The sequence below is a fragment of the Microbacterium sp. ARD31 genome (assembly GCF_031844425.1).
The window spans coordinates 55,468-113,138 of sequence record NZ_JAUZVE010000013.1; the positions used below are offsets into that span (position 1 = coordinate 55,468).

The following is a 57,671-nucleotide window of genomic DNA, read 5'->3' on the forward strand; positions in this document are numbered from 1 at the left end:
CGACGTCGCGCGGCCGTGGCTGGCCTGCGCCCGTGAGGCCGCCGACGAGGGCTGGCCTGAGCCGCTGCGCGACCGGGTCCCGGTCAACGTCACGGTCCCCGCCACCGACCCCCAGCACGCCCACGACATCGTCCGCGCCGGAGGCTGCCGCACGGCCAAGGTCAAGGTCGCCGAGCGCGGCCAGACGCTGGCCGACGACGTCGCCCGGCTCGAGGCGGTCCGCGACGCGATCGGGCCCGACGGGCTGGTCCGGATCGACGCCAACGGCGCCTGGGACGTCGACGGCGCCGTCGCCGCCATCGCCACCCTGGAACGCGCGGCCGGTGGCCTGGAGTACGTCGAGCAGCCGGTCGCGAGCGTGGAGGACCTCGCCGTCGTGCGTCGCCGGGTCGCGGTGCCGATCGCCGCGGACGAGTCGATCCGGCGCGCGGAGGACCCCTACCGCGTGCGCGACCTCGAGGCGGCCGACGTCGCGGTGCTCAAGGTGCAGCCGCTCGGCGGGGTGCGGGCCTGCCTGCGGATCGCCGAGGACATCGCGATGCCGGTCGTGGTGTCGAGCGCGGTCGAGTCCAGCGTCGGGATCGCCGCCGGGGTCGCCCTCGCGGCGGCCCTGCCCGAGCTGCACCACGCCTGCGGTCTGGCCACCGTCCAGCTCCTCACCGACGACGTGGCGGCCGAGCCCCTGCTGCCCGTCGACGGCGCGCTCCCGGTGGTGCGCCCGGTCGTCGACGACGCCGCGCTGGCCCGGCTGGTGGCCGCTCCCGACCGCGTCGACCACTGGCGTCGCCGGCTCGACGCCGTACGGCAGGATCGGCACCCGTGAGCAACCCCTCGACCGACCTCGCCCGCGCGGCGGTCACGGCACTCCGCGGCTCCGGCGTGCGCGAGGTCGTGCTCGCGCCCGGGTCCCGCAACGCGCCGCTGTCCTTCGCGCTCTACGACGCCGCACAGGCCGGCGGGCTCCGCCTGCACACCCGGATCGACGAGCGCACCGCGGCCTTCCTCGCGCTCGGCCTCGCGAAGGTCGGCGGCCGACCGGCCGCGGTCACGTGCACGTCCGGCACGGCCGTGGCCAACCTGCTGCCCGCCGTGGTCGAGGCCGCCCACGCCGGGGTGCCGCTCGTCGTCGTCACGGCCGACCGGCCGGCGCGGGTCCGCGGCACCGGAGCCAACCAGACGACCCACCAGGACGGCATCTTCGGGACGTTCGCCCCGACGCTCGACGTCGCCGGGGCCGACCTCGCGGAGCTCCTGGCCTTCCTGCGCAGCCACGAGCACCGCCGCCCGGTGCACCTCAACCTCCAGCTCGACGAGCCGCTGCTGCCCGACGACGGCGGCTGGGACGGGGGAGAGGTGCCCGACCGGCCGGCGGCGGCCGACGGGGCGCCCGTCGAGCACCTCGTCCTCGACCCCGGACCGCGCACCGTCGTGGTCGCGGGCGACGACGCCGGTCCCCCCGCCCGGGTCCTCGCGGAGAAGGCCGGCTGGCCGCTGCTGGCCGAGCCGTCCAGCGGGTGCCGCACGGGCGACAGCGTGGTCCGGACCTACCGGCTGTTGCTGGCCGGCACCCTCGGCGACCGCGTCGAGCGGGTCGTGGTCCACGGGCACCCGACGCTCTCGCGCCCCGTCTCGCGCCTGCTGGCACGCGACGACGTCGAGGTGGTCTCCGTGCGTCACCGGGGCATGTGGTCGCAGCGCCCCTTCCGCGTCGCCCGCGAGGTCGACCGGGTCGACGTCAGCGGTCCCGGCGACCCGGCCTGGTCCGCGGAGTGGCACGAGGCCGACCGCCGGGTCTCACGCGACCTCGACGCCCTGCTGGCCGGCGAGCCCGACCTGACGCCGTACGAGGTCGCGGGGGCGGTGAGCCGCGCCCTGCCGCCGGGCGGCCTGCTGTTCGTCGGTGCCAGCAACCCCGTGCGCGACCTGGACCTGATGGTGGCGCGCTACGAGGTCGGCGGTCGTCGCAAGGTGGTCGCCAACCGTGGGCTCGCCGGCATCGACGGCACCATCAGCTCGGCGGTCGGTGCGGCCCTCAGCCGGCCCCGCTCGTCGCGCGCGCTCGCGCTGATGGGCGACGTGACCTTCCTCCACGACACCACCGGCCTGGTGCTCGGTCCGCGCGAGGAGAGGCCGGACCTGACCATCGTCGTGGTCAACGACGACGGCGGCTCGATCTTCGCCACCCTCGAGCAGGGCGCCCCGGAGCACGCCGACCGGTTCGACACCCTCTTCGGCACTCCCCACGGGGTCGACCTCGCGAGCCTCTGTGCCGCAATGCGCGTCCCGCACCTGCGGGTCGCCAGCCTGCCCGAGCTCGAGCAGGCGCTCGCCACGCCGAACGGCGGCATCGAGGTCGTCGAGGCCCGCGTCCGCCGCGACAACCGCGGCGAGCTGGACGCAAAGATCCGCGCGCTGGCCCATCCCTGAGATCAGGGCCGGGCCAACGCGCGGATCCGTGGTGTCGCGTGGTGCGTCAGCTGCTGTGCGTCAGGAGGCGGGGGTCTCCCACACGCGCACCCAGTCGACGTACATGTGCTGCGGCAGCTTCGAGTCCTTCATCTCCAGGGCCTCGTAGTCGGAGGCGAGGAGGCTCAGGATGAGGTACTGCTCGGTCTTCGAGACGCGGGCCGAGGTGCGCCAGGTCTCCTTGCCGTCGATGTAGAAGATGATCGACTTCGGGGTCCACTGGACCGAGAAGACGTGGTAGTTCTTCGACCAGCCGTCCTTCTTGTTCTTCAGGAACGACTTCGAGTCCTTGATCCACGACCCGGTCTTGATCAGGCGCTTGCCCTTGTACCAGTGGATGAAGCTGGTGAGGCCGCCCTGCGGGTGCTTGTCGCCGAAGTACTCGATGACGTCGATCTCGTGGCCGTCGCTGCCCGGCTGGTTCTCGCCGACGGGCTGCAGCCAGAAGCTGGAGTGCTGGCCCTGCGACTTGTGCATCTTCACGCGCGCGGCGGCGACGCCGTACTTGAAGGTGAAGCCGTCACGCGAGCCGATGTGGCCGTTGAGGCGGTAGGAGATCTTCTTCTTCAGCTTGCGCGACTTGGCCAGGCACTTGCCCGAGCGCGTCTTGTCCTTGATGACGCTCAGGCGCACGGCACCGCCGGCGACCTTGACGGCCGACGGGTCGCCCTTGGAGCAGTAGCGCTTGCTGGTGGGCTCGTAGTCCTGGCCACGCATGCTCCAGGCCGGGCCCAGCGTGCTGCCGGAGAACTCGTCGGTGAACGTGGGGGTCACCCAGCGGGCCGTGTCGGCGCTCTTGCTGGTGACCTTGCCCAGGCCCTTGAACTTCTGGGCGGTCACGCGGTAGGTGAGCGGCTGGCCGCCCTTGGAGACGGCGGCGCGGAAGTAGGCGCGACCGGACTTCTCCTGCTTGGCCGTGCCGACCTTCTTCCACGACGAGCCGTTGAGCTGCTCGAGGACGACCTTGCGGCCGACCTTCACGGGCTTGATGGTGGCGGTGACGGCGGCCTTGGCGCTGTTGGCGCTGGCGGCGCGCTTGCCCTGCTGGACGATCTGGGGCAGCACCTCCAGCGAGACCTTCTGGCCGGCCTTCTTGCTCACCGACGTCGACGCGGACTGCGCCGCGGAATCGGTGGCAGAGCCGGACTCGGTCGACAACAGCATGGACGCGGGCAGGAGCAGCGCGGCAACGCTGCCTGCGAGCACGCGGCGTGCAGACATGTGAACTCTCTTCGTCTCGGGTGCGATTGGTGTTTCCCCCAGGGCACTCCACCCAGTCGGAGGCGGCACCACCCTAACCACGGACCCCACCCGTTCCCCATTCGACAGGCAGGACCGCGGGCATAGTGTGGGCGTCATGCGCATCACCAAGTTCGGGCATGCCTGTGTGCGGGTCGAGCAGGACGGGCGCGTGCTCGTGCTCGATCCCGGCGTCTTCACCGACGTCGCCGCCCTCGACGGTGCCCACGCCGTGCTCATCACGCACGAGCACGCCGACCACGTCCACCCCGACCACCTCCGTGGGAGCGACGCGCCGATCTGGACCATCGCCGCGGTCGAGCGCCGACTGCACGAGGAGGCGCCCGAGGTGGCCGAGCGCGTCACGGTCGTGCGGCCGGGCGACCGGCTCGAGGTGGCCGGCGTCGACGTCGAGGTCGTCGGTGAGAAGCACGCGGTCATCCACCCCGACTACGACCGGTTCGACAACTCCGGCTTCCTCCTCGAGGCGGGCGGCCGCGGGCTCTACCACCCCGGCGACGCACTGACGCCGCCGCCGCGCGCGGTCGACGTCCTCCTCGCACCGGTCAGCGCGCCGTGGCTCAAGGTCTCCGAGGCGATCGACTTCGTCCGCGAGGTCGCGGCACCGACCTCGCTGGCCATCCACGACCGCGTCTACAGCGACGTCGGGCTCGACATGGTCGCCACCCACATGGCCAACCTGCTGCCCGAGGGCGTCACCTTCGAGCGGCGCGAGCCCGGCCAGGACCTCTAGGTCGGCCGGCGGGCGTCAGCCCGCCTCGAGCGCGTCGCGCACCGGGACGAACTTCGCCTGCGACTCCGCGAGCTCGGCCTCAGGTTCGGAGCTGGCGACGATGCCGCAGCCGGCGAAGAGCCGCACGCCGACATCGGTGACGGCCGCGGAGCGCAGCGCGATGCCCCACTCGCCGTCGCCCGAGGCGTCCATCCACCCGACGGGTCCGGCGTAGCGGTCGCGGGGCATGCCCTCGATCTCGGCGATGAGGCGCGTGGCCGCGGGCGTCGGGGTCCCGCCGACGGCGGCCGAGGGGTGCAGCGACTCGGCGAGCTGCAGCGACGTCGCCACGTCGTGCACGACGCCGTTCACGTCGGTGGCCAGGTGCATGACGTTGGGGAGGTGCAGCACGAACGGCGCCTCCGGCACGTTCATCGACGAGCAGTGCGGCTCGAGCGCGTCGGCGACCGAGCGGACGGCGTACTCGTGCTCCTCGAGGTCCTTCGACGAGCGGGCGAGGGTGGCGGCCAGCGCGAGGTCGCGCTCGTCGTCACCGGTGCGACGGATGGTGCCGGCCAGCACGCGCGAGGTGACCAGCCCGCGCTCGCGCCGCACCAGCATCTCGGGGGTGGCGCCGAAGAGCCCGTCGACGTGGAAGGTCCAGCACATCTCGTACTGGGCGGCGAGGCGCCGCAGCGGCCAGCGGACGTCGAGCGGCTCGTCGGTCGAGGCGATGAGGTCGCGGGCGAGCACGACCTTCTCCAGGTCGCCCGACGCGATGCGGGAGACCGCCTCGGCGACGACGGACATCCACTCCTCGCCGTTGCGGGCGCCGTCGGAGAAGGTGAGCCCGACCGGCGGGCGCGGCGCCGGCGCGGGCCGGAGGTCGGGCGCCTCGACCGAGACGGTCGTCAGCCAGGTGCGGTCGCCGCGACGGCCCACCACGACCTGCGGGACGACCAGCACGGAGTCGCCCGGCTCGTCGGCGAAGGCGAAGGCGCCGAAGCAGACCAGCCCCGTGCCCGGCTCGCCGACCGCGTCCTCGACCTCGGCACGGGCGACGGTCTCCGACCACCACTTCACCGCGTCGCTGAAGCGGGTCGGTCCGGAGGTCTCCAGCCGCGCGGCCTCGCCCCAGCCGACGAGGCCCTCGCCGCGGCGCAGCCAGCTGACCGGCGACTGCTCGGGCAGCAGGTCGAGGAGGGCGAGGTCGGCCAGGTCCACCGGGACGGTGCGCACCACGAGCGGTGCGGTGCCTCCCGGGGCGGGGGCGGACGCGGGGGTCGTCACGAGGGGAGAGCGTACGCCGGGCGGTCCAGCGCTCGTGAACAACATCGACAAACCACGAACAGGAGCGACGTGGATCACCTAGGTTGCCGCCGTACACGACGTGCAGAGGAGCTCGCAAGTGGCTGTTCACGAATCGCCCCTGACGCGCCTGGAGCGCCATGCGCGCGGCCGTGCGCTCGAGGTCGCGGTCGTCGAGCAGCGCGGGGACTCCTGGACGTCGCTGACCTGGAACGAGCTCTACCGGCGGGTGATCGACGGTGCCGCCGGCATGATCGAGGCCGGGGTCAACCCGGGCCAGGTCGTGGTCATCCGGGTGCCGACCGGCATCCGCCAGCTCGAGCTCGAGCTCGCCACGCGCGTCGCCGGTGCGGTCCCGCTCCTGCTGCCCGACCACATGGACCCGCACGAGGTGGGCCGCCTCCTCGACGAGATCGAGGTGCGCCTGGTGATCGTCGACCACGAGAGCCGGCTCGTCCTGCTGCGGCGGGCGGGACTGATGGACGCCCAGCTCTTCGAGTGCGACGACCGCTCGTGGGAGCGGCTGCGGGCGATGGGGCTGGACCGGCGCAAGCGCCAGCCCGACCTGCTCCGCTGGGTCGACTCCGCCCGGTCGGGCGCCCCGTCCAGCGCCGTCCTCGGCCTGCCGCGCGAGAAGTCCCACGCCTGGCTGTTCCGGCCGGAGTCCTCGGGGATGCTCACCGACCTCGTGGCCGAGGACGTCGTGCTCCTGACCGGCGAGGCCAGCGACCGGTTCACCACCGTCGTGCGCGACGCGCACCTCACCGCCGGCTGCCAGCTCGTCTGGGTGGAGCGGCCCGAGCAGCTCGAGCCCGCTCTCGCAGCCTGGTCGCCGACGCACGTCCTGCTCGACCACGTCACCGCCCGGGCGCTCGAGGACCTCATCGTCGCGGGCCGAGTCGACGGGACGCCCTGGCACGAGACGCCGCAGGAGGTGCTGGAGGCCACCTCGGCACGGGTCGCCGAGGCGAAGCTGACGTCACGGACCAAGAAGCTGGCAGCGGAGGTCTCCGCCCTCGCGCCGTGGTGGGGCGAGCGCCTCGAGGTGCTCGTCCTCGACACGCGCGTCAACCGCACCGTCAGCGGCCTGGCCACCACGCTGGGCTTCCGCATCGGGCGGATCGCACACCACCCGGCGGTCAGGCTCGAGCTGGACCGCGAGCACGAGGTGGTGGCCGTCCCGGACGCGCCCGCCGTCGAGGTCCCCGACGCCGCGCTGCCGCGTCGGGGCGGCCGCAGCGGCCTCGACTCGGCCTTCACGCTCTCCGGCTCCTAGCCCGCTGCCGACCGGGCGTCCCAGCCAGTGGGACGTACCACAGAGTTCGACCACCGCACTGCCACGGACGGGTAACAACCCGGACGCGAAGCAATCCTCGCGGAACGATTGAGCCATCAACTTGGTCGGCTGCGAGAGGGGTGGGAGATGGCCTACATCCCGGTGACCCGCGCCCCCGCGCTGCCGACCGGAGTCGTGGACGCACAGGGGACGTCCTCGCAGTTCCGGACGGTGCAGGAGCACGCCCGCACGCGCGGCGACGACGTCGCGTACGTCGTCCAGGCGGGCGACGAGCGCGACTACCGCACCTGGGCGCAGGTCGCGCACGCCGTCGAGCGCGCCGGTGCGGGACTCGTGCGCAGCGGCCTGCGCGCCGACCAGGTGGTCGTGTCCCTGCTGCCGGCCGGGCACGCCTGGCCCGAGCTCGACCTGGCCCTGCAGGCCATCGGTGCGGTCGTGGTCCACGTCTCGCCCGGCGCCCCCACGGCCGACCTGGTGCGCGCGCTCGAGGACGTCGACGTGCGCCTCGTGGTCGCGGAGGACGAGGCCGACCTGCGGCGCCTGCACGGGCTGACCTTCCGCTCGGCCGAGATGTTCGCCCTCGACGCGGGGCGCGGCTGGGAGCGGCTGCTGGGCCTCGGTGCCGAGCGGCTGACGATGGACCCGGACGCCGTCGCGCGCGCCGACCGCGTCGTCGACCCCGCGCTCTCCGGGCCTCGCGTCCTGCGAGCGGGCGCCCCGCTCGTTCGGGTGGGACCCGGTGCCGGAGGGGCCCCGGTCCTGGCTCCGGACGCCGTGGTCGTGCTGGTGGGCGACGTGGCCGACGCGACCGTCCAGCTCGTGCGCGAGGCGCACGTCGCGGCCGGCTGCACCCTGCGCCACGTGGCAGACCACCAGCGCCTGGCCGACGAGCTGGCCGACCTCGGTCCCACGGTGCTCGCGGTGTCGGCCGACGCCGCCGCAGGCCTGCCCGCCGTCCTCGAGGCGTCCCCGGCTCGCCAGCTGCTGCGCCGGCGCTCCGGGCGGTCCCGCGGCACCGACGCGAGCGCGTTCGCCGCGTGGCTGGGCGGGCACCTCGAGCTGCTCGTCGCGGACGACCTCCCGGACCGCGTCGGGAGGGCGGTGGTCGAGGCCGGTGGCCGGACGTGGGGCCCGGCCGCCGGACTGCTCCCCGCCGACCTCCCGGTCCCGCCGCCCGTGATCCTCGGCGACGCCTCGACCCTGCCACGCCGCTCCCGCCGCGAGCCCGGGCGGGACTTCCAGTTCGACAACGACCGGGAGGAACCGGCGCCGGAGCCCGAGCCGTCGGCCTTCGCGCTCCCGTCGCTGCCGCTCTTCGGCGGCGAGTCCTACCTCGACAGGCTGCTGCTGGCCCAGGCCGGCCAGGACCCCCGATGACGGAGCGACGCTCCCGACTCTCCCTCACCGTGCGGCGCCGCTCGCGTCGTACACCCCCGAACCCTCCTGGCCGTGGTGGCCAGGACGAACACGAAGGAACTGACATGACCAACGTTGACGTGATCCTCAAGGAGGCCGTCGGCATCGACGGTGCCGTCGCCGCCCTGCTCGTCGACTACCAGTCGGGCATGGCCCTGGGCCAGGCCGGCGACGCGAGCGTGCTCAACCTCGACGTTGCCGCCGCCGGCAACACCGACGTGGTGCGCTCGAAGATGCGCACGATGGAGAGCCTCGGCCTCGACGACCACATCGAGGACATCCTCATCACGCTGGGCAAGGCCTACCACCTGATCAACCTGCCCAAGGGCCACCCGGGCCTGTTCATCTACCTCGTGCTGGACAAGGGCCGCGCGAACCTGGCGATGGCGCGTCACAAGCTCGCCACGCTCTCCACCCAGCTCGAGATCTGAGCGCCCCGGCCGGGGTCAGGATCGGTAGACGATCACCTTGTCGCCGATCCTGACCTGGTCGAAGAGCCACTCAACGGCCGCCCGGTCGCGCACGTTGACGCAGCCGTGGGACGCGCCGTCGTAGCCGTTCGCCGCGAAGTCGGGGGAGTAGTGCACCGCCTGGCCGCCGGAGAAGAACATCGCGAACGGCATCGGGGTGTCGTAGAGGCTCGACACGTGGTCACGGGACTTCCGGAACACGGCGAAGGCGCCCTCGCGGGTCGGCAGCTCGTCGGACCCGAAGCGGACCTCGACGCTCTTGCGGACCACCCCGTCGACCACCCAGCGCAGCGAACGTGACGTCTTGTCCACGCACATCGCCCGCCCGGTCGTGCACCGCGGGTCGAGGGCCGGTCCCGACGGGACGATGTTGAACAGCTCGGCCCTCGTCGGCTGTCGCGTCATCTCCTTGAGCCGCGAGAGCGTACGCCGGTCGACCTGGCCGGTCACCGGGATCCGCCGCTTGGCCTGGAAGCCCTCGACGGCCTTCACCGTGGAGGCGGCGTAGCGGCCCGTGACCTCGCCGTCGTACCAGCGGACCTGCTGGAGGCGGGCCTGCACCTGGCGCACCCACATGCCGGAGTCGCCGCGCTGGAGCAGCGGCCGTCCGGGGGTGTAGACGTTGTGGAGGGCCTCGGTGGTGGGCTCGGTCGTCAGTCGGGTGATCCGGCGCCACGTGCGCTGGTCGACCACCCCGTCCGCCCTCCAGCCGCGGCGCCGCTGGAACGTCGCCACCCCGGCCTGCGTCTCGCGGTCGAACCGGCTGGTCACGACCTCGGAGTGCAGGTCGAGCTGGTGCAGCCTGCTCTGCAGCTCGCGGACCCGCCAGCCGGTGTCGCCGAGCTGCAGGGACGTGAAGGCGCTCCGGGACGACGCCGCCGCGGAGGCGGTGCCCGGCCCGGTGAGCGCGGTGACGCCGGTCAGGGCGCACACCAGTGCGAGGGCGAGCGCGAGCAGACGCCTGTGTGACATGTGGATCCTCCCCCTGGAAGCCATCGGCAGTGGTGATCATATGGACGCGCGCCGACACCCCCGCGTTGCACGTCCCGGGCTGCGGACGCCTACGCTCGGCGCGTGGCCCGCGCTGACCTGGACAAGCAACCGACCGACGTACGTCGCATGTTCGACACCGTGGCGAAGCGCTACGACCTGACCAACGACCTGATGACCGCCGGCATCCAGCGCAGCTGGAGGCGGTCCATGGTCGCCGCGGTCGACCCCCACCAGGGCGACCTCGTCCTCGACCTGGCCGCCGGCACCGGCTGCTCCAGCGAGCCGTTCTTCGCCCACGGCGCGACCGCCGTCCCGTGCGACTTCTCCGTCGGCATGCTCCGGCAGGGGAAGAAGGACCGCCCGTCGCTGCCCTTCGTCGCCGGTGACGGCACCCGGCTGCCGTTCCTCGACGACACCTTCGACGCGGTGACCATCTCCTACGGCCTGCGCAACTTCGTCGACCCGGTCGCGGGCCTGGCGGAGATGCTGCGCGTGACCCGGCCGGGCGGTCGCCTCGTGGTGTGCGAGTTCAGCCGCCCGACCAACGCCGCGTTCCGCGCCGCCTACCTCGACGGCTTCATGCGCGCCCTGCCGCGGATCGCCTCGGTGACCGCGAGCGCGTCCGACGCCTACGTCTACCTCGCCGAGTCGATCCGGGCCTGGCCCGACCAGCAGGGTCTCGCCACGATGATCGCCGAGGCCGGCTGGCAGCGGCCGGAGTGGCGCAACCTCACGGGCGGCATCGTCGCCCTCCACCGCGCCACCGCCTGAGCCGCTCGCACGATTTAGGACACGGCTCCATGGCCTAAATCCGCAGGTCAGGGCCGGGATCGATGGTCTGCCCCCCGACGTGACGGACGCCGCGGAGGAGTCCTAGACTGTGGCCCGCGCCACTCGTGAAGACATTCACAAGGTCACATGTCGTCACCTCCAGGGCGCAGGTCCACGGAAGGGAAGCGATGGAGCTCTACACGCCGATCCTGGCGCTGGCACTCATCGCGACGGGGTTCGCGGTCTTCTCCGTGATCATGAGCGCCGTCGTGGGTCCCAAGCGCTACAACCGGGCGAAGCTCGACTCCTACGAGTGCGGCATCGAGCCGACGCCGCAGCCGGTCGGCGGCGGCCGGTTCCCGGTGAAGTACTTCATCACCGCGATGCTCTTCATCGTCTTCGACATCGAGATCATCTTCCTGTACCCGTGGGCGGTCCACTTCGACGCGATGCGCCTGTTCGGCCTCGTCGAGATGGTCCTGTTCATCGCTACTGTCTTCGTCGCGTACGCCTACGTGTGGCGCCGCGGCGGGCTCGACTGGGACTGAGGGATCAGCCATGGGACTCGAAGAGAAGCTGCCGTCCGGCGTCCTGCTGACGACCGTCGAGGGCGTCGCGGGCTACATGCGCAAGGCGTCGTTCTGGCCCGCGACCTTCGGGCTGGCCTGCTGCGCCATCGAGATGATGACCACCGGCGGCCCGAAGTACGACCTCGCGCGCTTCGGCATGGAGGTCTTCCGCGCCAGCCCGCGCCAGGCCGACCTGATGATCGTGGCCGGCCGGGTGAGCCAGAAGATGGCCCCGGTGCTGCGCCAGATCTACGACCAGATGCCCGAGCCCAAGTGGGTGCTCGCGATGGGCGTGTGCGCCTCGTCGGGCGGCATGTTCAACAACTACGCGATCGTCCAGGGCGTCGACCACGTCGTCCCGGTCGACATGTACCTCCCCGGCTGCCCGCCGCGCCCGGAGATGCTCATCGACGCGATCCTCAAGCTGCACGACCAGGTGCAGCACACCAAGCTGGGCGCCAACCGCCGTGACGAGATCGTCGAGCGGGAGACCGCCGCGCTGCGCGCGCTGCCGACCTCGGAGATGAAGGGCCTGCTCCGTTGACCGACGACAAGAGCGACAAGAACGAGTCGGCGCGCCCCGTCGAGGAGCGCAACCTCGAGTCGGCCAAGGACGCCACCGGCACCGGCACGGGCGTGGAGCAGCCCGCTCCCGAGCAGTCGCCCGAGAACGTCCCCGCCCCCACCGGCGAGGTGCGCGCGGTCGGCGTACGACGCGGCATGTTCGGCGTCACCGGCACCGGCGACACCTCCGGCTACGGCGGCCTGGTCAGCGCGAAGGTCTTCCCGGCGCCGTCGGCCAAGCCCTACGGCGGCTGGTTCGACGAGGTGTCCGACGCCCTCGAGGCGCGGCTGGAGGCCACCGAGCTGACCTCGGCCATCGAGAGCGTCGTGGTGCACCGCGGCGAGATCACCTTCCACGTGCGCCGCGAGGACCTGCCGTTCGTCGCCCAGATGCTGCGCGACGACGAGGCGCTGCGCTTCGAGTTCTGCTCCGGCGTCAGCGGGGTGCACTACCCCGACGACACCGGCCGCGAGCTCCACGCCGTCTACCACCTGACGTCGATGACCCACAACCGCCGGATCCGGCTGGAGGTGTCCGTCCCGGACTCCGACCCGCACCTCCCGAGCCTGGTGAGCATCTACCCGACGCTCGACTGGCACGAGCGGGAGACCTACGACATGTTCGGGCTGGTCTTCGACGGCCACCCGGCCCTCACCCGCGTGCTGATGCCCGACGACTGGCCGGGTCACCCGCAGCGCAAGGACTACCCGCTCGGCGGCATCCCCGTGGAGTACAAGGGCGGTTCCATCCCTCCGCCGGACCAGCGCAGGAGCTACAACTGACATGAGTGCAGACCAGGACCTCTACGCAGCGCCCGGCGAGACCAGCCAGGGCCGCGTCTTCACCGTCACCGGCCAGGACTGGGACTCGGTCACCCAGAGCATCGGCGAGTCCGCCGAGGAGCGGGTCGTGGTCAACATGGGGCCGCAGCACCCGTCGACCCACGGCGTGCTCCGCCTGATCCTCGAGCTCGAGGGCGAGACGGTCACCGAGGCCCGCTGCGGCATCGGCTACCTCCACACGGGCATCGAGAAGAACATGGAGTACCGCTCCTGGGTGCAGGGCGTCACCTTCTGCACCCGCATGGACTACCTCTCGCCGTTCTACAACGAGGCCACCTACGTCCTCGGGGTCGAGCGGCTGCTCGACATCGAGGACGACATCCCGGAGAAGGCGCAGGTCATGCGCGTGCTCCTGATGGAGCTCAACCGCATGTCGTCCCACCTGGTGGCGATCGCCACCGGCGGCATGGAGATCGGCGCGCTGACGGTCATGACGATCGGCTTCCGCGAGCGCGAGCTCGTGCTGGACCTCTTCGAGCTGATCACCGGCCTGCGCATGAACCACGCGTTCATCCGCCCCGGTGGTGTCGCCCAGGACCTGCCGCCCGGTGCGCTCGACGAGATCCGCGACTTCATCGCGCTGATGAAGAAGCGCCTGCCCGAGTACGCCGCGCTCTGCAACGCCAACCCGATCTTCAAGGGACGGCTCGAGGGCGTCGGCCACCTCGACCTCGCCGGCTGCATGGCGCTCGGCCTCACCGGCCCGGTGCTCCGCTCGACCGGCTACGCCTGGGACCTCCGCAAGACCCAGCCCTACTGCGGCTACGAGGACTACGACTTCGAGGTCCAGACCTGGGACACCGCCGACTCCTACGGCCGCTTCCGCATCCGCCTGAACGAGATGTGGGAGTCGCTGAAGATCGTCGAGCAGTGCGCCGACCGCCTCGCCGGCCTCGAGGGTGCCCCGGTGATGGTGGGGGACAAGAAGATCGCGTGGCCGAGCCAGCTGGCGATCGGCAGCGACGGCATGGGCAACAGCCTCGACCACATCCGCCACATCATGGGCGAGTCGATGGAGGCGCTGATCCACCACTTCAAGCTGGTGACCGAGGGCTTCCGCGTCCCGGCCGGCCAGGCCTACGTCCCGATCGAGTCGCCGCGCGGCGAGCTCGGTGCCCACGTCGTCTCCGACGGCGGCACCCGGCCCTTCCGTGCCCACTTCCGCGACCCGTCGTTCACCAACCTGCAGGCGACGAGCGTGATGAGCGAGGGCGGCATGGTCGCCGACGTGATCGTCGCCATCGCCTCCATCGACCCCGTGATGGGAGGAGTCGACCGATGAGTGCCGACAACAGCATCGAGCGCGCCGGCCTCGACGAGAAGACCTGGGGCGAGCTGCGCGAGATCGCGGCCCGCTACCCCGAGGCCCGCTCGGGGCTGCTCCCGATGCTGCACCTCGTGCAGTCGGTCGAGGGCCGCATCACCCCCGAGGGCATCGAGGCGTGCGCGGAGGTGCTCGGGATCAGCGCGGCCGAGGTCAACGGCGTCGCGACCTTCTACACGATGTACAAGCGCAAGCCGGTCGGCGACTACCACGTCGGCGTCTGCACCAACACGCTGTGCGCGGTGATGGGTGGCGACCTGATCTTCGAGCGGCTCAAGGATCACCTCGACGTCGGCAACGACGAGACGACCGAGGACGGCAAGATCACCCTCGAGCACGTCGAGTGCAACGCAGCCTGCGACTACGCCCCGGTGATGATGGTCAACTGGGAGTTCATGGACAACCAGACCCCCGAGTCCGCGGTCCGGGTCGTCGACGACCTGCGCGCCGGCAAGGAGGTCCACTCCACGCGCGGCCCGCGGCTGTGCACGTGGCGCGAGGCCGAGCGCGTGCTCGCGGGGTTCCCCGACGACCGCGCCGACGAGGGCCCCGCGGCCGGACCGGCCTCGCTGGTCGGCCTGAAGGTCGCACGGGAGAAGGGCTGGACCGCTCCGGAGGTGGAGAAGAAGTGACCGACACGCTGACCCCGGTCCTGACGGACAACTGGGACGCCGAGCGCGCCTGGACCCTGGCGTCCTACGAGGAGCGCGGCGGGTACGCCGCCCTCGACAAGGCCTTCGCGATGGCCCCGGACGCCGTCATCGAGGCCGTCAAGGAGTCCGGCCTGCGCGGCCGCGGCGGCGCGGGCTTCCCGACGGGCATGAAGTGGGGCTTCATCCCGCAGGACAACCCGCGGCCCAAGTACCTCGTCGTCAACGCCGACGAGTCCGAGCCGGGCACCTGCAAGGACATCCCGCTGATGATGGCCAGCCCGCACACGCTGGTCGAGGGCGTCATCGTGTCGTCGTACGCCATCCGCGCGAACACGGCGTTCATCTACGTCCGCGGCGAGGTCCTCCACGTCATCCGCCGCCTGCAGCGCGCGGTGCAGGAGGCCTACCTCGCCGGCCACCTCGGCAAGAACATCCACGGCTCGGGCTACGACCTCGACCTGGTCGTGCACGCCGGCGCCGGCGCCTACATCTGCGGCGAGGAGACCGCCCTCCTCGAGGGCCTCGAGGGCCGTCGCGGCCAGCCGCGCCTGCGCCCGCCGTTCCCGGCCGTCGCCGGGCTCTACGCCAGCCCGACGGTGATCAACAACGTCGAGTCGATCGCCTCGGTGCCGAGCATCATCACCCACGGCGCCTCGTGGTTCGCCTCGATGGGCACCGAGAAGTCCAAGGGCTACGGCATCTTCAGCCTGTCCGGCCACGTGCAGAACCCCGGCCAGTACGAAGCCCCGCTGGGGATCACGCTGCGCCAGCTGCTCGACCTCGCCGGCGGCATCCGCGAGGGCCACGAGCTGAAGTTCTGGACGCCCGGCGGCTCCAGCACCCCGCTGCTGACGCCCGAGCACCTCGACGTCCCGCTCGACTTCGAGTCCGTGGGCGCCGCGGGCTCGATGCTCGGCACGCGCGCGCTGCAGATCTTCGACGAGACGACCTGCGTCGTGCGCGCGGTGCTGCGCTGGACGGAGTTCTACAAGCACGAGTCCTGCGGCAAGTGCACCCCGTGCCGCGAGGGCACGTGGTGGCTCACCCAGACCCTGGCGCGCCTGGAGAAGGGGCAGGGGAGCGAGGAGGACCTCGACCTGCTGCTCGACCAGTGCGACAACATCCTCGGTCGCGCGTTCTGCGCGCTCGGCGACGGTGCCACCAGCCCGATCTCGAGCTCGATCCAGCACTTCCGCGACGAGTACCTCGCCCACCTGACCCACGGCGGCTGCCCGTTCGACCCGGCCGCCTCGACCGCCTTCGCACCCGTGGGAGCTGAAGCATGAGCACCCCACAGAGTTCTGCGACTCCCCCGCTTCGCTCCTCCATCTCACAACTCTGCGAGGACCCCGCATGACGGCCACCGACAAGGCGCCGGAGAAGCTCGAGACCGACCTCGTCACCCTGACGATCGACGGTGTCCAGGTGAGTGTCCCCAAGGACACCCTGGTCATCCGCGCCGCCGAGCAGGTCGGCGTGCAGATCCCGCGCTTCTGCGACCACCCGCTGCTCGACCCGGTCGGCGCCTGCCGCCAGTGCCTGGTCGACATCCCCGACGCCGGCAACGGCCGTGGCTTCCCGAAGCCGCAGGCCTCCTGCACGCTGCCGGTCGCCGAGGGCATGGTCGTGAACACCCAGGCGACCAGCGAGGTGGCCGACAAGGCCCAGCAGGGCATCATGGAGTTCCTGCTGATCAACCACCCGCTCGACTGCCCGGTCTGCGACAAGGGCGGCGAGTGCCCGCTGCAGAACCAGGCGATGAGCAACGGTCGCGGCGAGAGCCGCTTCTCCAGCCACGGCGGCATCAAGCGCACCTTCCCCAAGCCGATCAACATCTCGGCGCAGGTGCTGCTCGACCGCGAGCGCTGCGTGCTGTGCGCGCGCTGCACCCGCTTCTCCGAGCAGGTCGCCGGCGACCCGTTCATCGCCCTCGCCGAGCGCGGTGCGCTGCAGCAGGTCGCGATCTACGAGCGCGAGCCCTACGAGAGCTACTTCTCCGGCAACGCCATCCAGATCTGCCCGGTGGGTGCCCTGACCTCCGCCGACTACCGCTTCCGCTCGCGCCCCTTCGACCTGGTCTCCACGCCCGGCGTGGCCGAGCACGACGCCTGCGGCGCCGCGATCCGCATCGACCACCGTCGCGGCAAGGTCATGCGTCGCCTCGCCGGCAACGACCCCGAGGTCAACGAGGAGTGGATCAGCGACAAGGACCGGTTCGCGTTCCGCTACGCGCAGGTCGACGACCGGATCACCTACCCGCAGGTCCGCGAGACCCTGCCGAACGGTGACCGGGGCGAGCTGCGCCCGGCGTCGTGGCCCGAGGCGTTCGCCGTCGCGGCCCGCGGGCTGCGCGCGGCCGGCACCGCCGCGGTGCTCACCGGCGGTCGCCTGACCGCCGAGGACGCCTACGCCTACGCCAAGTTCGCCCGCGTCGCCCTCGACACCAACGACATCGACTTCCGGGCCCGGCCACACACCGCGGAGGAGGCCAGCTTCCTGGCCGCGCACGTCGCCCTGTCCGGCGACGTCACGTACGCCGACCTCGAGGCGGCCCCGGTCGTCGTCCTCCTCGGCCTCGAGCCCGAGGACGAGGCAGCGACGATCTTCCTGCGCCTGCGCAAGGCCGCCCGCCGCGGCCGCACCCAGGTCGTCTCCGTCGCGCCCTACACCTCGCGCGGGCTGCGCAAGATGAACGGCCGCCTGGTCCCCGCCGCCCCCGGCGCCGAGGTCGAGGCCATCGGGTCGCTCCGCGACGCCGAGCACGGCGTCACCAAGGACGCCGTCATCCTGGTGGGCGAGCGCCTCGCCTCCACCCACGGCGCCCTCGCGGCTGCGGCCGAGCTGGCCGCCACCACCGGTGCCCGGCTGGCCTGGGTGCCGCGCCGCGCCGGTGACCGCGGTGCGGTCGAGGTGGGCGCGCTGCCCAACCTGCTGCCCGGCGGCCGTCCGGTCGGCGACGCCACGGCCCGCGTCGACGTCGCCGCGGCCTGGGGCGTGGACTCCCTGCCGGCCAAGGCCGGTCGCGACGGCAACGCCGTCGTCGCCGCCCTCGTCAAGGGTGACCTCGGTGGGATCGTGGTGGGTGGCGTCGACCCCGACGACACCACCGACCCGGCCGCGTTCCGCGCCGCGCTCGACGCCGCCGGCTTCGTGGTCAGCCTGGAGCTCCGCGAGACCGACGTGACGCGCGTGGCCGACGTGGTGCTGCCCGTCGCCCCGGTCACCGACAAGGCCGGCACGTTCGTGACCTGGGACGGTCGTCCCCGGTCCTTCGAGGCGGTCTTCACCAACCCGTCGTCGCTGCCCGACCTGCGCGTCCTGGCCGGCATCGCCGAGGAGCTCGGGCGCCCGCTGGGCTTCCGCACCGTCGGCGAGGTCCGCGCGGAGATGGAGGCCCTCGGTCCGTGGGACGGCGACCGGCCGGCCCTCGACGCCGGCAAGTCGCCCCGCGCACCGAAGGGCCGCACCGGCGCCAAGGGCACCAGCATGGCGCTGTCGACCTGGAAGCAGCTGATCGACCTCGGCGCGATGCAGGACGGCGAGGTGCACCTGCGTGCCACCGCCCGCCGCCCGGTCGCCCGCCTCAGCCAGGCGTCGTACGACGCCCTGTTCGGCATGGCCGAGGGTGTCACCGAGGCCACCCTGACCGGCGACCGCGGCAGCGTCACGCTGCCCGTCGAGGTCGCCGACCTGCCCGACGACGTGGTCTGGGTCCCGGCCCGGTCCTTCGGTCGCGGTGTCCTGGCCGAGCTCGCCTCACCCGGCAGCCCGGTGACCGTGAAGGGAGCCAACTGATGCGCATCCTCGCCGCCGACCTGCCCGACGCCGGGCTGGCCGCCTTCGGCCAGGACCCGTGGTGGGTGATCGCCCTCAAGGCGCTGCTCATCTTCGTGGTCCTCGTCCTGCTGACGCTCTTCAACATCTGGCTGGAGCGTCGCGTCGTGGCCCGGATGCAGCACCGCGTCGGCCCCAACGTCCACGGTCCCTTCGGCCTCCTGCAGTCGCTGGCCGACGGCGTGAAGCTGGCGCTGAAGGAGGACATCGTCCCCAAGGCCGCCGACAAGGTCGTCTTCCTGATCGCGCCGGTCATCGCCACGGTCCCCGCCTTCGTCACCTGGGCGGTCATCCCGTTCGGGCCGGAGGTCAACTTCTTCGGCCACCGCACGCCGCTGCAGCTGACCGACATGCCGGTGGCGGTGCTGTTCGTGCTCGCCATCGCCTCGATCGGCATCTACGGCATCGTGCTGGGCGGCTGGTCCTCCGGGTCGACGTACTCCCTGCTCGGCGGCCTGCGCTCCAGCGCCCAGATGATCTCCTACGAGGTCGCGATGGGCCTCGCGCTCGTCGCGGTCTTCCTCTACGCCGGCTCGATGTCGACCTCGGAGATCGTCGTCGCCCAGGACCGCCTCTGGTTCGGGCTGATCCTGCTGCCGTCCTTCGTGATCTACGTGATCTCGATGGTGGGCGAGACCAACCGTGCGCCGTTCGACCTCCCCGAGGCCGAGGGCGAGCTGGTGGGCGGCTTCCACACCGAGTACTCCAGCCTGAAGTTCGCGCTGTTCTTCCTGGCCGAGTACATCAACCTGACGACCGTCTCCGCGATCGCGACGACGCTCTTCCTCGGCGGCTGGGCCGCGCCGTGGGGCATCGAGAACGTCTGGGAGGGCGCGAACAGCGGCTACTGGCCGCTCCTGTGGTTCTTCGGCAAGGTCTTCCTCTTCGTCTTCCTCTTCATCTGGCTGCGCGGCTCGCTGCCCCGCATGCGCTACGACCAGTTCATGGCGCTGGGCTGGAAGGTCCTGATCCCGGTCTCGCTGGCGTGGATCGTCGCCGTCGCCACGATCCGGGTGATCTCTCTCGAGGGCGAGATCGACCGCACCTACCTCGTGGCGGCGATCGCCGTCCTGCTGGTCCTCACCGTCGGGCTGATGTTCGTCGGCGACGGCAAGGGCGACACGGAGGTGGAGAAGCCCGTCGACGCGCCGCACGACGCGTTCGCCGGTGGCTTCCCCGTCCCGCCGATGCCCGCCGGTGGCGCCGTCCGCGGCGCCGCCGCCCCGCTGACGTTCGCCACCTCTTCCGGGGGCCACACCACCGTCACCGCTGCAGCGGAGGAGAACACCCACCATGAGTGAGTCCCAGAGCGAGTCCCAGAAGGATTCCAAGGGCATCAAGGAGAGCCTCTGGGACCCGATCGCCGGGTTCGGGGTCACCTTCCGGACGATGTTCAAGAAGGTCGTCACGGAGCAGTACCCGTTCGAGAAGCTCCCGACGGCGCCGCGCTTCCACGGCCGGCACCAGCTCAACCGCTGGCCCGACGGCCTCGAGAAGTGCGTCGGCTGCGAGCTGTGCGCCTGGGCCTGCCCGGCCGACGCGATCTACGTCGAGGGTGCCTCCAACACCGAGGACGAGCGGTTCAGCCCCGGTGAGCGCTACGGCCGCGTCTACCAGATCAACTACCTGCGCTGCATCCTGTGCGGGCTCTGCATCGAGGCGTGCCCGACCCGCGCGCTGACGATGACCAACGAGTACGAGCTCGCCGACAACAACCGGGCCGACCTGATCTACGAGAAGTCCGACCTGCTGGCCCCGCTCCTGCCCGGCATGGAGCAGCCTCCCCACCCGATGCGCCTCGGCGACGACGAGGGCGACTACTACCGGGGGACCACCCGATGACCTTCTGGATCCTCGCCCCGATCATGGTGGCCGCCGCGCTGGGCATCCTGTTCGTCCGCAAGGCCGTGCACGCCGCGCTGCTGCTCGCCGTGGTGATGATCAGCCTGGCGTTCCTCTACGCCGTGCTCGACGCGCCGTTCCTCTTCGCGGTGCAGATCATCGTCTACACCGGCGCCATCTTGATGCTCTTCCTGTTCGTGATGATGCTCATCGGTGTCGACGCCTCCGACTCCATCGTGGAGACGATCCGCGGCCAGCGGGCCATGGCCGTCGTCCTCGGCCTGCTCTTCGGCGCCGTGCTGGTGATCGGCCTCGGCCAGGTCACCCTCGGCACCGCCGTCGGCCTCGACGCGGCCAACGAGGGCGGCAACGTCCCGGCGATCGCCAACATCCTGTTCAGCAAGTACGTCTTCGGCTTCGAGGCCACCAGCGCCCTGCTGATCACCGCCGCCCTCGGCGCAATGGTGCTTGCCCACCGCGAGCGCCTGACGCCGAAGGCCACGCAGGCCGACCTCGCCGCGCAGCGCATCCGCGACTACGCCGAGCACGGCAAGCACCCCGGCCCGCTGCCCTCGCCGGGCGTCTACGCCCGCCACAACGCCGTCGACACCCCCGCGCTGCTGCCCGACGGCACCGCCGCCGAGTCGTCGGTCTCCCGGGTGCTCGCCGCCCGCGGCACGGTGCGCTCGGCACCGGCGATGGCCGACGACATCGACGACGTACGCCGCCAGATCGCGGGCATCGAGGGCCACGGCGACCCGGCCACGATGCCGGAGACCTCCGGCAAGGCCGGCAGCCCGGCGAACACCGAGGAGGACGTGAAGTGACGCAGTACATCGTGCTGTCGGCGATCCTGTTCACCATCGGCTGCGTCGGCGTCCTGACCCGCCGCAACGCCATCGTGGTGTTCATGTGCGTCGAGCTCATGCTCAACGCCTGCAACCTCGCGTTCGTGGCCTTCGCGCGCCAGCACGGCAACCTCGACGGCCAGATCACCGCCTTCTTCGTGATGGTGGTGGCCGCCGCCGAGGTCGTGATCGGCCTCGCGATCATCATGACCATCTTCCGCACCCGCCGTTCGGCCTCGGTCGACGACGCCAGCCTGCTGAAGTACTGAGGGAGAGCTCGTGAACCTGTTGTCCCACTCAGTCCTCCTCGCAGGACTCCCGACGGCCGAGGGCGGTGCCCACGCCCCCGTGGTCGCGCCCGACACGGCTGCGGGCGGCGTCTTCGACCTGCTCTGGCTGGTCATCGGCCTGCCCGCGCTCGGTGCGGTGCTGCTGCTCGCGGTCGCGCCTTTCCTGCCGGACTCGCTGCGCGCGACGGTCGACCGGCGCGGTCACCTCGTCGGCACCGCCGCGTCCGTGGCGTCGTTCGTGCTCAGCCTCGTACTGTTCATCGCCCTGCTCGGCCGGGGCGAGGAGGAGCGCCAGGTCGGCCAGCAGCTCTACACCTGGTTCGAGACCGGGTCGCTCAGCGTCGGCATGGACCTGCTCTACGACCAGCTCGCCGCGCTGTTCCTGCTGCTGATCACCGGTGTCGGCTCGCTGATCCACGTCTACGCCATCGGCTACATGGAGCACGACCCCCGGCGCCGCCGGTTCTTCGGCTACCTCAACCTCTTCGTCGCGGCCATGCTCACGCTGATCCTCTCGGCGAACTTCGTGGGCCTGTTCCTCGGCTGGGAGGGGGTCGGCCTGGCGTCGTACCTGCTCATCGGCTTCTGGCAGCACAAGCCCTCCGCGGCGGCGGCCGCCAAGAAGGCCTTCGTCATCAACCGCGTCGGTGACATCGGCCTCTCGCTCGCCATCGCGCTGATGTTCGCGACGTTCGGCACGACCGACTTCGCCGCCGTCAGCGAGCACGTCGGCGACGCGTCGCAGGACACCCTGACCGCGATCGGCCTGCTGCTCCTGCTCGGTGCCTGCGGCAAGTCCGCCCAGGTGCCGCTGCAGGCCTGGCTGCTCGACGCGATGGAGGGCCCGACCCCGGTCTCGGCGCTGATCCACGCGGCGACCATGGTCACCGCCGGTGTCTACCTCGTGGTCCGCGCGAACTTCATCTTCGAGCTCGCGCCGATCGCGCAGACCGCGGTCGTGGTGGTCGCGACGGTCACGCTGCTGTGGGGAGCGATCCTCGGCTGCGCCAAGGACGACATCAAGAAGGCGCTCGCCGGCTCGACCATGAGCCAGATCGGCTACATGATGCTGGCCGCCGGCCTGGGTCCGGTCGGCTACCCGTTCGCCATCTTCCACCTGCTCACGCACGGCTTCTTCAAGGCCAACATGTTCCTCGGTGCCGGCTCGGTGATGCACGGGATGAACGACGACGTCGACATGCGCCACTACGGCGCGCTCAACAAGGCCATGCCGGTCACGTTCCTGACCTTCGCGATGGGCTACCTCGCGATCATCGGGTTCCCCGGCTTCTCCGGCTTCTGGTCCAAGGACCGCATCATCGAGACGGCGCTCGCCGAGAACCTCCTCGTCGGCGCGCTCGCGGTCCTCGGTGCGGGCATCACCGCGTTCTACATGACCCGCCTGATGCTGATGACGTTCCTGACCAAGGAGCGCTGGGAGAAGGGCGTGCACCCGCACGAGTCGCCCAAGGTGATGACCGTGCCGCTGGTCGTGCTGGCCGCGCTGTCGGTCCTCGGCGGCGTTCTGCTGCTCGGCGACTGGATCGTCACCTGGCTCGAGCCGGTCACCGGCCACGCCGAGCACCACGAGCCGCCGCTGCCGGCGCTCGTCATCACGCTCATCATCGTGGCCGTCGTCGCGATCGGTGTCGCGACCGCCTGGTTCCTCGTCGGCAAGCGCGACATCCCGCGCGAGGCGCCGCGCGACGTGTCGTTCGCGACGCGCGCGGCCCGCGCCGACCTCTACGGCGACGCGATCAACGACGCCGTCGTGGTGCGGCCCGGCGCCGGCCTGGTCGGCGGGCTGACCGCCTTCGACCGCCACGGCGTCGACGGCGTCGTCGAGGGCGGCTCGGCCGCCGTCGGTGGCCTGTCCAACGCGATGCGCCGCCTCCAGAACGGCTTCGTGCGCTCCTACGCCCTGTCCCTCCTCGGTGGCGCCCTGCTGGTCGTCCTCGCTCTCCTGGCGGTGAACCTCGGATGATCCTCTCTGTCCTGATCCTGCTGCCGCTGGTCGGCGCGCTCGTCACGGCCTTCGTGCCCGGCGCGCTCGCGCGCACCGTCGGCCTCGGCTTCTCCGTGGCGACCCTGGTCGCCGGCGTGGTCGCCGCGACGCAGTACGACGCCGGCGCCGGCATGCAGCTCGAGGAGAAGAACACCTGGATCGAGTCCCTGGGTGTCCACTACGCCCTCGGTGTCGACGGCCTGGGCCTGCTGATGGTGCTGCTCACCGTCGTCCTCGTCCCGATCGTGCTCCTGGCCGGCTGGCGCGAGTCCGAGGCTGTCGGGAACGGCGGCGGCAAGGCGTTCTTCGCCTGGACCCTCGCCCTGGAGGCCATGTCGCTCGCGGTCTTCACGGCGACCGACGTGCTGCTGTTCTACGTCGTCTTCGAGGCCACGCTGATCCCGGCGTACTTCCTCATCGGCGGCTTCGGGCGGCCCGGTCGGGGTCGCGCGGCCACCAAGTTCCTGATCTACCAGCTCGCCGGCGGCCTGGTGATGCTCGCCTCCGTGATCGGCCTCTACGTCGTCTCCGCCGACGCCGGCTCGCCGAGCTTCCTGCTCAGCGACCTGGCCGCGATCGACATCGACCCGATCACCCAGCGCTGGCTGTTCCTCGGCTTCTTCATCGCCTTCGCGATCAAGGCGCCGATGTTCCCGGTGCACACCTGGCTGGCCGACACCACCGAGAAGGCCACCACCGGCACCTCCGTGCTGCTGGTCTGCATCCTCGACAAGATCGGCACCTTCGGCATGCTGCGGTTCTGCCTCGGCCTGCTGCCCGACGCCTCGCAGTGGGCCACGCCCGTCGTGGTCGTGCTGGCGCTCGTCTCGATCATCTACGGCGCGCTCGTCGCGATCGGCCAGGACGACGTCCTGCGCCTGATCGGCCTCACGTCGCTCTCGCACTTCGGCTTCATCGTGCTGGGCATCTTCGTGTTCAGCCCGACCGGCGGCACCGGCGCGATCCTCTACATGGTCAACCACGGCATCGCGACCGCGCTGATGTTCCTGGTCGCCGGGTTCCTGATCCACCGCACGGGCACGGCGTCGATCCGCGAGATGGGCGGGGTGGAGAAGACCGCGCCCGTCCTCGCCGGCTTCTTCCTCGTCGCCGGCCTCGCCGCCTGCGGCCTGCCCGGCCTGTCGCCGTTCGTCTCCGAGATCATGGTCATCATCGCGGCGTTCGACCACCACTGGCTGGTCGGCTCGGTCGCGGTGCTCGCCATCGTCCTGGCGGCGTTCTACGCGCTCTGGATGTACCAGCGCACCATGACCGGCCCCGACCGGGAGGGCATGGTCCCGGTGGCCGACCTCGACCGTCGTGAGGTCGGCATCCTCGCGCCGCTGGCGCTCGCGCTCGTGCTGTTCGGCTTCTTCCCGTCGCCGCTGCTCGACGTCATCAATCCCGTCGTCCACGACACCCTCGCGGGCGTGGGCATCGGCCAGGAGGGTGGTCACCAGTGACCGAGTTCGTGAAGCCCAGCATCGAGTACTTCGAGCTCTGGCCGCTGCTGGTCGTCTTCGGCGTCGCCTGCCTCGGCGTCGTCGTCGAGGCCTTCGCGCCGCGTGCGGCGCGCTACACCGCGCAGGTGGTGCTCGCGCTCGGCGGCCTCGTGGCCGCGCTGGTCGGTGTCGTGCTCGTGGCCCAGGACGTGACGTCGTACGACGACGGCGCGGCGCGCGGCGTCCTCGCGGTCGGCGGCACGATCGCCGTCGACGGACCCAGCCTGTTCATCTGGGGCCTCGTGCTCGCCCTCGCGATCGCGGGCGTGCTGCTCTTCGCCGAGCGCCACCTCGACGGCGGGGTCTCGGCCTTCGCCGGGCAGGCGGCTGCCGTGCCCGGCACCGACGCGGAGACCGCGTCGATCGCGGCCAACCGCGAGCACACCGAGGTCTACCCGCTGATGATGTTCGCGGTCTTCGGCATGATGCTGTTCCCGGCCGCCAACGACCTGCTCACCATGTTCGTCGGCCTCGAGGTCCTCTCGCTGCCGCTCTACCTCCTGAGCGGCCTCGCGCGCCGGCGCCGCCTGCTGAGCCAGGAGGCCGCGCTGAAGTACTTCCTGCTCGGCGCGTTCTCCTCCGGCTTCTTCCTCTACGGTGCGGCGCTGGTCTACGGCTTCGCGGGCTCGATGGACTTCGCGGCGATCAACGAGGCCGTGCGCAACGACGTCGGCAGCTCGACGCTGCTCCTGATCGGCACGGGCCTGCTGTCGGTCGGCCTGCTGTTCAAGGTCGGTGCGGTGCCGTTCCAGGCCTGGACCCCCGACGTCTACCAGGGCGCCCCGACCCCGGTCACCGCCTTCATGGCGGCCGGCACCAAGGTCGCCGCCTTCGGCGCGATCATGCGCCTGTTCTACGTCGCCCTCGGCGCCGACCGCTGGTCGTGGCAGCCGATGATGTGGATCATCGCCGTGCTCTCGATGTTCGTCGGCGCCGCGCTGGCGATCACCCAGACCGACATCAAGCGGCTGCTGGCGTACTCCTCGGTCGCGCACACCGGCTTCATCCTCACCGGCGTCCTCGGCCTGCAGGCCTCGGGCGACCTCGCGTCCGGCGAGATCTCCTCGCTGCAGGCGGTGCTCTTCTACCTCACCACCTACGGCTTCGCCACGATCGGCGCGTTCGCCGTGGTGAGCCTGGTGCGCGACGGCGGTGGCGAGACCACCGCGATCGACCGCTGGGCCGGGCTCGGCAAGGAGTCGCCCGTCGTGGCGGCCGTCTTCGCCTTCTTCCTGCTGGCGATGGCGGGCATCCCGCTCACCTCCGGCTTCGTGGGCAAGCTCGCCGTGTTCTCGGTGGCGCTCGCGGCCGGGGCGTGGCCGGTCGTGGTGGCCGCGGTGCTCGCGAGCATCGTCGCGGCGTTCCTCTACGTCCGGGTCATCAAGGTCATGTACTTCGACGAGCCGGTCGGCGACGGCCCGAGCGTCGCGTACCCGTCCGTCCTGACGGCCACGACCATCGCCGTCGGGGCGGCGGTGACGCTGGTCCTCGGCGTGCTGCCGGGCCCGGTGCTCGACCTGGCAGCGGTTGCGGGAGAATTCATCAGGTGACCGACGCTTCGCCCCTGGCCCTGCCTGTCGTCGACGCCGCTCTCGAGGCCCGGCTCGTCGACCGGCTGGCGCGCGTCGAGGAGCTGCTGGTCGGCTACTGCCAGGGCAGGACGCCGTACGTCTCGCGGGCGGCGGCGCACCTCATGGCCGCCGGGGGCAAGCGCTTCCGGCCGCTGCTGGTCCTGCTCGCGGCCGAGACCGGGACGCACCCCGGGGCCGAGGAGGTGCACACCGCGGCCTGCGTGGTCGAGCTGACCCACGTCGCCTCGCTCTACCACGACGACGTGATGGACGAGGCCGCCCTGCGACGTGGCGCCGACACCGCCAACGCCCGCTGGGACAACCTCGTCGCGATCCTGACCGGCGACTTCCTGTTCGGCCGCTCGTCGGAGCTGACCGCCGACCTGGGCCCGGAGGCGGTCCGGATCCAGGCGCAGACCTTCACGCGCCTCGTCGAGGGCCAGATCCTCGAGACGGTGACCCCCGAGCCCGGTGAGGACCCGCTGGCGCACTACCTCGAGGTCGTCGCCGGCAAGACCGGCTCCCTCATCGCCACCTCGGCCCGCTACGGCGCGATGTTCGGCGGTGCGCGCCCGGAGGTCGTCGAGGCGCTGAGCGCCTACGGCGAGATCGTCGGCTCGGCCTTCCAGCTCTCCGACGACATCCTCGACATCGCCTCGGAGTCCGACACCTCGGGCAAGACGCCCGGCACCGACCTGCGCGAGGGCGTGCCGACGCTCCCGGTCCTGATGGCCCAGGCCTCGACCGACCCGGCCGACGCCCGCCTCCTCGAGCTCCTCGGCCGCCCGCTCACCGACGACGCCGAGCACGCCGAGGCCCTCGCCCTGCTGCGCCGCCACCCGGCGATGGACCAGGCCCGCGACTACGTCCTCGGCCAGGCCACCCAGGCCAAGAAGCTCCTCGAGGTCCTCGACCCCGGCCCCGTCCGTACGGCCCTGGAGTCCTTCGCCGACGTGGTCGCCACCCGCACCGCCTGACCCTCCGGGGGGCTAGGCGGCGGTGGTCGCGTGGGCGACGAGGCGCAGCTGGCGGCGTCGGAGGTTGACCGCCTCGACGGTGAAGATGGCGAGGGCGACCCAGACGAGGGAGAAGCCGATCCACCGGCTGGCGGGCATGGGCTCGTCGAAGACGAGCAGCCCGAGGGCGAACTGGATCGTCGGGGCGAGGTACTGCAGCAGCCCGAGCGAGACCATGGAGACCCGGATGGCAGCGGCGCCGAACAGCATCAGCGGCACCGCCGTGATGATGCCGGTGGTCGTGAAGAGCAGGGCGTGCCCGAGCCCGTGCGAGCCGAAGTTGGACTCACCGGTCGCGACGAGCCAGGCGACGTACGCCATCGCGAACGGCGCGATCAGCAAGGTCTCCAGCGTGATGCTCTCCACCGCGCCGGCGCCGGCCTGCTTCTTCGCCAGGCCGTAGGTGCCGAAGGAGAAGGCGAGGAGGAGGGCGACCCACGGCGGACGGCCGTAGTCGATGGTGATCACCGCGACCGCGACGAACGCGATGCCCATGGCGATCCACTGGAGGCGACGCAGCCGCTCGCCGAGGAGCAGCACGCCCATGAGCACGGTGACGAGGGGGTTGATGAAGTAGCCCAGCGAGGTCTCCACGACCTTGCCGTTGTTGACGCCCCAGATGTAGCCGCCCCAGTTGACCGTGATCACCACCGCGGCCAGCGCGATGATCCAGAACCGGCGCCGGTCGCGGAGCAGCGCGCGGAAGTGGTCGACGCGTCGCCAGAGGACGAGGATCGCGAGCATCGTCGCGACGGACCAGATGATGCGGTGGGCGAGCAGCTCGATGGCGCCGGCCGGCTCAAGCACCGTCCAGTACAGCGGGAAGACGCCCCACAGCGTGTAGGCCAGCGCCCCGGCGATGAGTCCGCGTCGGCTGTCTGGCACTCGCGAAGTCTAGGGGTGGCCCGTCGCCTACCATGGGACCGGTCCCGACGCCGGGACCACGGTCAGTTCTGCTCACACGTCTCGAGGGGGAGTTCCACATGCGCATGCTCCGCGCCGTCCTGTCAGCACTCGTCGCTGCTCTGCTCGTCACCGGTGCGCTCAGCACTGGCGCCAGCGCCGGCTCAGCGCCCAAGCGCATCATCGAGGAGGAGTCGCCGCGGGACCACCAGGTCAGCTACAACGCCTTCAAGCTCAAGGGCGTGGTCTCCGAGCCGCAGCTCGACGGCACCGTCCTGCCGTACGCCAACCAGCAGGTGAAGATCCTCAAGAAGGCGTGCGGCTCCTGCAAGTGGAAGACCGTGAAGAAGGTCAAGACCAACGACAACGGGGTCTTCAAGACCCGCATCTTCGCGCCCGAGAAGGGCCGCTGGAAGTGGCGCTCCAAGGTCGACCACTCCAACGGCTACGGCAACACCAAGGGCACCGTCTGGACCCTGTACTTCGACTGAACCCGGTCGCGACGACCGCACCGACCCGAGAGGGTCAGGCGATCGTCCAGGTGTCGCCACCGCCGATCAGCGCCGCCAGACGGGCGGCGCGGTCGGCGGTGTCGTCATTTCCGGACCCGGTGACGTCGCCGGTCGCCGTCGCCACCTGCTCGCGCGCCGCGTCGTCGTACGTCGTGCGCTCGACCTGGCGGAAGATGCCGATCGGCGAGGTGTTGAGGTAGCCGGAGTCGGTCAGCCGGGAGATCGCGAAGGCCATCGTCGGGTCGGGGTTGTGCGCGTCGTGGACCACGATGTCGGCCGCGTCGACGTCGGCCGTCGCGACGACCTTCACGCCGCCGGTGGCCTGGTCGCGCACGAGGGCCTTCGAGCCGTCCGCACCGAACGTGATCGGCTCGCCGTGGACGAGCGGGATGATCGCGTCGGCCTTGGTCTCCGGCGACTTGATGGCGTCGAAGGCGCCGTCGTTGAAGATCGGGCAGTTCTGGTAGATCTCGACCAGCGACGTGCCGCGGTGGGCGGCGGCCGCGGCGAGCACCGAGGTGAGGTGCTTGCGGTCGGAGTCGATGGTGCGGGCCACGAAGGTGCCCTCGGCGCCGAGCGCGAGCGACACCGGGTTGAAGGGGTGGTCGAGCGAGCCCATGGGCGTGGACTTGGTGACCTTGCCGGTCTCCGACGTGGGGGAGTACTGGCCCTTGGTCAGGCCGTAGATCCGGTTGTTGAACAGCAGGATCGTCATGTTCACGTTGCGGCGCAGCGCGTGGATGAGGTGGTTGCCTCCGATCGACAGGGCGTCGCCGTCACCGGTGACGACCCAGACCGAGAGGTCCTCGCGGGCGGTGGCGATGCCGGTCGCGATCGACGGCGCGCGCCCGTGGATCGAGTGCATGCCGTAGGTGTCGAGGTAGTACGGGAACCGCGACGAGCAGCCGATGCCGGAGATGAAGACGATGTTCTCGCGGCGCAGGCCGAGGTCGGGCAGGAACGACTGCACGGCCTTGAGCACGGCGTAGTCACCGCACCCGGGGCACCAGCGCACCTCCTGGTCGGAGGTGAAGTCCTTGCCGCTCTGCGGCTCCTCGGTGGCAGGGACGAGCTCCGTGCCGGAGCGGAACGACGGGATGCCGAGCTGGGTGGTCATCACACTTCCTCCTTCTGGGACGGCAGGCCCCAGATGCCGAGCTCCACCGTGGTGTCCTCGGCCTGGCCGACGAGGTCGGCGATCACGTGGGCCAGCTGCGTGGCCTTGAGCGGGAGGCCGCGCACCTCGTTGTAGCCGACGACGTCGACGAGGTACTCGGCACGGAGCAGCAGGGAGAGCTGGCCGAGGTTCATCTCGGGCACCAGGACCTTGTCGTAGCGCCGGAGCACCTCGCCCAGGTCCTTGGGGAACGGGTTGAGGTGCCGCAGGTGCGCCTGGGCGACGTGGTAGCCGGCCTTGCGCACGCGGCGTACGCCGGCGCCGATGGGGCCGTACGTCGACCCCCAGCCCAGCACGAGCACCTTGGCCTCGCCGCTGGGGTCGTCGACCTCGAGCGGCGGCAGCGAGTCGGCGACCCGGTCGACCTTGGCCTGACGGGTGCGGACCATGAAGTCGTGGTTGGCCGGGTCGTAGGAGATGTTGCCGTGCCCGTCACCCTTCTCCAGGCCGCCGAGGCGGTGCTCGAGGCCCGGCGTGCCGGGGACCGCCCACGGCCGGGCCAGCGTGGCCTCGTCGCGGAGGTAGGGCCAGAACTCCGCGTCGTCACCCTCGCCGTGGTTGCGCCCCGTGGCGAACGCCGGGTCGATGACCGGCAGCTCGTCGAGGGAGGGGACCCGCCACGGCTCCGAGCCGTTGGCCAGGTAGCCGTCGGAGAGCAGCATCACCGGTGTGCGGTAGGTGATCGCAATGCGCACGGCCTCCACGGCCGCGTCGAAGCAGTCGCCGGGCGACTGCGGCGCGACGATCGGCAGCGGGGCCTCGCCGTTGCGCCCGAACATCGCCTGGAGCAGGTCGGCCTGCTCGGTCTTGGTGGGCAGGCCGGTGGAGGGGCCACCGCGCTGCACGTCGACCACGACCAGCGGCAGCTCGGTCATGATCGCCAGCCCGATCGCCTCGGACTTGAGCGAGACGCCGGGACCGGAGGTCGTGGTGACGCCGAGCTGCCCCGCGAAGGAGGCGCCGATGGCCGCACCGACCCCGGCGATCTCGTCCTCGGCCTGGAACGTCGTCACGCCGAAGCCCTTGTGCTTCGAGAGCTCGTGGAGGATGTCGGAGGCCGGGGTGATCGGGTAGGAGCCGAGGAAGACCGGCAGCCCGGACTGCACGCCGCCGGCGATCAGACCGTAGGCGAGGGCGAGGTTGCCGGTGATGTTGCGGTAGGTGCCCGGGGGCATGGTGGCGGGCTTGATCTCGTAGCGGACCGCGAAGGCCTCGGTGGTCTCGCCGAAGTACCAGCCCGCCTTGAAGGCCGTGATGTTGGCGTCGCGGATGTCGGGCACCTTGGCGAAGCGCTTCGAGACGAAGTCGACGGTCGGGTCGGTCGGCCGGCCGTACATCCACGACAGGAGGCCGAGGGCGAACATGTTCTTCGCGCGGGAGGCGTCCTTGCGGGAGAGGCCGAACTCCTTGACCGCCTCGACGGTCATGCCGGTCAGGTCGACCGTGTGGACGACGAAGTCGCGGAGGCTGTCGTCCTCGAGCGGGTTGTCCTGGTAGCCGGCCTTGGTGAGGTTGCGCGCGGTGAAGTCGTGGGTGTCCACGATGATCGTCGCGCCGCTGGTCAGGTCGCCGAGGTTGGCGCGCAGCGCGGCGGGGTTCATCGCCACGAGCACGTCGGGGGCGTCGCCCGCGGTGAGGATGTCGTGGTCGGCGAAGTGCACCTGGAACGACGAGACGCCCGGGAGGGTGCCCTGGGGGGCGCGGATCTCGGCCGGGAAGTTCGGGAGGGTCACCAGGTCGTTGCCGAAGACCGCCGTCTCCTGCGTGAAGCGGTCACCGGTGAGCTGCATGCCGTCGCCGGAGTCGCCGGCGAACCGGATGATGACGCGGTCGAGCTGCTTGACCTGTTTCTCGGGTGCTACCACAAGCGGCAACGATAGCCGCCGGACACGCGCGAACCGACCGTGCCTGACCTGTGGGACGCGCGCCCCGCGGGCACTGTGATGCGGGTCATTCCCGGCCCGGGTGGATCAGGGCGCCGCGCGCGTCCCAGCATGCGAGACGCTCGGCCGCTGAGCGCGAGGTCGACCGTGATGCGGGCGGCACGACCCTGACCTGCCCTTTTGTTAGGAGGCCGTACGTATTACGGAGCGGTAGTTAGTAAGGAGATCTAACGAACCCCTTGTGGCGCGCGTCACAGCCTCCCTAGGTTCACCGCAGGCGCACCTGCGCCCTCGTCCACTCGGGAGGATCCATGAAGTTGAAGGGGAAGCTGACGCACCGGCCGGCCGCTGCGCCGCGCGGACTGAGGAGGGCGGCGGCCGCGGTCGTCGCCGTCGTCGCCACCGCCGCGCTCGTGCCGGTCGCCTTCGTCGGCGCCGGAGGTACGTCGGCGGCTGCCGCGACCGCATGCACGGCGCCGGCCTGGAGCAGCACCGCGATCTACACCAACGGCAGCCAGGTGACCCACCAGGGCCGTACCTACCGCGCGAAGTGGTGGACGCAGGGCGAGGTGCCCGGCACCACCGGCGAGTGGGGCGTCTGGGTCGACCTCGGCGCCTGCGACGGGGGCCCCACGACCCCGCCCACGACCACGCCTCCGACCACGCCGCCCCCGACCACCACGCCTCCGGACCCGAGCGGCAAGAAGGTCATCGGCTACTTCACCAACTGGGGCACCTATGCCCGCAACTTCCACGCCAAGGACCTCGACACCAGCGGCTCGGCGGCCAAGCTGACGCACATCCTCTACGCGTTCGGCAACGTCCAGAACGGCCGCTGCACGATCGGTGACTCCTACGCCGACCACGACAAGGCCTACACCGCGGCGCAGAGCGTCGACGGCGTCGCCGACACGTGGGACCAGGGCCTGCGCGGCAACTTCAACCAGCTGCGCAAGCTCAAGGCGAAGTACCCCCACCTGAAGATCCTGTGGTCGTTCGGCGGCTGGACCTGGTCCGGCGGCTTCGGCCAGGCCGCGCAGAACCCCACGGCGTTCGCCCAGTCGTGCCGCGCGCTGGTCGAGGACCCGCGCTGGGCCGACGTCTTCGACGGCATCGACATCGACTGGGAGTACCCCAACGCGTGCGGCCTGACCTGCGACTCGAGCGGCCCGCAGGCGTTCCCCCGCCTGATGCAGGCGCTGCGCGCCTCCTTCGGCAGCGACCTGGTGACCGCGGCCATCACCGCCGACGGCACGAGCGGCGGCAAGATCGAGAGGGGTGGGTACGGCGAGGCGGCGCAGTACGTCAACTGGTACATGCCCATGACCTACGACTACTTCGGCGCCTTCGCGGCCCAGGGGCCCACGGCCCCGCACTCGCCGCTCACGTCGTACCCCGGGATCCCCACGCAGGGCTTCGACTCCAGCACCGCGATCGCGAAGCTGCGCTCGCTCGGCATCCCGTCCTCCAAGCTGCTGCTCGGCATCGGCTTCTACGGCCGCGGCTGGGCCGGTGTGAGCCAGTCCGCCCCCGGAGGGTCGGCCTCCGGCCCGGCACCCGGCACCTACGAGCAGGGCATCGAGGACTACAAGGTGCTCAAGCAGCGCTGCCCGGCGACCGGGACGGTCGGCGGCACGGCGTACGCGAAGTGCGGTGACCAGTGGTGGAGCTACGACACCCCGCAGACGATCGGCACCAAGATGGCCTACGCCAAGCAGCAAGGCCTGGCCGGTGCGTTCTTCTGGGAGCTGTCCGGCGACACCTCGAACGGCGAGCTGATCACGGCCGTCAACAACGGCCTGAAGTAGTCGCACACCCCCACTGCCGCCCCTCGGGAGGGCGGCCCGGCAGGGGCCGGGAGCCACCGTCGGCTCCCGGCCCGTTGCCGCGCCTGAGCCCGCCTCGGCGCCACGGCGGAGGCACGACACGCGGACCAATGTCATCGGGGTCAATAAAGTCATGTATGTTTCTCGACATTGCTGACCGATCAAGAAAGTCGAGTACCCCTGATGCAGAACCGTTCACGTGCCGCGCTCGCGGCAGCCCTGGTCGGGGCGTTGGCCCTCTCCGCCTGCGCGCCTGGTGCCTCCGGGGGCACTGACGACGACGCGGCCAAGACGATCCACATCGTCGGCTTCGCCGTCCCTGAAGCAGCGAACAAGAACATCGCGGCCGAGTTCGCCAAGACCGACGAGGGCGAGGGCGTGGAGTTCCAGACGTCCTACGGCCCGTCGGGCGACCAGAGCCGCGCGGTCGCCGCCGGCCTCGAGGCCGACTACGTCCACTTCTCCGTGCCGACCGACGTCACCCGCCTGGTCGACGAGGGCCTCGTGGCCGACGACTGGGACGCCGGGGAGAACAAGGGCGTCGTGTCGCGCTCGGTCGTGGTCTTCGGCGTCCGCGACGGCAACCCCAAGAACATCAGGACCTGGGCCGACCTGGTGAAGCCCGGCGTCGAGATCGTCACGCCCAACCCGGCCTCGTCGGGTGCGGCCCGCTGGAACGCACTGGCCGCCTACGGCCAGGTCATCAGCGACGGCGGCACCGAGAAGGAGGCGACCGACTACGTCAACAAGTTCTTCGAGAACGTCGTCTCGCTGCCGGGCAGCGGCCGTGACGCCACCACGGCGTTCCTCGGCGGCACCGGCGACGTGCTGATGGCCTACGAGAACGAGGCGATCCTCGCCGCGCAGAACGACGAGGGCTTCGAGTACGTCCTCCCCGACACCACGCTGCTCATCGAGAACGCCGGCGCCGTCCTCGAGGACGCCTCCGAGCCGTCGCAGGCCTGGCTCGACTTCGTGCTCTCCGACGAGGGCCAGAAGCAGTTCGCCCTGACCGGCTTCCGCCCCATCCGCGACGACGTCGACTACGGCGGCACCGTCGAGGGCGCCGCCGACCCGAGCAACCCGTTCCCCGAGGTGAAGACGCTGCTGACCGTCGACAACGACTTCGGTGGCTGGGACGAGGTGTCGACGAAGTTCTTCGACGAGGAGAACGGCCTGATCTTCGAGGCCATCCTCGGCGCCGGTCTCTCCCTCGAGTGATCTGCCCGTCTCCTCATGACCTCCACTGAGATCGCTGCGGTCCGACCGGCGAGGACTCCTCGCCGGTCGGGTCCGCGTTCCACGCTCACGCGCTCGTCGGGGCTCGGGCTCGGCATCGCCATGATCTGGTTCAGCGCGCTGGTCCTGATCCCCCTCGCGGCCGTGGTCGTCACCGCGGTCGACGGCGGCTGGGACGTCTTCTGGTCGACCATCACCAACGGTCAGACGGCTGCCGCGATCCGGCTCACCGTCCTCACCGCCCTCGGCGTCACCCTCGTCAACGTCGTGATGGGCCCGCTCATCGCATGGGTCCTGGTCCGCGACCGCTTCTGGGGCAAGTCGGTGCTCGAGGTGATGATCGACATCCCCTTCGCGCTGCCGACGGTCGTCGCCGGCCTGGTGCTGCTCTCGCTCTACGGGCAGGACAGCCCGCTGGGCGTGGACGTCGCCAACACCCGCGTCGCGGTCTTCCTGGCGTTCCTGTTCGTCACGCTGCCCTTCATCGTCCGGATGGTGCAGCCGGTGCTCGAGGAGCTCGACCGCGACGTCGAGGAGGCGGCCGCCTCGCTCGGCGCCAGCCGGTTCACCACCTTCCGGCGCATCCTCCTGCCCAGCCTGGCGCCCGCCATCGCGGCGGGAGCCGCCCTCTCCTTCGCCCGCGGCGTCAGCGAGTACGGCTCGCTCGTGCTGCTCTCCGGCAACCTCCCCTTCAAGACCGAGGTCACCTCCGTGCGCATCCTCAGCAGCATCGAGAACGACAACGTCCCGGCGGCCGCGGCCGTCGCGACCGTGCTGCTGGCGATCTCGCTCGCAGTCATCCTGCTCCTCGACGTGATCCAGAGGCGGGTGGCGGCACGTGGCTGACACCTTGGTCCACGCAGAGGCCGAGGCGCCGCCCGTCGAGACGCGACGCCGCCCGGCCCGGGTCCGCAGGACCCCGACGACGTACGTCCTGCGCACCATCGCCGCCGCCTACCTGTTCTTCCTGGTGGCCTGGCCCGTGTCGCTGGTCGTGACGAACACCTTCGACGACGGCTTCTCCTCCATCCGGTCGCTGCTGGAGGACCCGGACATGGTGGTGGCGCTCCAGCTCAGTGCGTACGTCGCGGTGTGGTCGGTCGTCATCAACACCCTGTTCGGCGTGGGCATCTCGCTGCTGCTCGTGCGCTACGAGTTCCCGGGCAAGAGGGTGCTCAACGCGCTGCTCGACATCCCGCTGTCGGTCTCGCCGATCGTCGTCGGCCTCGCGCTCGTGCTCGTCTACGGCGGTCGCAACGGCTGGTTCGGCCCGACGCTGCTCGGCATGGGCTTCCAGGTCATCTTCTCGACGCCGGGCATCATCATGGCGACCACCTTCGTCGCGCTGCCGCTGATGATCCGCGAGGTCGTTCCGGTGCTCGAGGAGATCGGCACCGAGCAGGAGCAGGCAGCCGAGAGCCTGGGCGCCAACAGCGTCCAGCGCTTCTGGCGCATCACCCTCCCGTCGATCAAGTGGGGCATCGTCTACGGCGTCGTGCTGACCCTGGCGCGCTCCCTCGGTGAGTTCGGTGCCGTCAAGGTCGTCTCGGGCAACGTCCTCGGCCAGACCCGTACGGCGACGCTCGCCGTCGAGGAGAAGTACCTCAACTTCGACCAGCAGGGCGCCTACGCGACGGCCTTCCTGCTTGCGATGGTGTCCGTCGCCTGCATCGTCGTCGTCGCGATCATCCGTCCCAAGAACCATTCCTGAAAGGCTCCACCGCATGAGCATCGAAGTGTCCGGCCTGAACAAGACGTTCGGCGACTTCGTGGCGCTGGACGACGTCAACGTCTCCATCCCGACCGGCCAGCTGACCGCCCTCCTCGGACCGAGCGGCGGCGGCAAGTCCACGCTGCTGCGCATCATCGCCGGCCTCGAGACGGCCGACAGCGGCTCGGTCACCATCGAGGGCGTCGAGGCGACCCACCTGCCCGCCCAGAAGCGCAACGTCGGCTTCGTCTTCCAGCACTACGCGGTCTTCAAGCACATGACCGTCGCCAAGAACGTCGCCTTCGGCCTCGAGATCCGCAAGCGGCCCAAGGACGAGGTCGCGCGCCGGGTGCAGGAGCTGCTCGAGCTCGTGCACCTCTCGCAGTTCGCCCACCGGCTCCCCGCCCAGCTCTCCGGCGGCCAGCGGCAGCGCATGGCGCTGGCCCGGGCCCTCGCGGTCGAGCCGAGCGTGCTGCTGCTCGACGAGCCCTTCGGCGCCCTCGACGCCAAGGTCCGCAAGGAGCTGCGCGACTGGCTCCGACGGCTGCACGACGACGTCCACGTCACCACCGTGTTCGTGACCCACGACCAGGAGGAGGCCATGGAGGTCGCCGACGAGATCGTGGTGATCAACGAGGGACGCGTCGAGCAGGTCGGCACGCCCGACGAGCTCTACGAGACCCCGGCCAACGACTTCGTGATGTCGTTCCTCGGCGACGTCACCCACCTCGGCGGGGTCGCCCTGCGCCCCCACGACGTGGACGTCTCGACGACGCCGGTCCTGGCCGGGGCCACCGAGGGCACCATCTCGCGCCTGCTCAAGGTCGGCTTCGAGGTGCGGCTCAACGTGCTGACCGTCACCGGGGACGACGTCCACGTGGTGCTCTCGCGCGCGGAGGCCCGCAGCCTGGCCCTCCGCGAAGGGGACACCGTGTGGGTCACCGCGGCGCCCGGCGCGGCCGTCGTACCGTCCATGGCGGTGGCCGGCTGAACGCCACCTCACCCCCAGGTCGCTGCCGAGAGTTGCGCCGACCGACTAGCGTTCACCTGTGATCACGGCAACCGAGGAGACGCAGGCCTCCACCGAACGGCTCTGGGCCGCGGTGGAGACCTTCGACGGCGAGGTCGCCGACGACACCCTGGCCCGCCTCCTCTGGGAGCGCGACCTCAGCGGGGCCGTCATGCAGGTCGTCCTGCCGTTCCTCGCCGAGCTCGGCGACCGGTGGGAGGAGGGGCGGCTGTCGGTCGCCCACGAGCACTTCGTGAGCAACCTCCTGCGCCGCTGGCTGTGGGCCTACACGGGCCGCCCGCGCGACGCGGAGACCACCGGGGGACCGGTCGTCCTGCTGGCCTGCCCGCCGGGGGAGCGGCACGACCTCGTGCTGCTCTGCTTCTCCCTGCTGCTCGGGGAGAACGGCGCCCGCACCCGCTTCCTGGGCGCCGACACCCCGATGCCTGCGATCGTCGCCGCCGCCCGCGCGTCCGGCGCCGACGCCGTGGTGCTCGCCGCCACGCGCGCCACCGCGCTGACCGCCGAGGGGGCGGCGATCAGCCGGCTCGCCGTCGAGCACCCGGTCTTCGTGGCCGGCCGCGGCGCGACCCAGGGCGTGGCCGAGCAGCTGCACGCCCACCACCTGCCCCACGACCCGGTCGCCGCCGTGCACTTCCTGCGCACGGTGCTGGCGACCTGACCGTGCCTAGCGGTAGTTGGTGAACTGCACCGCGAAGTCGTAGTCCTGGGCCTTCACCAGCTGCTGGACGGCCTGGAGGTCGTCGCGCTTCTTCGACGACACGCGCAGCTCCTCGCCCTGCACCTGCGCCTTGACGCCCTTGGGGCCCTCGTCGCGGATCAGCTTGGAGATCTTCTTGGCGTCCTCGGAGGTGATGCCCTCCTTGAGCGTGATGTCGATCTTCGAGACCTGGCCGGACTGGCGCGGCTCGGACGCGTCGAGGATCTTCAGGCTCTGGTTGCGCTTGATCAGCTTGTCCTGGAAGACGCTCAGGACGGCGCTCGCCCGGTCGTCGGCTGAGGCGGTGATCTCGATCGCCTTCTCGCCCTTCCACTCGATGCTGGCGCCGGTGCCCTTGAAGTCGAAGCGGGTGGCGATCTCGCGGGCCGCCTGGCTCAGCGCGTTGTCGACCTCCTGGCGGTCCAGCTTGCTCACGATGTCGAAGCTCGAGTCAGCCATTCTGTGCCTCCTTGTGGGGCCCTGGTCGGGGCCGTGCGGGGTCCCGGCCGGGTGCCCCGGCGATTCGTGGTGAAGTCCGTGCCTTGCTATTGTTCCGCACGCCCCGGCAGGTTGCCCGAGCGGCCAAAGGGAGCTGACTGTAAATCAGCCGGCATTGCCTACAGAGGTTCGAATCCTCTACCTGCCACTGGACGTGTCCAGTCGCCAGACCCCCGCGCAGACGTGCGGGGGTCTCGTGCGTCCGGGGCAGTCGCTGGTTGACTGCCGGGGTGAGCGAACCGAGCACCCCGGGGCCGAGCGACGAGTGGCTGGACGCGGAGTGCCGCCGGCTGCTCCGGTTCGGGCGGCACCTCGTCCACCCGGCCGGCGGCGCGGCCTGGCTGGACGACGACGGCGAGCCGGACCTGTCCCGGCCGGTCCACACGTGGACCACCAGCCGCACCGTGCACGTCTTCGGCCTCGGCGTCCTCCTCGGGGTCGAGGGCTGCGAGCCGGTCGCGGTCTCCGCGCTCGACGGCCTGCGGACGACGCTCCGCGACGGCGAGCACGGCGGCTGGTTCCACGCGGCGGGTGCCGACGGCGTACCGGTCGAGGGGACGGCGAAGTCCTGCTACGACCACGCCTTCGTCGTGCTGGCCGGCTCGACCGCGGTGGTCGCCGGGCTGCCGGGTGCGGAGGCTCTGCTCGACGCGGCGACCGAGGTGTTCGAGCGCCACTTCTGGGACGACGCGACCGGCCGGGTGTACGACGAGTGGGACCGCACGTGGACCGAGCCCGCGCCCTACCGCGGGCTCAACGCCACCATGCACTCGCTCGAGGCGCTGCTGGCGGTGGGCGACGTGACCGGCGACCGGCGCTGGCACGACCGTGCGTCCCAGCTCGCCACCTTCGCCGTCGAGCTCGCCGCAGCACACGACGGCCGCCTGCCCGAGCACTTCGGCCCGGACTGGTCGGTCGACCTCGACCTCAACCGTGACCGCCCCGACGACCCGTTCAAGCCCTACGGCGCCACGCCGGGGCACGGGCTGGAGTGGTCGCGCCTGCTGCTGCACGTCGAGGCGACGCTCGGCGACGCGGCGCCGTCCGGGCTGCTCGACACGTCACGGGTGCTCTTCGACCGCGCCGTTGCGGACGGCTGGCACGCCGACGGGGCACCCGGCTTCGTCTACACGACCGACTGGACCGGTGCGCCGGTGGTGCGCGACCGCTACCACTGGGTCGTCGCCGAGGGCATCGCCGCCGCGGCCGCGCTGCACCGGCGTACGGGTGAGGCGCGCTACGGCGAGCGCCACGCGGAGTGGTGGGCCTACGTCGACGCGCACGTCCGCGACCTCGACCGGGGCTCGTGGCGCCACGAGCTGGACCCTGGGAACCAGCCCAAGGCCGCGGTGTGGCCGGGCAAGCCCGACCTCTACCACGCGGTGCAGGCCACGCTGCTGCCGCGGCTGCCACTGGCGCCGAGTCTCGCGACCGCGGTGGCCGTGTCGGAGCGCGGCCGGGCAGGAGGATGATGGACGCCGTGACGGTCCCAGCCCCCCGCGTCCTGGTCGTCGGCGAGGCCCTCGTCGACGTCGTCCCCGACGCGACCGGGCAACCGCGCGACCTGCCCGGCGGCAGCCCCGCGAACGTGGCGATCACCCTCGGCCGGCTCGAGCGCGACGTGCGGCTGGTGACGCTCCTCGGCGACGACCAGCGCGGCGCGATGGTGCGGCAGTGGCTCGAGGCCAGCAACGTCCGGGTGCTCGCCCAGGCCACGGGCAGCGGGCGGACGTCCAGCGCCGAGGTCACCCTCGACGACTCCGGCGCCGCGAGCTACGTCTTCGACCTCGACTGGGAGCTGCGCGAGGTGCCCCACGAGGAGTGCGACGTCCTGCACGTGGGCTCGATCGCGACGGTGCTCCCGCCCGGGGCCGACGTCGTCCTCGAGGCGGTGCGCCGCCACCGCGACTCCGCCCTCGTGTCCCTCGACCCCAATGCCCGGCCGGCCATCACGCCGGACCGCGCCGGGCCGGCCGCCCGCGTCGAGGAGCTGGTCGCGCTGTCCCACGTGGTCAAGGTCAGCGACGAGGACCTGCACTGGCTGCACCCCGGCCACGACCCTGTCGCGACCGCCACCCGGTGGGCGAGCATGGGTCCGCGACTGGTGGTCGTCACGCGTGGCGGCGAGGGCGCCGTCGCCGTGCGGTCCGGCGGCAGCGTGCTGGAGGTCGCGGGCGTGCCGGTCGCGGTGGCCGACACGGTCGGCGCCGGCGACACCTTCAGCGCCGTCCTGATCGACGCCCTGGTCGGGCTGGGGGTCGGCGGACCGGACAGCGCCGGTGCACTGCAGGCGCTGTCCGACGACGAGGTGCACACCGCCGTACGCAGCGCTGCCGCGGGGGCCGCGGTCACCGTGTCCCGTCCGGGAGCCGACCCGCCCGACCGTGCCGAGCTCACCGCCGCGGTGGCCCGGCAGGCCGGAGCGGCCGCCGAGTGAGCGCCGAGCAGGTCCACGACATCGGCAGGCGCCGGGCGTGGGTGATCTGGCTGGTCGCGCTCGCGGTCTACGTCCTGGCGGTCTTCCACCGCAGCTCGCTGGGCGTCGCGGGGATCATCGCCGCCGACCGCTTCCACATCAACGCGACGAGCCTGGCCACCTTCACGGTCCTCCAGCTCGTCGTCTACGCCGGCATGCAGGTGCCGGTCGGCGTGCTGCTCGACCGCTACGGCTCGCGCGCCATGCTGCTGACCGGTCTCGTCCTGATGACCGCCGGCCAGCTCGCCTTCGCGTTCTCGGCGTCCTTCCCCGCGGCCGTCGCGGCACGGGCGGTGGTGGGCGCGGGCGACGCGATGGTCTTCGTCAGCGTCATCCGCCTGGTGACCGTCTGGTTCCTGGTCCGCCAGGCGCCGATGGTCACCCAGCTGACCGGGCTGTCCGGGCAGCTCGGCGCGATCGCCGCCGCCGGCCCGCTGTCGTACCTCCTGCACGAGCTCGGCTGGACCCGCACCTTCGCGCTCAGCTCCAGCGTCGGGGTGGTGCTCCTCGTCGCGGTCGTCGCGCTGGTGAAGGACTCGCCCTACCGACGCGACGACGTCGTCGCGATCAAGCTCGGCGCGCTCGCGCAGTCGGTGCGGACGGTGTGGGGCAACCCCGGCACGCGCCTGGGCATGTGGTCGCACTTCACCTCGCAGTTCTCCGCCACCGTCTTCGCGCTGCTGTGGGGCTACCCGTTCCTCGTCCGGGGCCTCGGCTGGAGCACGGCCTCCGCGAGCACGCTGCTGATGGCGATGACCGCGTGGACCGTGGTGAGCGGGCTGGGGCTGGCGCGGCTCGTCGCCCGCCTGCCGTACTACCGCTCGTTCATCGTCATCGGCGTCGTCGTCGCGATGGTGGTGCCGTGGACGGCCGTGCTGCTGTGGCCCGGGCCGGCGCCGGTGTGGCTGGTCGTCGTGATGACGTTCGCCACCGCCAGCGGCGGACCGGCGGCGATGGTGGCCTTCGACCTCGCCCGCTCGTTCACGCCCCCGCACGAGGCCGGCCGTGCCAACGGCCTCGTCAACGTCGGCGGCTTCACGGCCTCGCTGCTGACCATGGGGCTGATCGGTGTCGTGCTCGACCTCGTCGAGCCGGGAGGCATGGCCGCGTACACGCTCGGCGACTTCAAGCTCGCGCTGGCCGTGCAGTACGTCTTCTGGGTCTTCGGCGTCGTGCAGATCCTCCGCTACCGGCGCCGCGGGCTCGCCCACCTCGACCGGGTCCACCCCGGCTCGATCGAGCAGATGAAGGCCGGCCGGCCCTTCGTCCACCCGGGCATCGGCACCGAGGGAGTCTGATCCGGCCCGGCGCTCAGCCGATCTCGCCGTCCCCGTCGGGGTCGAGGTCACCGGTGGGGTCCTCGGCGGTGGGGTCCTCGAGGAGCTCGCCGCCGACGGGATGGCCCTGCCACGAGACCATCCGCCAGCCGGAGTCGAAGTCGCCCTCGAGCACGACCAGGGCGGTGTTGTGCAGCGGCTGCGTCGGCGGCGGGGCGTCCGGGTGCGGCTCCATCCGCGTCGAGATCCAGGTCCGGAGGGCGGCGCCGTGGCTGACGACCAGTGCCGCGTCGTGACCGGCGGCGAGGATCTCGCGCACGGCACGGTCGTAGCGCGCGAGGAACTCCTCGCCGGTCTCGCCCCCGGGCATCCGGTGGGTCAGGTCGCCCTCGAGCCACGTCGCGACGCTGCCGATGTAGCCGGCGACCGCGTCGTGGTCGCTGCGCATCTCGAAGTCGCCGGCCTGGATCTCCTCCAGGCCGTCGAGCTGCACCGGGGAGAGGTCGCGGTCGTCCGCGGCCGGACGGGCGGTCTGGTGGGTGCGCACCCGGCTCGAGACGTAGATCGCGTCGATCCGCTCGTCGGCCAGGGCGCGCGCGGCGGCCGCCGCCTGGGCTCGGCCGAGGTCAGTGAGGTCCAGGCCGGGGTGCGCGGTGTCGAGCTCGCCGGAGACGTTGGCGTGCGTCTGGCCGTGGCGCATCAGCAGGAGTCGCATGGGGTGGGTCCTCGTCGTGGCGCTAGTTGTTGAACTGCGAGGTCTTCGACGAGGCCAGCTCGAACGCCTGCTCCAGCGGCACGCTCTCGAGGGCCTCGGCGATGTCGGAGCCGACGTGGCTGACCTCGGTGCCGCGCTCGAGCGGGACCAGCGTGTGCACCAGCCGGTCGTCGTACGTGTGGACCATGGTGAACGCCTGCCCGGCGTCGACGCCCGAGACGAACCGGTCCACCGGCGCCGGGTCGCTGGTGTAGCAGCTCGCCGAGGCCACCGAGACGGGTACGCCGGCGAAGGTGGACCACGTCGAGAGGTGCAGGTGGCCGGCCAGGATGCCGCGCACGTCGGTGCCGGTGATCACGTCGGCCAGCGACTGCTGGTCGTGCAGCTCGATCAGCTCGGCCGCGCGCAGCATCGGCAGCGGCAGCGGCGGGTGGTGCATCGCCAGCAGCGTGCCGTGCTCGGCCGGGGTGGCGAGCACGTCGGCGAGCCAGGCCAGCTGCTCGGGCTCGAGCGTGCCGTGGTGGTAGCCCGGCACGCTCGTGTCGAGGGCGACGATGCGCAGGCCGTCGACCTCGTGCACCCGGTCCTGGAAGCTGTCGTCGTCGGAGTCGAAGAGGCCACGGGCGAACGGGCTGCGCTCGTCGTGGTTGCCCATCGTCCACACCACGATCGCGCCCATCGCGGCCGCGGCCGGCTCGACGATGGAGCGGAGCGTCGCGTAGGCCTCGGGCTCGCCCTGGTCGGCGAGGTCGCCGGTGAACACGAGTGCCTGCGGGGCCGGACGCACCGCGGCGAGGCGCTCGAGCGCGGCGCGCAGGTGGGCCACGTTGTCGATGACGCCGTAGTGCAGCCGGCCGCCGCCGATGAGGTGGGGGTCGGAGAGGTGGGCGATGGCGTGCCGCGGGGCGGCGTACTGGCCGAGCTGTCTCACGCCGCACAGCCTAGGGGTGGGGTGCGCGGGGAAGCAGGGGTTGGCCGGCCGTTCACCCGGGCGTCGGAGCACGGTCGGGAGACGGTCCTAGCGTCGCTCGTGTGATGGTCCGGGGACTCGTCGGCAGCGTGCTGGTCCTGCTGGGCGGGCTCGTCGTCGCGACCATCCCGCCGAGTGCCGCGGTCGCGGCCGTGGACACGCTCGCGCTGCTGCGTGGCACGGCCGTCGGTCGCATGGCCGGGCTGGTCGTCGTGCTGACCGGCCTCGGCCTGATCGCCTCGGCGTGGCTGCACCTGTGCCGCTCGTGCGCCCGGGCCGACGTCCGGGAGCAGCCGGCGCTGCTCGCCCGTGTCCGCACCGCCACGGCGGTGTGGACGCTGCCGCTGCTCCTCGCACCGCCGCTGTTCTCCCGCGACGGCTGGTCGTACGCCGCCCAGGGCACGCTCGCGCACCGCGGGATCTCGCCCTACGAGCACGGACCGTGGAGCCTGGTCGGGCCGCGCTCGGTCCCCGGCCCGATCGTCGAGGGAGTCGACGCGCGCTGGATGGCGACCCCGGCGCCCTATGGTCCGGTCCCGCTCATCGGCGGCGACCTCGCCGCCGGGCTCACCGCCGACCCCTGGCTGCTCGTCGTCGCGCACCGGATGATCGCGCTGGTCGGCCTCGTCCTGCTGGCGTGGGCGGTCCCGCGGCTGGCGCGCTGGTGTGGCACCAACCCGGCGCTGGCCTCCTGCCTCGTGCTCGCCTCGCCGCTGACGGTGGCCAACGGCGTGGCCGGGCTCCACAACGACCTGCTGATGGTCGGCCTGATGGCGGCGGCGCTGGTCGTGGCGCGCGAGCACGGGTGGGTGGCCGGGGCCGTCCTCGGCGGCCTCGCTGCCGGGGTGAAGCTGCCGGGCGGCCTGGCCTGCGTCGCTGTCGTGCTGGTGACGCTCCCGGCCGCGGCGTCGGTCGCCGTCCGGGTGCGCCACGCGGGGCGGGTGGCCGCCGTCGCCGTGGCCGCCCTGGTCCTCCCGGGCGTGGTGTGGGGGCTCGGCATCGGCTGGCTCGGCGCCCTGGCCGTCCCCGGCACCGTGAACACGCCGCTGTCCTTGCCCACGGTGGTCGGCGGCTGGCTGGACCTGGTCGCGCAGGCGTCGGGGGCCGGCACCCCCGACGGCACCTTCCTCGACCTCGTCCGGCTCGGCGCCCAGGTCGGCATCGTGGTCGTGGCGGGCTGGGTGCTGGTGGCCTCGCCCACCGGCGACGCCCGCCAGTCGGTGCGTGCGCTGGCGCTCGTGACGGCCGCGACCGTGGCGCTCAGCCCGGTGGTGCACCTCTGGTACTTCCTGTGGGCGGTGCCGTTCGTCGCGGTGCAGCGGCTCGACCGCGGTGCGATGGCCGCGCTGGTGGCGCTGTCGCTGGTCGCCGGGCTGGTGGCGCCGATGGACTCCTCGCTGCACGGCGCCTACCTCGCGATCGTGATCGGCTCCCTGGTCGTGGCGGCGGTCGCGGTGCTGCTGCTCGTCACCCGACGCGCGCGCGAGCGGCTGGCGGGCATCTCGACCGACGCATGGACATCGAGCATCGACGCCACGGTGGTCGACCAGGGGTAGCGCTCCGCGCGCCGCCGGGCGGCCGTGCGCCGCGCCGCGACGGGCCTGGCCACCACGTCGAGGACGGCGTCGGCGAGGGCGGCCGGCTCCGGCTCCGCCCACGCCCCGGACGCGGCGTCGACCAGCTCACGGGCGCCGCCGCGGTCGGCGGTCACCACCGGCGTGCCGGAGGCGAGCGCCTCGAGCACGGCCAGCCCGAAGGTCTCGCCGGGGCAGACGCTGAGCGCCACGTCGGCCTGGGCGAGCGCCCGGCTGAGCCGCGCGGGGGAGTCGACGTACCCGTGGAAGCGGACCGGTGCGGTGCCGGCGACGTCGACCAGCTCGTCGCGGTGCGGGCCGACGCCGTACACGTCCATGCGCAGCGGTACGCCGCGTCGGTGCAGCTCGACGGCGGTGGCGACCGCGAGGTGCGGGCTCTTCTCGCGCGAGAGCCGCCCGGCGTGCACCAGCCGCAGCCCGTCGGCCGGGCTGCGCCGGTGCGGGCGGAAGGTGGCGAGGTCGACCCCCAGCGGGACGCGCACCACCGGGCAGCCGACCGCGTCGGCGACCCCCTGGAACTCGTCGCGGGCGTACTCCGAGGTGACGACCACGGTGTCGACGTGGCGCACGAGCAGCCGGTTGAGCAGGCCTATAGAGACCTTGCTCGTGGCGTCGAGGCCGGTGCGCAGCGCGAGCATGTCACCGAGCCGCTCGTGGGAGAGGAGCACCGAGCCCACCCCGTTGCGCCGGGCCCAGCGCGCCACCGGCAGCAGGGTCAGCTTGTCGCTCAGCTCGACCGACGTGGGCTCCCACTGCTCGAGCACCTCGATGACCCGCCACGGCTCGACGATGAGCCGGTATCCGCCGCCGACGCGCGGGGCGCGCAGCTGGACCACGTCCCCGAGCGGCGTGGTCGTCCGCGCGTCCTCCGGGCCGGGTACGACGAGCAGGCGGCGGCACCCCGCCCCCGCGTAGCCCTCGCCCAGGGCGCGCAGCGCGGTGCGCATGCCCCCCGAGGCAGGTCCGACGAAGTTGGCCAGCTGGGCGATGCGCATGCGCGCACGGTGGCGCAGTGAGGTGAACGGGGTGCGACCACCCGCCGGACGTCAGCGGGCCGGGAGGATGCGTCCCGCCACCTCGCCGAGGGAGATCCGGCCGCCGCTGGTGCCGGGGGCGGTGAAGCGCAGCACCACCTCGTCGCCGTCCTCCAGGAAGGTGCGCTCGCGGCCTCCGACCGTGAACGGCTCCTGGCCGCCCCAGCTCAGCTCCAGCAGCGAGCCGCGCTGGTCGCGCTCGGGCCCGGAGATGGTGCCGGAGGCCCACAGGTCCCCGGTCCGCACGCTGGCGCCGTTGACAGTCGTGTGGGCGAGCATCTGGGCCGGCGACCAGTACATCGCGCGGTAGGGCGGGCGGGCGACGACCTCGCCGTCGAGCACCACCTCCACCTCGATGTCGAGCCCCGCCGGCCCCTCGACCGCGAGGTAGTCGAGGACCTCCGGGTCCTGGCCGGGCAGCTCGGTCCACGCCGCCCCCAGCGCGGCCAGGGGCGTCACCCAGGCGCTGATCGTGGTGGCGAACGACTTGCCGAGGAACGGACCGAGCGGGACGTACTCCCACGCCTGGATGTCGCGGGCCGACCAGTCGTTGAGGCCCACCACGCCGAACGTGTGCCGGGCGAAGTCGGCGGTCGGGACGCGGTCGCCGAGGGCGGTGGGCACGCCGACGACGAAGCCGAGCTCGGCCTCGATGTCGAGCCGCTGCGAGGGGCCGAAGGTGGGTGATTCGTCCGTCGACGCCTTCCGCTGCCCGCTGGGTCGTACGACGTCGGTGCCGGAGACGACGACGGTGCCGGAGCGGCCGTGGTAGCCGACGGGGAGGTGCTTCCAGTTGGGCAGGAGCGGCTCGGAGTCGGGACGGAAGATCCGCCCGACGTTGGACGCGTGGTGCTCGGAGGCGTAGAAGTCGACGTAGTCGCCGACGGTGAACGGCATCAGCATCCGCACCGAGTCGAGAGGCGACAGCGCCGGCTCGACGAGGTCGCGCTCGGTCTCGTCGGTGAGCAGCCCGGTGATCCAGGCGCGGGTCGACTCCCAGACGGCGGGGCCGGCGGCCATGAAGGGGTTGAGGGTCGGCTGGTCGAACAGCGCGTGCGTGTCGACCATGTCGGCGGCCGCCACGATGCTGAGGTCGAGCACCTGGTCGCCGATGCGCACGGCCACCCGCGGGTGCTCGCCGGATCTCGCGAAGACGCCGTAGGGGAGGTGGTCGACGTCGAACCCGGAGCCCGCGGCTCCCTCGACCCAGGTCGTCGCTGTCATCGCTTGTCCACCAATCCGAGTGAGATGAGGTCGTCCAGGGGTTCGGTCACCGAGCACGAGCCGAAGGAGGAGAACCAGCGCCGGGCCGTGGCCACGTCGGTGCCGGTCAGCGCGCTGCCGTCGCGCTGCTCGAGGAGACCGACGGCGTCGGCGGTCGAGCCGCCCTCCCAGAGCGCCGCGGTCGCGGCGAGCACGTTGAGGAAGCCGTGCGCGCCCCCGCCCTCCGGCTCGTGGCGTACGGCGCGGTGCAGGCCGGCGGTGGCCTTGAACCGGACCTCCCGGTCGAGCGCCGCGTCGATCCAGCCGGCGACCGTGGCGGCGTCGGGCACCAGGTCGTGGTCGACGTGGCCGAGCCGCAGCTTGAGCCGGTGGTCGCACGCGGCCACCTCGTCGGCGGCGGCCAGCCAGGCGGCCGTCGCCGGCCCGGGCACCTCGACGAACAGCGGCACGTCGACCTCCGCGGCGCGGGCCGCGGCGTCGAGGCGGCGTACGTTGCCGACGGGGTCGTCGGCGTCGCGCACGGCGACCTCGAGGCCGGCCAGCGACAGGCCCCTGCGCGCGGCCAGTGCCGCCACGCCCTCGATCGCCCCGGCGCCGCTGGTCAGCACCACCGACACGGGCACGCCGGCCGGCACCGACCCGAGGTCGGTGTCGCGGACCACGAACGACCCGACGAGTCCCGCCCACCACTCGGCCCGGTGGGCGTCGTAGGCGTGCAGCGCCTCGCGGAGGTCGGCGTCGCCGGGCGGGAAGATCGCGGCGTCGTCCACGAGGGCGCGCCAGGCCTCGGGGAAGTCGTCCGCACGGTCGTGCTCGGGGGGTGGAGGAGTGGTGGACACGCGACTACTCTAACCACCAGATAGCGGACGTCAGTGTCCGATAATCGGACGATTGGAGCGGACCGATGGCGCACTACCGAGCACTCGGCCGGCTGCCGCGGCAGCGCCACACGCAGATGCGCGACGACCAGGGCCACCTGTTCCGCGAGGAGCTGATGGGCGAGGAGGGCTTCTCCTCCGACTCCTCGCTCCTCTACCGCCGCGGGGTGCCGAGCGCGATCACCGACAGCCAGGTCTGGGAGCTGCCCGACCAGTCGCGCACGCCCAACCACCCGCTCAAGCCGCGCCACCTCAGGCTGCACGACCTGCAGACCGGCACGTGCCCCGTCGAGGGCCGCCGGATGGTGCTCGGCAACAACGACGTCCGGATCGCGTACGTCGTCACCGGCACCGACCCCTCGCCGCTCTACCGCAACGCGATCGGTGACGAGTGCGTCTACGTCGAGTCCGGCAGCGGCGTCGTCGAGACCGTCTTCGGCACCATCGCCTACCGCGCCGGCGACTACGTCGTCGTGCCGCGCGCCACCGACCACCGCTGGGTGCCCGCCGAGGCGTCGCGCCTCTACGCGGTCGAGGCCAACTCCCACATCCACCCGCCCAAGCGGTACCTGTCGCGCTTCGGGCAGTTCCTGGAGCACGCGCCCTACTGCGAGCGCGACCTCCACGGGCCCGAGGAGACGCTCCAGGTCGAGGGCACCGACGTCGAGGTGCTGGTCAAGCACCGGACCAGCGCCGGCATCGTCGGCACCCGGCTCACCTATGCCACGCACCCGTTCGACGTCGTCGGCTGGGACGGCTGCCTCTACCCCTACACGTTCAACGTCGAGGACTTCATGCCGATCACCGGCAAGGTCCACCAGCCGCCGCCGGTGCACCAGGTCTTCGAGGGCTGGAACTTCGTCATCTGCAACTTCCTGCCCCGCAAGGTCGACTACCACGACCTCGCCATCCCGGTGCCGTACTACCACTCCAACGTGGACTCCGACGAGGTCATGTTCTACGTCGGCGGTGACTACGAGGCGCGCAAGGGCTCGGGCATCAACCTCGGTTCGATCAGCCTGCACCCGGGAGGCCACGCCCACGGCCCGCAGCCGAGCGCGATCGAGGCCAGCCTCGGCGTGCAGTACTTCGACGAGTCCGCGGTCATGGTCGACACCTTCGCCCCGCTCGAGCTCGGCGAGGGCGGGCTCGCGGTCGAGGACCCGGCCTACGCCTGGACCTGGGCGGGACGCGGCCCGGACGCCTCCGGCGAGGACAGCGGCCCGGCGGTCTACAGCAACTCCTGACCGTCCCCGCGGGCGGTCCCGCCCCTTCGGGTGGTCACTAGCGTCGGTGGCATGACGACCACCGACCGTCCCTGCGTGTTCCTCCTCTTCGGCGCACGCGGGGACCTGGCGGCGCGCAAGCTGTTCCCGGGGCTCTACCGGCTCGCCGCCGCCGGCCGGCTCCCGACGTCGTACGCCGTGATCGGCAGCGGCCGGCACTCGCCCGGCTCCGACGACGACTTCCGCTCGGAGGTGCTCGACGGGCTGCGCGAGAGCGTCGACGACCTCGACGACGCCGTCGCCCGCGACCTGCTGGACCGCCTGTCGTTCGTGACCTCCGACGCCGACGACGGCGCGGACCTCGCGGCGCGGGTGCGCGAGGTGGAGGGGGAGCTCGGCGACGACGTGCTGCGCCTGGTCTACCTCTCCGTGCCGCCGACGGCGATGTCCGGGATGGTCGCGATGCTGGGCCGCGAACGGCTCGCCGAGGGCGCCCGGCTGGTGGTCGAAAAGCCCTTCGGCCTCGACCTCGCGTCCTCCGCCGAGCTCGACCGCGACGTGCACGCGGTCTTCGAAGAGGACCAGGTCTTCCGCATCGACCACTTCCTCGGCAAGGAGGCGGTGCAGAACCTCCTCGCCCTCCGCTTCGCCAACGCCCTCTTCGAGCCGGCGTGGGACCGCCGGAGCATCGTCTCGGTGCAGGTCGACGTCCCCGAGACCCTCGCCATGGAGGGCCGTGGCTCGTTCTACGAGTCGACCGGTGCGCTGCGCGACATGGTCTCCACCCACCTCTTCCAGATCCTCGGCGCCGTCGCGCTCGAGGACCCGGGGGAGTGGACGGCACAGGCGGTGCGCCGGGCGCGCGCCGCGGTCTTCGACGACGTACGCCCGCTCGACCCCTCCCGGGTCGTCCTCGGCCAGTACGACGGCTACCGCGACGAGGACGACGTCGACGAGGAGTCGGACGTCGAGACCTTCGTCGCCCTCGAGGCGTGGGTCGACAACGAGCGCTGGCGCGGCGTCCCCTTCCACCTGCGCACCGGCAAGGCCATGGCCGAGACCCGGCGCACCGTGACCCTGCGGTTCCGCGAGCCCGACTCGACGGTGTTCGGCACGGCCCTGGCGCCCGACGAGCTGGTCCTCGAGCTCACCGACGAGGCGCGCGTACAGGTCGACCTGCTCGGCAAGCGGCCCGGCCCGGAGATGGACCTCGCGCCCGCCACGATGCGCCTCGACCTCGGCGAGGAGCTCCCCGACGACGAGCCGCTCGAGGCCTACGAGCGGCTGCTGCTCGACGTCCTCGACGGCGACCACACGCTGTTCGCCCACGCTGACGAGGTGCGACGGCTGTGGGAGGTCTGCCAGCCCGTCCTCGACGACCGCCCCGACCCCGAGCCGTACGACCAGGGCTCGTGGGGCCCGCCGTCCGCGCTCCGGCTCGTCGACGGCGGGTGGCGGCTCGGACGGGACGGGCGGTGACCGCGCCGCGGCCCGACGTGCTGGCGATCGCCGACCACGGTCTCGTGGGCGACCTCCGCACCGCCGCCCTCGTGGGCACCGACGGCACCATCGACTGGTTCTGCCCGGGACGCTTCGACGCGCCCAGCGTCTTCGCAGCGATCCTCGACCCGGACGCCGGCTCGTGGCGGATCGGGCCTGACGACCCCGACGCGCGCAGCCAGCAGTACTACCACCCGGAGACCAACATCCTGGTCACCCGCTTCATGACCGAGGGGGGCGTGGTCGAGGTGCAGGACTTCATGCCGGTGCTCCGCGCGCACGACCCCGACCACCGGCAGCGGCTGGTGCGTCGCGTCGTCGGGCTGCGCGGCCGCGTCGACCTCACCATGACCATGGCGCCGCGCCCCGACTACGGGCTCACGGAGCCCGACCTCACCCGCGAGGACGACGTGGTCCGGTTCGCGGACGGCGACGTGCACCTCGCGCTCTCGAGCACGGTCCCCCTGGACGTGGACGACCGATCGGCGAGCGCCGCCGTCTCGCTGGCCACCGGCGAGACCGCGCTGTTCGTGCTCGAGGTCCTCGACCCCGGCGAGGACGCGCGCGGGTGCACCGGCGACGACGTCGACGAGCTCTTCGACGCCACCGCGGCGTTCTGGCGGTCGTGGCTGTCGCAGAGCACCTACACCGGGCGCTGGCGGGAGTGGGTGGACCGGTCCGCGCTCACCCTCAAGCTGCTGTGCCACGAGCCCAGCGGCGGGATCGTGGCGTCGGTGACGACGAGCCTCCCCGAGAGCATCGGCGGCTCGCGCAACTGGGACTACCGCTACGTCTGGGTGCGCGACGCGGCGTTCTGCGTCTACGCCCTCCTGCGGCTCGGGTTCACCGACGAGGCGGCCGAGTTCGTGCGGTTCCTGTCCGAACGCCTCGGCGAGGCGGCCGAGCAGGTGTCCGACGACGAGCTCGAGCGGCTGGGGCCGTTGCGGGTCCCCTACGACCTCGACGGCCGGATCCCCCACGAGCGCGAGCTCGACCACCTCGCCGGGCACCGGGGCTCCCGGCCGGTGCGCGTCGGCAACGGGGCCGTGGACCAGCTGCAGCTGGACGTCTACGGCGAGCTGATCGACTCGGTGTACCTCTTCGACAAGCACGGCCGCGGGATCAGCCACGACGCGTGGAGCGACCTGCGCCGCGTCGTGTCGTGGCTGATGGAGAACTGGGAGCGGCCCGACGCCGGGATGTGGGAGATCCGCGACGAGCCCCGCACCCACACCACCTCGCTGGTCATGGGCTGGGTCGCGGTGGAGCGGATGATGCGCATCGCACGACGACGCGGCCTGCCCGGCGACCTCACCGAGCTGGCCGCCGTCCGCGACGCGATCTACGACCGGGTGATGACCGACTGCTGGAACGAGGACCTGCAGGCCTTCACCGCCTTCCCCGGGAGCGACGTCCTGGACGCGGGCACGCTGCTGATGCCGATGGTCAAGATGGTCGCGCCCGACGACCCCCGCTTCCTCTCGACCCTGGCCCTGGTCGAGGAGCGCCTGGTGTCCGACAGCCTGGTGCTGCGCTACGACCCGCGCCGCTTCGCCGACGGAGTGTCGGCCGACGACGACGGCACCCCCGCGGACGAGGGCACCTTCTCGCTCTGCTCGTTCTGGTACGTCGAGGCACTCACCCGCGCCGGCAGGCTCGACGACGCCCGCGTCGCGCTCGAGAAGATGTTCACCTACGCCAACCACCTCGGGCAGTACGCCGAGCAGGTGGGGCTCAACGGCGAGCAGCTCGGCAACTTCCCCCAGGGGTTCACGCACCTGAGCCTGGTCAGTGCCGTGATCAACCTGGACCGTAGCCTCCACGCATGACCGGAGCCGCCCGCGGCGCCACGACCCCGCGGGCCGTCGCGCTGATCCCCCTCGTCCTGGCCATGCTCTCGATGATCGGCCCGTTCAGCATCGACACGCCCTTCCCGGCGTTCTCGCAGATGGGCGACGCGCTGGACGCCTCGGCGGGCGAGCTGCAGCTCGTCGTGACCGCGTACCTGCTCTCCTTCGCGGCGATGAGCGTGTTCCACGGTCCGCTGTCCGACGCGGTCGGGCGCCGCCCCGTCATCGTCGGCTCGCTGCTGGCGTACGCCGTCGCGTCCGTGGCCTGCGCGTTCGCGCCGAGCCTCGAGTGGCTGCTCGCCGGGCGCGTCGTGCAGGGCCTTGCCGCCGGCGGGTCGACGATCGTCAGCCGGACGATCATCCGCGACCTCTTCGACGGTCCCGAGGCGCAGCGGATGATGAGCCAGGTCTCGGTGATCTTCGGGCTGGCGCCCGCGATCGCACCGGTCGTCGGCGGGCTGCTCGTGCAGGTCGGCCCCTGGGAGACGGTCTTCTGGTTCATGGCCGCGCTCGCGCTGCTCCTCGTCGGCCTGTCCGTCGCGCTGCTGCCGGAGAGCCACCCGCCGGAGCGACGCGTGCCGCTGCGGGTCGGCGAGATCGTGCGCGGCCTCGCCGAGGTCGTCCGGGTCCCGGCGTTCCACCGCATGGCCTGGGCCGGCACGCTCGTCTTCGGCGCGCAGTTCCTCTACATCGGCGGCGCGGCCATCTTCGTCGTCGACCTGCTCGGCGAGGGCGAGCTGGACTTCTGGAAGCTGTTCTTGCCGATGATCGGCGCGATGGTGGTGGGCTCGGTCCTCAGCGGTCGGCTCGGTCGGCTCTTCACCAGCTCCCGGCTGGTGTCGGTCGGCTACGCCGTCAGCGCGGTCGGTGCCCTCCTCGGCATCGTCGTGGCGCTCACGCCGGCGGGCGAGGTGCTGCCGTGGGCGGCGCTCGGCATCTCGTTCGTCGCCTTCGGCAACGGCCTGGCCTACCCCAACATCCAGCTGCTGATGCTCGACCTCGTGCCGAGCCGACGGGGCGCGGTGATGTCCGCGGCGTCGTTCGTCACCCTGGCGTTCAACGCCGTCAGCGCGGCCCTGCTGGCTCCCTACGCCGGTCGCTCGGTGCTCGGCTTCGCCGTCGCGGCCGCCGTGTGCGTGGTCCTCGGCTGGGGCTTCTGGCGCTGGCACCAGCACGCCCAGCGACGGGCTGTCGCGGCCTGATGAGCGGAACTCAGGACGTCCAGGCCGCCCAGAGGCCGGCGTACTCCCCGTCGAGCTCGAGCAGCTCGTCGTGGCTGCCGAGCTCGACGATCCGGCCGTCGATCACGACCGCGATGCGGTCGGCGTCGTGGGCGGTGTGCAGCCGGTGGGCGATCGCGACGACCGTGCGACCCTCGAGGAGGCTGTTCATCGACCCCTCGAGCGTGCGGGCGGTGCGCGGGTCGATGAGCGACGTCGCCTCGTCGAGGACCAGCGTGTGCGGGTCGGCGATGATCAGCCGCGCCAGTGCGACCTGCTGGGCCTGTGCCGGCGTCAGGGCCTGGCGGCCCGACCCGATCACGGTGTCGAGCCCCTCCGGCAGCCGCTCCACCCAGGCCCACGCGCCGACGGCGCGCAGGGCCGAGCGGACCGCGTCGTCGGAGGAGTCCTCGCGCGCCAGCACGACGTTGTCCCGCACCGTGCCGATGAAGACGTGGTGCTCCTGGGTCACGAGCGCGACCTCGGTCCGCAGCACCTCCAGCGGCAGGTCGACGAGGTCGACGCCACCGACGCGCGCCGTGCCGGTGCGGGGCCGGTTGATGCCCGAGAGCAGTCGGCCGAGCGTCGACTTGCCGGACCCGCTCGGCCCGACGACCGCGAGTCGCTCGCCCGTGCGCAGGCGCAGGTCGACGCCGTGCAGCACGTCGTGGCCCTCGCGGTAGGCGAAGCGGAGGTCCTCGCCGACCAGCTCGACCCCGTCGGGAAGCCGGTCGCCCGCCTCGCGGTCCGGCGGCACCTCGGCGATGCCGAGCAGCCGGCTCGTCGACGCGGCACCCACCTGCAAGCGGTCCACCTCGCCGATGACGGCGTCGAGCGGCTCGGACAGCGCGACGACGTACAGCATCGCGGCGGTGATCTGGCCGAGGTCGACCCAGCCGCGGCTGTAGCCGTAGGCGCCCACCACCAAGGTGACGACCTGCGGCACCTGGAAGGCGCCGTTGAGGGCGGCGAAGAGCACGTTGCGCAACGTCATGCCGTAGCGCTCGGCCTGCGCGGAGACCTCGATGTCGTCCTGCCCCGCGCGGACCCGGCGCCCCGACAGGCCGAGGGCCTCGACGGTGCGCGCCCCCTCGACGGTCTCGGTGAGGGTGGTGTTGATGCGGGAGTACGTCGCCCCCTCGGTGATGTATGCCTTGGGCGCACGCCGCAGGTAGGTCCGCACGGCGGGGGCGCAGAGCGCGAAGACGACGAGCGCCGGGACGGCGAGGACGACGGAGTTCAGCAGCATCGCGACGACCGACAGGACGACCGTCAGCAGCGAGATCAGCAGCCGGGGGACGCCCCACTGCACCGACCGGGCCATGGTGCCGACGTCCCGGGTGACGCGGGTGACGAGGTCGCCGGTGCTGGCTCCCTCGACCCGCCCGATCGGCAGCCGCAGGATGGTGCCGACGACGTACTCGCGGGCCGAGGCCAGGAGGTCCTGGCCGAAGTGCGTGGACGTGCGCTGGGCGCCGAAGGTGAACAGCGCCTGCAGCGCCACCACGCCGACCACGGTGAGGGCCAGCCGGTCCAGGCCCTCGACCGCCGCGCCCTGGGACTCGACCCGGTTCACGAGCTCGCCCAGCAGCCGCGGCACGACGAGCGCGGATCCCGCCGCGAGCGCGTTGAGCAGCACCAGCAGCGCGAAGGCGCGCTTGCGACGCCGCACCAGGTCGCCGAAGAACTCCAGCACCGCCCGGTTGCCCGAGACCGGCCACCCGCGCACCGGGTTGCGCGAGGCAGCGTAGACGTCCTCCGCGCGCTGTCGGCGCAGCTCGTGGCGCTGCCAGAGCGCCCGGCTGCGCTCGCGCGCGCCGCCGTGCTCGGGCGGGCGCAGCTCGTCGGGGACCGCCGGCTGGTCGTGCGTGCGGTCACGCCACGTGTCGGCCGAGGTGGCGAGGAGGTCGGTGCTCGTCGGGGTGGTCACCGGACCGCCTCCTCGTCGTCGAGCGCGCGGGCGACCACGCGCCGGTAGTCGTCGTCGCCGGCCAGCAGGTCGGCGTGCCTGCCCTCGGCGACGACGGTGCCGTCGTGCAGGAGCACGACGTGGTCGGCGTGGTGCAGCCACAGCGGCGAGACGGTGGTGACCACCGTGGTGCGACCGCGGCGGGCGTCGGCGACCCGCTCGGCGATCCGGGCCTCGGTGTGGGCGTCGACGGCCGACGTCGGCTCCACGAGCACCAGCACCGGGGCGTCGGCGGCGATCGCCCGCGCGAGGACGACGCGCTGGCGCTGGCCACCGGACAGCCCGCGGCCGCGCTCGTCGAGCTGGCCCTGCCAGCCCTCCGGGAGGGCGTCGTAGACGTCCTCGGCGCTGGCCACCCGCAGGGCGTGCTCGGCCTGCTCGCGGGTCAGCCGGCCGTGCGGGTCGACGGCGTCCTGGAGCGTCCCGGCGAAGACCTGGCTGCCGGTGTCGCTGACCAGCACCTGGCGGCGTACGTCGGCGAGCTCGGCGCGGGCGAGGTCCACCCCGCCCAGGGTGACGCCCCACTCCCGACGGGCGCGCTCCTCGTCCTGCGCGGCGATCCGGGCGCGCTCCTGCGCGCGGGCCGCGCGGGCACGTCTCGCGGCGCGGCCCCTGGCGTCGTCCTCCTCGACGGCGGCGACCGGCTCGGTGTCGGCCGGCAGGTAGCGGCCGAGCCGGTCGGCCAGCGCCGCGCTCTGCTCGGG

At 72.0% G+C, this 57,671-nt stretch carries 49 protein-coding genes, 1 tRNA gene and 2 pseudogenes (2 of these 52 only partly in view); 38 read left to right on the forward strand and 14 right to left on the reverse strand.

All coding sequences use genetic code 11. From position 1 onward, the window contains the following. Positions 1-823, forward strand: partial view of an o-succinylbenzoate synthase gene (locus Q9S36_RS25730; RefSeq protein WP_311287682.1) — the 3' portion only. Its footprint begins 131 nt before the window's first position; the window shows 823 of its 954 coding nt (coding positions 132-954); the start codon falls outside the window, past its left edge; it ends in the stop codon at positions 821-823. After that, a complete protein-coding gene (gene menD / locus Q9S36_RS25735; protein ID WP_311287683.1) occupies positions 820-2,427 on the forward strand; it encodes a 2-succinyl-5-enolpyruvyl-6-hydroxy-3-cyclohexene-1-carboxylic-acid synthase in 1,608 nt (535 codons plus the stop codon). The genes Q9S36_RS25730 and menD overlap by 4 nt, the downstream gene beginning before the upstream one ends. Positions 2,428-2,487: 60 nt before the next feature. Here the strand turns inward: menD and Q9S36_RS25740 are convergent, their stop codons facing one another. Further along, positions 2,488-3,687, reverse strand: coding sequence for a glycoside hydrolase family 16 protein (locus Q9S36_RS25740; protein ID WP_311287684.1), 1,200 nt, complete (start codon positions 3,685-3,687; stop codon positions 2,488-2,490). Positions 3,688-3,823: 136 nt separating this feature from the next. Here Q9S36_RS25740 and Q9S36_RS25745 point away from each other — a divergent pair, with 136 nt between their 5' ends. Continuing rightward, positions 3,824-4,459 carry an MBL fold metallo-hydrolase gene (locus Q9S36_RS25745; RefSeq protein WP_311287686.1) on the forward strand — a complete coding sequence of 212 codons (636 nt, stop codon included), beginning with the start codon at positions 3,824-3,826 and terminating at the stop codon, positions 4,457-4,459. Positions 4,460-4,474: 15 nt separating this feature from the next. On the opposite strand, the gene Q9S36_RS25750 is transcribed toward Q9S36_RS25745, so the two are convergent. Continuing rightward, positions 4,475-5,773: an isochorismate synthase MenF gene (locus Q9S36_RS25750; protein WP_396653845.1), complete on the reverse strand. Its 1,299-nt coding sequence runs from the start codon at positions 5,771-5,773 to the stop codon at positions 4,475-4,477. Between the two features lie 73 nt (positions 5,774-5,846). Between Q9S36_RS25750 and Q9S36_RS25755 the strand changes: the two genes are divergently transcribed. From Q9S36_RS25755 to Q9S36_RS25765, 3 genes are all read left to right on the forward strand, one after another. Beyond that, positions 5,847-7,022 carry an AMP-binding protein gene (locus Q9S36_RS25755; RefSeq protein ID WP_311287688.1) on the forward strand — a complete coding sequence of 392 codons (1,176 nt, stop codon included), beginning with the start codon at positions 5,847-5,849 and terminating at the stop codon, positions 7,020-7,022. A gap of 147 nt (positions 7,023-7,169) precedes the next feature. Continuing rightward, positions 7,170-8,420, forward strand: coding sequence for an AMP-binding protein (locus Q9S36_RS25760; RefSeq protein ID WP_311287689.1), 1,251 nt, complete (start codon positions 7,170-7,172; stop codon positions 8,418-8,420). Positions 8,421-8,524: 104 nt separating this feature from the next. Beyond that, entirely contained in the window at positions 8,525-8,890 is a 366-nt protein-coding gene (locus Q9S36_RS25765) for a hypothetical protein (RefSeq protein WP_311287690.1), read from the forward strand. Between the two features lie 15 nt (positions 8,891-8,905). Here Q9S36_RS25765 and Q9S36_RS25770 read toward each other — a convergent pair whose 3' ends face one another. Continuing rightward, complete coding sequence (locus tag Q9S36_RS25770; RefSeq protein WP_311287691.1) at positions 8,906-9,901, reverse strand: L,D-transpeptidase family protein; 996 nt, start codon at positions 9,899-9,901, stop codon at positions 8,906-8,908. Positions 9,902-10,003: 102 nt separating this feature from the next. Between Q9S36_RS25770 and Q9S36_RS25775 the strand changes: the two genes are divergently transcribed. From Q9S36_RS25775 to Q9S36_RS25850, 16 genes and pseudogenes are all read left to right on the forward strand, one after another. Next, positions 10,004-10,693 carry a demethylmenaquinone methyltransferase gene (locus Q9S36_RS25775; protein ID WP_311287692.1) on the forward strand — a complete coding sequence of 230 codons (690 nt, stop codon included), beginning with the start codon at positions 10,004-10,006 and terminating at the stop codon, positions 10,691-10,693. A gap of 188 nt (positions 10,694-10,881) precedes the next feature. Beyond that, the gene (locus Q9S36_RS25780; protein WP_211733613.1) at positions 10,882-11,241 is read left to right on the forward strand and encodes an NADH-quinone oxidoreductase subunit A; all 360 of its coding nucleotides are present in this window, start codon (positions 10,882-10,884) and stop codon (positions 11,239-11,241) included. A gap of 10 nt (positions 11,242-11,251) precedes the next feature. Further along, positions 11,252-11,806 (forward strand): NADH-quinone oxidoreductase subunit B family protein, encoded by a 555-nt coding sequence (locus tag Q9S36_RS25785; protein ID WP_311287693.1) that lies wholly within the window; start codon positions 11,252-11,254, stop codon positions 11,804-11,806. Then, positions 11,803-12,609, forward strand: a complete 807-nt coding sequence (locus tag Q9S36_RS25790) for an NADH-quinone oxidoreductase subunit C (protein ID WP_311287694.1) — start codon at positions 11,803-11,805, stop codon at positions 12,607-12,609. Before Q9S36_RS25785 ends, Q9S36_RS25790 begins: the two co-directional genes overlap by 4 nt. A gap of 1 nt (position 12,610) precedes the next feature. Further along, the gene (locus Q9S36_RS25795) at positions 12,611-13,951 is read left to right on the forward strand and encodes an NADH-quinone oxidoreductase subunit D (protein WP_311287695.1); all 1,341 of its coding nucleotides are present in this window, start codon (positions 12,611-12,613) and stop codon (positions 13,949-13,951) included. Then, on the forward strand, positions 13,948-14,625 hold the full coding sequence (nuoE, locus tag Q9S36_RS25800) for an NADH-quinone oxidoreductase subunit NuoE (RefSeq protein ID WP_311287696.1): 678 nt from the start codon (positions 13,948-13,950) through the stop codon (positions 14,623-14,625). Before Q9S36_RS25795 ends, nuoE begins: the two co-directional genes overlap by 4 nt. Beyond that, the gene (gene nuoF / locus Q9S36_RS25805) at positions 14,622-15,932 is read left to right on the forward strand and encodes an NADH-quinone oxidoreductase subunit NuoF (RefSeq protein WP_311287697.1); all 1,311 of its coding nucleotides are present in this window, start codon (positions 14,622-14,624) and stop codon (positions 15,930-15,932) included. Before nuoE ends, nuoF begins: the two co-directional genes overlap by 4 nt. Positions 15,933-15,999: 67 nt before the next feature. Further along, entirely contained in the window at positions 16,000-18,441 is a 2,442-nt protein-coding gene (locus Q9S36_RS25810) for an NADH-quinone oxidoreductase subunit G (protein ID WP_311287698.1), read from the forward strand. Continuing rightward, positions 18,441-19,781, forward strand: a complete 1,341-nt coding sequence (gene nuoH / locus Q9S36_RS25815) for an NADH-quinone oxidoreductase subunit NuoH (protein ID WP_311287699.1) — start codon at positions 18,441-18,443, stop codon at positions 19,779-19,781. Before Q9S36_RS25810 ends, nuoH begins: the two co-directional genes overlap by 1 nt. Next, a pseudogene (gene nuoI / locus Q9S36_RS25820) lies at positions 19,774-20,310 on the forward strand (NADH-quinone oxidoreductase subunit NuoI); the annotation flags it as partial. The gene nuoH and the pseudogene nuoI, both read left to right, overlap by 8 nt. An 8-nt stretch (positions 20,311-20,318) precedes the next feature. Beyond that, on the forward strand, positions 20,319-21,149 hold the full coding sequence (locus Q9S36_RS25825) for an NADH-quinone oxidoreductase subunit J (RefSeq protein WP_311287700.1): 831 nt from the start codon (positions 20,319-20,321) through the stop codon (positions 21,147-21,149). Further along, on the forward strand, positions 21,146-21,439 hold the full coding sequence (gene nuoK / locus Q9S36_RS25830) for an NADH-quinone oxidoreductase subunit NuoK (RefSeq protein ID WP_129456153.1): 294 nt from the start codon (positions 21,146-21,148) through the stop codon (positions 21,437-21,439). The genes Q9S36_RS25825 and nuoK overlap by 4 nt, the downstream gene beginning before the upstream one ends. 10 nt (positions 21,440-21,449) lie before the next feature. Then, positions 21,450-23,444, forward strand: coding sequence for an NADH-quinone oxidoreductase subunit L (gene nuoL / locus Q9S36_RS25835; RefSeq protein ID WP_311287701.1), 1,995 nt, complete (start codon positions 21,450-21,452; stop codon positions 23,442-23,444). Continuing rightward, on the forward strand, positions 23,441-24,928 hold the full coding sequence (locus Q9S36_RS25840) for an NADH-quinone oxidoreductase subunit M (protein ID WP_311287702.1): 1,488 nt from the start codon (positions 23,441-23,443) through the stop codon (positions 24,926-24,928). Before nuoL ends, Q9S36_RS25840 begins: the two co-directional genes overlap by 4 nt. Beyond that, positions 24,925-26,517 (forward strand): NADH-quinone oxidoreductase subunit NuoN, encoded by a 1,593-nt coding sequence (gene nuoN, locus Q9S36_RS25845; RefSeq protein WP_311287703.1) that lies wholly within the window; start codon positions 24,925-24,927, stop codon positions 26,515-26,517. The genes Q9S36_RS25840 and nuoN overlap by 4 nt, the downstream gene beginning before the upstream one ends. Next, positions 26,514-27,515, forward strand: a complete 1,002-nt coding sequence (locus Q9S36_RS25850) for a polyprenyl synthetase family protein (RefSeq protein ID WP_311287704.1) — start codon at positions 26,514-26,516, stop codon at positions 27,513-27,515. Before nuoN ends, Q9S36_RS25850 begins: the two co-directional genes overlap by 4 nt. A 12-nt stretch (positions 27,516-27,527) precedes the next feature. On the opposite strand, the gene rarD is transcribed toward Q9S36_RS25850, so the two are convergent. After that, positions 27,528-28,439 carry an EamA family transporter RarD gene (gene rarD / locus Q9S36_RS25855; protein ID WP_311287705.1) on the reverse strand — a complete coding sequence of 304 codons (912 nt, stop codon included), beginning with the start codon at positions 28,437-28,439 and terminating at the stop codon, positions 27,528-27,530. Between the two features lie 98 nt (positions 28,440-28,537). Between rarD and Q9S36_RS25860 the strand changes: the two genes are divergently transcribed. Beyond that, entirely contained in the window at positions 28,538-28,948 is a 411-nt protein-coding gene (locus Q9S36_RS25860; RefSeq protein ID WP_311287706.1) for a hypothetical protein, read from the forward strand. A gap of 34 nt (positions 28,949-28,982) precedes the next feature. Here the strand turns inward: Q9S36_RS25860 and Q9S36_RS25865 are convergent, their stop codons facing one another. Both Q9S36_RS25865 and Q9S36_RS25870 read right to left on the reverse strand, forming a co-directional pair. Further along, positions 28,983-30,086: a 2-oxoacid:ferredoxin oxidoreductase subunit beta gene (locus tag Q9S36_RS25865; RefSeq protein WP_311287707.1), complete on the reverse strand. Its 1,104-nt coding sequence runs from the start codon at positions 30,084-30,086 to the stop codon at positions 28,983-28,985. Beyond that, positions 30,086-32,011 (reverse strand): 2-oxoacid:acceptor oxidoreductase subunit alpha, encoded by a 1,926-nt coding sequence (locus Q9S36_RS25870; RefSeq protein WP_311287708.1) that lies wholly within the window; start codon positions 32,009-32,011, stop codon positions 30,086-30,088. Before Q9S36_RS25870 ends, Q9S36_RS25865 begins: the two co-directional genes overlap by 1 nt. A gap of 329 nt (positions 32,012-32,340) precedes the next feature. Between Q9S36_RS25870 and Q9S36_RS25875 the strand changes: the two genes are divergently transcribed. From Q9S36_RS25875 to Q9S36_RS25900, 6 genes are all read left to right on the forward strand, one after another. After that, complete coding sequence (locus tag Q9S36_RS25875) at positions 32,341-33,837, forward strand: glycosyl hydrolase family 18 protein (RefSeq protein ID WP_311287709.1); 1,497 nt, start codon at positions 32,341-32,343, stop codon at positions 33,835-33,837. A 201-nt stretch (positions 33,838-34,038) separates the two neighbouring features. Continuing rightward, the gene (locus tag Q9S36_RS25880; RefSeq protein ID WP_311287710.1) at positions 34,039-35,076 is read left to right on the forward strand and encodes a sulfate ABC transporter substrate-binding protein; all 1,038 of its coding nucleotides are present in this window, start codon (positions 34,039-34,041) and stop codon (positions 35,074-35,076) included. A gap of 15 nt (positions 35,077-35,091) precedes the next feature. After that, the gene (gene cysT, locus Q9S36_RS25885) at positions 35,092-35,940 is read left to right on the forward strand and encodes a sulfate ABC transporter permease subunit CysT (protein WP_311287711.1); all 849 of its coding nucleotides are present in this window, start codon (positions 35,092-35,094) and stop codon (positions 35,938-35,940) included. Beyond that, the gene (locus tag Q9S36_RS25890; RefSeq protein ID WP_311287712.1) at positions 35,933-36,805 is read left to right on the forward strand and encodes a sulfate ABC transporter permease subunit; all 873 of its coding nucleotides are present in this window, start codon (positions 35,933-35,935) and stop codon (positions 36,803-36,805) included. The genes cysT and Q9S36_RS25890 overlap by 8 nt, the downstream gene beginning before the upstream one ends. Before the next feature lie 13 nt (positions 36,806-36,818). After that, on the forward strand, positions 36,819-37,796 hold the full coding sequence (locus Q9S36_RS25895) for a TOBE-like domain-containing protein (RefSeq protein ID WP_311287713.1): 978 nt from the start codon (positions 36,819-36,821) through the stop codon (positions 37,794-37,796). A 58-nt stretch (positions 37,797-37,854) separates the two neighbouring features. Further along, positions 37,855-38,496: a B12-binding domain-containing protein gene (locus Q9S36_RS25900; RefSeq protein WP_311287714.1), complete on the forward strand. Its 642-nt coding sequence runs from the start codon at positions 37,855-37,857 to the stop codon at positions 38,494-38,496. Between the two features lie 6 nt (positions 38,497-38,502). Here the strand turns inward: Q9S36_RS25900 and Q9S36_RS25905 are convergent, their stop codons facing one another. Continuing rightward, on the reverse strand, positions 38,503-38,994 hold the full coding sequence (locus Q9S36_RS25905; RefSeq protein ID WP_311287715.1) for a YajQ family cyclic di-GMP-binding protein: 492 nt from the start codon (positions 38,992-38,994) through the stop codon (positions 38,503-38,505). A 105-nt stretch (positions 38,995-39,099) separates the two neighbouring features. On the opposite strand from Q9S36_RS25905, the gene Q9S36_RS25910 reads away from it, so the two are divergent. The 4 genes from Q9S36_RS25910 (at position 39,100) to Q9S36_RS25925 (ending at position 42,807) form a co-directional block, all read left to right on the forward strand. After that, positions 39,100-39,181, forward strand: a tRNA-Tyr gene (locus Q9S36_RS25910). A gap of 82 nt (positions 39,182-39,263) precedes the next feature. Next, positions 39,264-40,505, forward strand: coding sequence for an AGE family epimerase/isomerase (locus Q9S36_RS25915; protein WP_311287716.1), 1,242 nt, complete (start codon positions 39,264-39,266; stop codon positions 40,503-40,505). Positions 40,506-40,513: 8 nt separating this feature from the next. Beyond that, the gene (locus Q9S36_RS25920; protein WP_311287717.1) at positions 40,514-41,470 is read left to right on the forward strand and encodes a carbohydrate kinase; all 957 of its coding nucleotides are present in this window, start codon (positions 40,514-40,516) and stop codon (positions 41,468-41,470) included. Continuing rightward, complete coding sequence (locus tag Q9S36_RS25925) at positions 41,467-42,807, forward strand: MFS transporter (protein ID WP_311287718.1); 1,341 nt, start codon at positions 41,467-41,469, stop codon at positions 42,805-42,807. The genes Q9S36_RS25920 and Q9S36_RS25925 overlap by 4 nt, the downstream gene beginning before the upstream one ends. A gap of 13 nt (positions 42,808-42,820) precedes the next feature. Here the strand turns inward: Q9S36_RS25925 and Q9S36_RS25930 are convergent, their stop codons facing one another. Further along, on the reverse strand, positions 42,821-43,501 hold the full coding sequence (locus Q9S36_RS25930; protein WP_311287719.1) for a histidine phosphatase family protein: 681 nt from the start codon (positions 43,499-43,501) through the stop codon (positions 42,821-42,823). A 22-nt stretch (positions 43,502-43,523) separates the two neighbouring features. After that, the gene (locus Q9S36_RS25935) at positions 43,524-44,432 is read right to left on the reverse strand and encodes a metallophosphoesterase (protein WP_311287720.1); all 909 of its coding nucleotides are present in this window, start codon (positions 44,430-44,432) and stop codon (positions 43,524-43,526) included. A 104-nt stretch (positions 44,433-44,536) separates the two neighbouring features. On the opposite strand from Q9S36_RS25935, the gene mptB reads away from it, so the two are divergent. Continuing rightward, entirely contained in the window at positions 44,537-46,027 is a 1,491-nt protein-coding gene (mptB, locus tag Q9S36_RS25940; RefSeq protein WP_311287804.1) for a polyprenol phosphomannose-dependent alpha 1,6 mannosyltransferase MptB, read from the forward strand. A 35-nt stretch (positions 46,028-46,062) separates the two neighbouring features. Here mptB and Q9S36_RS25945 read toward each other — a convergent pair. From Q9S36_RS25945 to Q9S36_RS25955, 3 genes and pseudogenes are all read right to left on the reverse strand, one after another. Next, positions 46,063-47,061: pseudogene (locus Q9S36_RS25945) on the reverse strand (glycosyltransferase); the annotation flags it as partial. Between the two features lie 51 nt (positions 47,062-47,112). Next, entirely contained in the window at positions 47,113-48,324 is a 1,212-nt protein-coding gene (fahA, locus tag Q9S36_RS25950; protein ID WP_311287721.1) for a fumarylacetoacetase, read from the reverse strand. Then, entirely contained in the window at positions 48,321-49,163 is an 843-nt protein-coding gene (locus tag Q9S36_RS25955) for a hypothetical protein (protein WP_311287722.1), read from the reverse strand. The genes fahA and Q9S36_RS25955 overlap by 4 nt, the downstream gene beginning before the upstream one ends. Before the next feature lie 65 nt (positions 49,164-49,228). On the opposite strand from Q9S36_RS25955, the gene Q9S36_RS25960 reads away from it, so the two are divergent. The 4 genes from Q9S36_RS25960 to Q9S36_RS25975 are packed head-to-tail and all read left to right on the forward strand — an operon-like array spanning position 49,229 to position 54,980. Beyond that, positions 49,229-50,449, forward strand: a complete 1,221-nt coding sequence (locus Q9S36_RS25960) for a homogentisate 1,2-dioxygenase domain-containing protein (RefSeq protein ID WP_311287723.1) — start codon at positions 49,229-49,231, stop codon at positions 50,447-50,449. Between the two features lie 51 nt (positions 50,450-50,500). Continuing rightward, positions 50,501-51,907, forward strand: a complete 1,407-nt coding sequence (zwf, locus tag Q9S36_RS25965) for a glucose-6-phosphate dehydrogenase (protein WP_311287724.1) — start codon at positions 50,501-50,503, stop codon at positions 51,905-51,907. Then, positions 51,904-53,757: a glycoside hydrolase family 15 protein gene (locus tag Q9S36_RS25970; RefSeq protein ID WP_311287725.1), complete on the forward strand. Its 1,854-nt coding sequence runs from the start codon at positions 51,904-51,906 to the stop codon at positions 53,755-53,757. The genes zwf and Q9S36_RS25970 overlap by 4 nt, the downstream gene beginning before the upstream one ends. Next, entirely contained in the window at positions 53,754-54,980 is a 1,227-nt protein-coding gene (locus tag Q9S36_RS25975) for a multidrug effflux MFS transporter (protein ID WP_311287726.1), read from the forward strand. The genes Q9S36_RS25970 and Q9S36_RS25975 overlap by 4 nt, the downstream gene beginning before the upstream one ends. Before the next feature lie 10 nt (positions 54,981-54,990). Here the strand turns inward: Q9S36_RS25975 and Q9S36_RS25980 are convergent, their stop codons facing one another. Continuing rightward, positions 54,991-56,928, reverse strand: a complete 1,938-nt coding sequence (locus Q9S36_RS25980) for an ABC transporter ATP-binding protein (protein WP_311287727.1) — start codon at positions 56,926-56,928, stop codon at positions 54,991-54,993. Beyond that, positions 56,925-57,671, reverse strand: the final stretch of a protein-coding gene (locus Q9S36_RS25985) for an ABC transporter ATP-binding protein (RefSeq protein ID WP_311287728.1). 1,137 nt of this gene lie beyond the right edge of the window; only the last 747 of its 1,884 coding nucleotides appear in the window; the start codon falls outside the window, past its right edge; the stop codon is at positions 56,925-56,927. Before Q9S36_RS25985 ends, Q9S36_RS25980 begins: the two co-directional genes overlap by 4 nt.

Coding starts and splice junctions, on each gene's coding strand:
- Q9S36_RS25740 (WP_311287684.1), bottom strand. CDS start 3,687: ATGTCTGCACGCCGCGTGCTCGCAGGCAGCGTTGCCGCGCTGCTCCTG.
- Q9S36_RS25745 (WP_311287686.1), top strand. CDS start 3,824: ATGCGCATCACCAAGTTCGGGCATGCCTGTGTGCGGGTCGAGCAGGAC.
- Q9S36_RS25750 (WP_396653845.1), bottom strand. CDS start 5,773: ATGTTGTTCACGAGCGCTGGACCGCCCGGCGTACGCTCTCCCCTCGTG.
- Q9S36_RS25760 (WP_311287689.1), top strand. CDS start 7,170: ATGGCCTACATCCCGGTGACCCGCGCCCCCGCGCTGCCGACCGGAGTC.
- Q9S36_RS25765 (WP_311287690.1), top strand. CDS start 8,525: ATGACCAACGTTGACGTGATCCTCAAGGAGGCCGTCGGCATCGACGGT.
- Q9S36_RS25770 (WP_311287691.1), bottom strand. CDS start 9,901: ATGTCACACAGGCGTCTGCTCGCGCTCGCCCTCGCACTGGTGTGCGCC.
- Q9S36_RS25780 (WP_211733613.1), top strand. CDS start 10,882: ATGGAGCTCTACACGCCGATCCTGGCGCTGGCACTCATCGCGACGGGG.
- Q9S36_RS25785 (WP_311287693.1), top strand. CDS start 11,252: ATGGGACTCGAAGAGAAGCTGCCGTCCGGCGTCCTGCTGACGACCGTC.
- Q9S36_RS25795 (WP_311287695.1), top strand. CDS start 12,611: ATGAGTGCAGACCAGGACCTCTACGCAGCGCCCGGCGAGACCAGCCAG.
- nuoE (WP_311287696.1), top strand. CDS start 13,948: ATGAGTGCCGACAACAGCATCGAGCGCGCCGGCCTCGACGAGAAGACC.
- Q9S36_RS25810 (WP_311287698.1), top strand. CDS start 16,000: ATGACGGCCACCGACAAGGCGCCGGAGAAGCTCGAGACCGACCTCGTC.
- nuoH (WP_311287699.1), top strand. CDS start 18,441: ATGCGCATCCTCGCCGCCGACCTGCCCGACGCCGGGCTGGCCGCCTTC.
- Q9S36_RS25825 (WP_311287700.1), top strand. CDS start 20,319: ATGACCTTCTGGATCCTCGCCCCGATCATGGTGGCCGCCGCGCTGGGC.
- Q9S36_RS25840 (WP_311287702.1), top strand. CDS start 23,441: ATGATCCTCTCTGTCCTGATCCTGCTGCCGCTGGTCGGCGCGCTCGTC.
- Q9S36_RS25860 (WP_311287706.1), top strand. CDS start 28,538: ATGCGCATGCTCCGCGCCGTCCTGTCAGCACTCGTCGCTGCTCTGCTC.
- Q9S36_RS25865 (WP_311287707.1), bottom strand. CDS start 30,086: ATGACCACCCAGCTCGGCATCCCGTCGTTCCGCTCCGGCACGGAGCTC.
- Q9S36_RS25875 (WP_311287709.1), top strand. CDS start 32,341: ATGAAGTTGAAGGGGAAGCTGACGCACCGGCCGGCCGCTGCGCCGCGC.
- Q9S36_RS25880 (WP_311287710.1), top strand. CDS start 34,039: ATGCAGAACCGTTCACGTGCCGCGCTCGCGGCAGCCCTGGTCGGGGCG.
- cysT (WP_311287711.1), top strand. CDS start 35,092: ATGACCTCCACTGAGATCGCTGCGGTCCGACCGGCGAGGACTCCTCGC.
- Q9S36_RS25895 (WP_311287713.1), top strand. CDS start 36,819: ATGAGCATCGAAGTGTCCGGCCTGAACAAGACGTTCGGCGACTTCGTG.
- Q9S36_RS25905 (WP_311287715.1), bottom strand. CDS start 38,994: ATGGCTGACTCGAGCTTCGACATCGTGAGCAAGCTGGACCGCCAGGAG.
- Q9S36_RS25930 (WP_311287719.1), bottom strand. CDS start 43,501: ATGCGACTCCTGCTGATGCGCCACGGCCAGACGCACGCCAACGTCTCC.
- mptB (WP_311287804.1), top strand. CDS start 44,537: ATGGTCCGGGGACTCGTCGGCAGCGTGCTGGTCCTGCTGGGCGGGCTC.
- fahA (WP_311287721.1), bottom strand. CDS start 48,324: ATGACAGCGACGACCTGGGTCGAGGGAGCCGCGGGCTCCGGGTTCGAC.
- Q9S36_RS25960 (WP_311287723.1), top strand. CDS start 49,229: ATGGCGCACTACCGAGCACTCGGCCGGCTGCCGCGGCAGCGCCACACG.
- zwf (WP_311287724.1), top strand. CDS start 50,501: ATGACGACCACCGACCGTCCCTGCGTGTTCCTCCTCTTCGGCGCACGC.
- Q9S36_RS25975 (WP_311287726.1), top strand. CDS start 53,754: ATGACCGGAGCCGCCCGCGGCGCCACGACCCCGCGGGCCGTCGCGCTG.